The organism is Marinicella meishanensis (assembly GCF_019931145.1).
GTDB classification, from domain to species: Bacteria; Pseudomonadota; Gammaproteobacteria; order Xanthomonadales; family Marinicellaceae; genus Marinicella; species Marinicella meishanensis.
Genome location: NZ_JAIOUV010000002.1, coordinates 288,358 through 346,028 on the forward strand (window position 1 = coordinate 288,358; position 57,671 = coordinate 346,028).

The window sequence follows — 57,671 nt, forward strand, 5'->3', positions numbered from 1 at the left end:
GGTGCTCAAAAGCACGGGGCAAGCGACCCACCGTCTCAAACCCCAGTTTGTGCCACAATCGCACGGCGCCTTCGTTGCTGGTGGCAACGAAATTGAATTGCATGGCCAAATAGCCCAGCTCGATGGCCGTCTGTTTCGAATGTTCACACAACAGGGTGGCCAAACCCTGCCCCCGGGCTTGGGCTGACACCATATATCCACAATTACACACATGGCTGCCTGGACCCGCTTGGTTGGACTTGATGAAGTATGTGCCCAAGATGGTGTCCGCTAGGGTCACCACAAAGGTCGCTCGGGGTGTATCCATCCACAGCCGACGGCCTTGCTCAGAGGTCAGGTCACGGTCAAAACCATAGGTTTCACCCGCCGCCACAATGGCATGAAAAAAGGACCAGATGCCAGGCCAATCGGCATCGGTGGCTGGCCTGATTTGCACGGATTGGGTTTGGGCGGTCTTCGCCGATTGATCATTCATGGTGCGAAACCAAGGGCACAAAACCGCCATAGGCCATGCGCGATGGATCAAAGCCGCTGTTGGATGCGGCCATCAACTTGGCCACTTCAGGGTCCGCCGCGACCCGCTCATTGGCGGCATCGCGGTCGGCTTTGCAGGCGAATCGAACCCAACCAAACACCACCACTTCATCTTCCTCGACTGCCACAGCGTCAAGAAAAGACCGGGTGCCTGCCAGCTGCAAGTCATCACCAACAAACTCTCGATAATCCAGCGCGCCGTGTTTGACCCAAATGGCCGCAATGGCACTGGCCACACTTTGGTAGGCTTTGAGGTGTGCCTTGGGAATGGGCAAGGCAAAACCATCGATGTAATCGTTCATACCGTCTCCGATCGGTGTAATCAGTTAGATATTAAAGGAACCAAGGCCGGAGGTTCAAGCACCAACTGTAAAACCAGCTCACACCACTGGGGTGATTCATTGCCGGCCTTGTTCACCAGCGCTGGGCCGTGACTTGATAGCGCAATGAACCGCCGGTTTGCAGGCTGTTGAAGGGATAACAGGTGGTGAGGATCAATTCATCTTCGGTGTTGATGCCCACCTGCTGTTGGTTGGCGTCCACCACCCGCAGGTCATGCACCCGATAGCGGAAGGTGCCGGCGGTGGTTTCGATGTCAATCAGGTCATCCAGTTTGACCTGACCGAGGAAGTCAAAGTGGGAATCATTGTGGGCACTGATCACCGTACTGCGGGCCTGACCCGGCATGCCCGAGGTGAGGGTGCGGGCCGGGCCAAAGGCCATGTTGCGACCGTTGGCTCCTTCCAACACATAGGTGGTTTCGTTCAAAGCGGGGAATGTCAGCTTGGCCACCGGATGGGTGTCGGCCCAACTCCATGGTTGGTGGGGCTCACCGTCTTGCCGGGTGGCCTCCCAGGCCTCGGCGATCAGGTACTGAGCCAAATGGGCTTTGGCCAGCAGGTAGACGGAGGAACCCACCTGCCAGCTGCCCACGGTCAACAATGCAGCGATGACGACCTTGATCCAAAGGTGCTTCTTGGGTTTGCGATGGACCCTGATGGAAGCACTTGATTTGGATTGAAAGGTAAAACCACGAGGATCAGACAAGGCCATCATCGACTCCATCATTCAGCGTTCAAAAAACCGGCACGGCGGTTGAGGGTCATGCCGGCACCCAGCAGCAGCAAGCCCAGCAGCAAACCCCAGCGCCAGCCCAAAGACCCTTGCGGATAGGGCACTTGCTGGGCAGCTTTGGCCTGCGCCTGGCGACTGGCATCGGGGTTGCGGTCGACCGCCACCATGGCGGTGAACTCGGTGATCAAACGGTGGTTCAAGGCCAGTGCAATGATCTGCTCTTTGAGCACCTCATAATCACCACCCAACATCAAATCATCGGTCATTTCTTCGACTTGGTTGCGGGCCCACAAGCGGGCGATGCCGGTGGTGCGGTCATCGTCCCTCAGTTGCAGTTGTTCTGACCAGGTTTTGCTTTGTCCCCCGGTTTGACTGAAACCGCTGACCACGAAGGAAGGCGCGCCCATGGCTTTGTTCAGGGGGGTTTTGCTGGTGATGACCAGTGGTTGGTCCATGTACAAATCAGGAATCACACTGGGACTTTGCACCACATCCGGCGTGTTCCAGGTCACCGCCAAGTCGGTCAAAGCCGGTCGGGACAGCTGCTCAAACAAATGGCTCATGACGTCATTGACTTGGTTCAGACCGGCGATGTGGGTGTAGGTGCCGCGGCCGAACATGGCGGCCTTGCTCATGAAATAGTTATTGGGTGCCGGGCCAATGGCAATGGTGAACAACCGGGCCTGGCCGATGTCTTGCGCGATTTGGTCAAAAATCTGCGCTTCATTGCCCACCGAACCGTCGGTCATGAAAATGATTTGGTTCAAATAACCGGATTTGATGTTCTCTCGCTGCATGGCGATCTGCAGGGCCGGTGCCATGTTGGTGCCCCCATCGGAACTGAAACCATCGACAAAATTCAAGGCCAATTGGATGTTGTCCGGGGTGCCAGGGCGCGATGCCGGGAACAAGGCTTTGGCGGAGGAATCGAAATCAATCACATTGAAATATGTCTGGTCATCCAATTCAGACAGGGCGAATAACAACGCGTCCTTGGATTGTTCCAATGCCACCCCATGCATCGAACCGGAGGTGTCCATGATGTAAGTCAGGTTGCGGGGCTGGGCCGATTTTTCCGCCACATTCGGTGGCATCACCATCAACAATGAATACTCATAGCCGCCTTTTTGTTCAGAAAAATAAGCCGCTTTGGGCGACTGTCCCTGACGTGGGTACCAGCGCAAGACAAAATCATTGGCATCATACAGCTGTTCGTCGCGCAAGCGGATCCAATGCGCATCAAATTCTTGGCTGATGGCCACATTGTGATGCAAGGAGCGCAACTCATCCAACTCAAACCCGGCATCCAAGCGCACGTTGATGCGGCGTTGACCCGCATCCATCACGCCGGTCGTGGCCGGTAACTCAGGATCCATGCCCGGTGGAATGTAACGCGGCTTGATCGCCATGGGCAAACGCAACTCAAAGGCTTGTTGTTGATATGCCAAACTCAACTGGAAAGTGATTTCCACACTGATCAACTCTTGCGGTCCGATGTTGGCGATGTCGGAGGTGAAAATGTTGGGTCGGTATTGTTTGACCATGGTGGCAGTCAATCCCTCTGATTTGGCTTGTTGGTAAATCTGCTCGGCCTGCTTTTTCTCATGGATTTCACCTTCGATGACACGCTCTCCGACGGTCATTCGCATGCGATAAACGGCCGATTGATCGGCCATCGGGAAGGCATAAACCGCCTCGGTGATCCAATCATCGCGGTCGTTGTAAAATGATTGTTTCAGCTTGATGGTGGCCAACAAGCCAAACACATCGACATCGTAATCAGTCGCCACCAATCGCAGGTTGTGGTATTCACCGGTGGTTTTATTGAACGACATCATCATGCCACTGGCAATGTCATCGAAGTCCACCGCCGCCGGGGAGTGGCTTTGGGCATGGGCATTCAATTGATACAAGGAAGTGAAAAACATGAACATGGAAAAAATCACCACGTCTTTCCAATTCAGCCCCAGTTTTTGATGCATCTTCTCACGCTGTTGTTTGACCGCATTCGGTTTGGCGGGGTTTTGGGGCGACTTCTTTTGGGCCAGTTGTTCCAATTCCCAGCGAATGGATTTGTGCTTGTTGGCTTTCATGGCTTGACTCCATTGATTTGACTTGGATGCCATTAAAACCCAGCAAAAAGCCCTGGCGCTGTTGGATAAATGATCAGTTGTGGCAAGTTATGACCAAAACGGGCAAACCACAGCCCACAAAAAAAGCCGGCCCTGTCGGACCGGCTTGGCTGCGTCATCTGTGAGACATCAGAATGCCGGGCAAGTGGGTGGCACCGCTGTGCCCTCAAAGCCGGTGGCAAAGATCAGATCATTTTCAAACCCGGTCGCAAAAATACGAAATGGAACCGTGACACCGTCGGGTCCTCGAGGGACAGCGAACGGCAAACTGCTGCCATCACCAAAGGCATAAGGGTCAATGGCATCCGGTAAGGTGGTGATCACCCCATTGGAGACATTGATCCAACGACCGGTGTTTTCATTGGCAAAAATGGCCACCAGTTTGTTTTGTGCACTGAACATCAAACTGGTCAACACCCCGGTGTTGCTGCCTGGATCCGGAAAGTTGGTACAGCTGGCTTGCATGGTGTTTGAATCCACTTCAATCAACACATCGGTGGTGTCAAAACTCATGGTATCCAAGGCATAATAGTTACCATTCACGGGGCTGACCGCAAAATCATTGATGCCGTAATCCATCATGCCGGTGCTGGCCAAACAATCGGTCACTGCCTGATCGGCATTGCCGTTGGCAATGAAGTCGGCGACCACGCATTGGGAAAAGGTGTTGGTGCGGTCTCGGAACTGGTTCATCACCGCCGCACAAGTGGCGTCGGTGGTGGTGTCGGCTTCGGCCCAAACCGCCGGGATGTCACCTCCGGCAGCGGCGGTCAATGCAGCACTGGTGACCTGACCGATCATGATGCGGGGCACTTGATACAGCACCTCACCGGTACCGGCCATCACATCGGCGCTGGACTCGTAGTTGGTTTTATAACCCAACAGGTACAGGTTGCCAGTCGGGTCAAAAGACGCCGCAGAGTGGACGATGGGAATCACCTGTTCGTTGTCGGGAGGCAACACCACATCTTCGGCCGGGGGTTGGACAGAACCAATCCTTTGGTAGCCGCCGTCATTGCCGATGCGGTAGACATCCACTGGGTCGGCCACCATCATGTCACCGGGTTGACCCGGCGCCGGAAAAGGAAAAGTCAGCTCCAAATGGGTGCCGATGCCCATGGCATCGGTGGGCATCAAACCATACAGAAACCGATCAATGGGGTTCAGCCCCAATCCATCGATGGGATTGGCCAACACACTGCAGGTGTTCAAAGTGTTGACAAAAGTTTGGTTTGACATGTTGGTGCATTGTCGATACAGGACGTTGTTGCCCAAGGCGTTGTAACTGATGCTGAAGGCTTGGTTGTCGGTGTCCGTGAATGCCGTGCTGACATCGGGAACACACTGCACACCACCGGCTTGTGCGCCGGAAACGGCAAACAAACCCACACACAATATTTTCTTCATAATACCCCACTCTCTGATTAACATGTATTGGCAACAATTATCCACCAATGCGGTGGAAAATGTTGAACCGACGCACATTTTGCCAAAAAAATCTTCATTTTCAAAAGTTTTGTCATGGATTGACGACTGATTTTTTCAGAAGTGACAATCTTTGTTGATGTCACAGATTGTTAAAACCACCTGCCACCATTTGACGCTTGATTCATTGCTTGCTATTCTGTTTGTCTTCATCATCTTTAGAGAGGTAGTTACATGGGATTTTTTGATTTTCTGGCCGACGCCGGCAGCAAAGTGTTCGGCAAAGACGAAAAAGAGGCCGACGTCACCCTGCCCATCATCAAACACATCGAAAACAGTGGCGTGGACATCAGCCACATGAAATCCAAGTTTGCCGGTGGTGTGGTGACCTTGTCCGGTTATGTGCCGAACCAAGAACAAAAAGAAAAATCGGTGTTGACCGCTGGCAACATTGCTGGGGTCAGCCGGGTGCAAGACAACTTGATTCTGGGTGCCCCGCCAGCCGATGCCGCAGCCGCGGAACAGGCCGAGGCCGAAGTGGCTGCGGCCGAAGAAGGCAAAGCCGGTGAAGCCGCATGGGAATCCAAAACCTACACGGTTCAGCCCGGCGACACCTTGGGCAAAATCGCCAAAGAATTTTATGGCAATGCCATGGAATACCCCAAAATTTTTGAGGCCAATAAACCGATGCTGAAAGATCCGGACAAAATTTACCCCGGACAAGTTTTACGCATCCCCTAAACAACCGAACATATCAGGGTGTGGAACGGCCACTTGGCAGGCAACTGTCCAGTGGCCGTTTTATTATTGGGTTTTGCTCATGTCGAAATGGACCTCCAACGTGGGGCCAACGGCATGGCAACCCGTCTCGTCTAACTCAACCACCACATCCGTGAATGTGCTGACTTCATCGAATCGTTCGACTGTGACTTGATAAATTCCTGGATTTTTTGACAACAGCGAAATGGGTTGACTCAAGATTTTTTCATTGCTGATGTGAGCAAAAAGATTTTTGGGGCAATGTATGTATTGTCCGGGTTTGAATTCGCGTTTGAATGCCTCCCCTTCAATCAGGATGGCGATGTGCTCACAATCAAATGGAATTGGGTTCCAGTTGTCATCAACCTGTTGAATGGCCAAACTGGTTCGTGAATCCGCGGTACAGAGGTATGACCGCCACGGTTGTGCTTCCGCAGCCTGTAAGCCCAGCAACAGGAATATGGACGTGATTACTTTGTTTGCTGAATCCATTGCCAATTCTCCATGGTGGATAGGAGATTGGACCTTTGATCATTGGATCAGTTCCTTGAGCACCACATCGGCGGCGCGGATGCCGAATGAACTGATCACCATTGGGCTGGTGCCGTAGCCGGAATCGCAATCGAGTTTGAGGGAGGTGGGATCGTCGGTTTCGCAGAACGGCAGGACCATGTTTTGGTCGGAATAAACCGCTTGGATGTTGAATTTTTTGCGTTGTTTTAAACCGTGGTGTTTGCGCAATTCATAGCGCACTTTTTTCAACAAGCGATCGCCGCTGCTTTGCGCCAGATCCCCAGTCAGGATGCGGCTGGGGTCGGTTTTGCCGCCGGCACCGCCACAGGTGACCACCGGGATGCCGCGTTGTCGGCATCCGGTCAACAACAAGACCTTGTGTTTGACCGAGTCAATGGCATCGATCAGGTAATCAAACGTGAGCAACAGCTCATCGGCATTGCTGGCCATGAAAAAAGCTTCGTGGGCCGTCACCTGGCACGCAGGGTTGATGTCGGCAATCCGCCGGGCCATGGTCTGCACTTTGCTCTGTCCCACGGTGCTGTCCAAAGCATGGATTTGGCGGTTGATGTTGGTCACGCACAATTCATCGGCATCAATCAGGGTCAAGTGCCCCACCCCGCTGCGGGCCAGCATTTCGGCCGCCCAACAACCGACACCGCCCAAACCAACAATGGCCACATGGGCCTGCTGCAACTGCGCCAGCTGGGTGACTCCAAATAAGCGTTCAATGCCACCAAAACGGTCTTTCATAAGCCAAAAAGCCTCCGCGCATTGTCGCTGGTCTGCGTGGCCAACTGCATTGGATCGATGTCTTTGATGGCGGCGATGTCTTGGTTCACCCGCAGCAAATCAATCGGCAAATTGCGTTTGCCATGGCGGTCATAAAACGGTTGATCCGGGGCATCGGTTTCCAACAGCATGTGCTGGGGGTCCACCGCGCGCACCAAAGCTTGGAGTTTGCTGGCTTTGGGATTGCACACCGCCGGCCCAAATCCCAGCAACACCCCACAATCGGTGATCTGCTTGGCTTGTTCGATCGAGCCATTAAAACTGTGCATCACGGCCTGAAAATAATCGTGTTGACGCAACACGTCGAACACCTCGGCCACCGCGCCGCGCACGTGCAAAATCAATGGCAAATTGAAGTGTTTGGCCAACACCACCTGGGCTTCAAACACCAGGCGTTGTTTCTTTTTATCCAGGTTTTTGAGGAAATGATCCAGGCCACACTCGCCGATGCCCACGGCTTGGCTTACGGGGATGGCGGCGGCCAACTGTTCCAGGTCAGCACCACTGTGTTGATCAATGTAATAAGGGTGTAAGCCCAAAGTGTGCACAATGGCTGGGTGGCTGTTGGCCAATTGTTCAACGGCGGCAAATCGTTGGCGACTGACCGCAGGTACCACAAAGCGTTGCACGCCTGAAATGTGGGCCAGCTTGACCAGTTCCTCGCGGTCCAGATCAAATCGCGGATCATCCAAATGAATGTGTGAATCTATCAGTTCGATCAAATCACCGGTTCCACAAACAGTCGTGGCATCACATCACCCCAGTGCACGTAATGATCCACCAGCAAGAAGGCAAACAACAGCATCAAATACCAAATGGAGTATTTAAACGTTTGCCAGGCCAATAAGGGCGATTGGGTTTTTTTCAATTGCAGTGTCATCCACAGGAATTTACCACCCAGCAACAGCGCGCCGATCAAATAAATCAGACCACTCATGCCGGTGAGGAACGGAAACACCGTGACCAGGATCAAAATGATGGTGTATAAAATGATGTGCAGCTGGGTGAATTTGACCCCATGGGTGACCGGCAACATGGGGATGTCTGCTTTGGCGTAATCCTCCTTGCGGTAAATCGCCAAGGCCCAAAAATGCGGCGGTGTCCAGGCAAAGATGATGCCAAACAAGATCAACGAGTCAGCAGTCACATGCCCGGTCATGGTGGACCAACCCAACACCGGTGGGGTGGCACCGGCGGCCCCACCAATCACGATGTTTTGCGGCGTGGCCCGCTTCAGAAAAAAAGTATAAATGAAGGCATAACCAATCAATGACAAGAAGGTCAACACAGCGGTCAACACATTGACAAAGTACACCAGCACCGACATGCCCAACACGGTCAACAAACCCGCAAATATCAACACCTTGGCGGCACTGAGTTCGCCGCTGGGCAATGGCCGGTGTTGGGTACGGAGCATGATGGCATCGGCTTTTTGGTCGGCCCAATGGTTGATCGCTGCCGCCGCGCCTGAGGACAGGCCGATGCCCACCATGCCCCACCACACCAAGATCCATTCCGAGGTGGGAAAGTTGCGCATGGACAACAGCATACCGACCAAGGCGGTGAACAAAATCAACAACACCACTTTGGGTTTGGTCAATTCCAAGTATTGTTTCAGTTGACTCATGGGTGTCGCTCAGGCCGTCGAATTTCTGGTTTTATACAACAAAATGACCATGTTGGCCAGCAACAAGGCCGCCACGCCATTGTGCAAGGTGGCCACCACCAAAGGCAATGAATAGGTCACATTGATGATGCCCAAGGTGATTTGCAACGCGAGCAACACCAACAAACTGATGCCCATGGGCAACAGCTCACGATTCCGGGTCAGCTTGAAAATCAACCAGGCAAAGTAGCCCGTCACCACCACCGCACCGATGCGGTGCATCATCTGAATGGCCATGCGGGCCGGGCCATCTTTGACCCCAAACTCATAGTCTGGCCCAATTTGTTTATACAAATCCATGGCTTGGGCAAAATCCATCGGCGGCCACCACATGCCATTACATTGGGGAAAGCCAACACAAGCCAAAGCGGCATAATTGGCACTGGTCCAGCCACCCAGGGCAATTTGCAGCATCAACAACACGGTCCCAACCACCACCATCCATTGTTTCACATGGCCGGCATAGCGGTAGGGGGTCAATGAAGGGGTGCGGGAGGCCGCCAGCCACACCATCAAGGACATCACCGTTAAGCCACCCAGTAAGTGGGCCATCACCACCACCGGGTGCAGTTTCCAGGTCACGGTCCACATCCCCAGCATGCCCTGGAAAATGATCGCCAGCAACACCACCAAAGGCAAACTGTATGAGGCCATGTGGCGTTGTCTGAAGGCCCAGACAAACAACACGATGGCGATCACGCCCAAGATGGTGGCCAAGTATCGGTGGACCATTTCTTTCCAGGCTTTGGCAATCTCAACCACCCGCTCGTGGGTGGCATTGGCCTGGGCAATTTCATCGGCTTCATTGGGCCAGGTGATGTGACCATAACAACCCGGCCAATCGGGACAACCCAGCCCGGCATCGGACAAGCGCACATAGCCGCCCAACACAATCACACACAAGGTCAAACCGACCGCAAACCACGCCAAATGTCTGTATTTCATATCAATCGCCTTTTCTTTTCACCAACAAGGATAAATCTTTGATGATTTCACTGGAAGTGTTTTCTGGGGTAAAGGCCATCATCAAGTAGCCTTCGGGAGCCACCACATACAAGCCATGCCCATTTTGCAAGGACACTTGCGACAATTCATCCATCACTTGGACCAGGGCTTCTTCACCGGCCAAAGACACTTTTTGGATGTGGGGATAGGCATCTGGCAAGTCAGACAAAAAATCATCGGCCATCAGCATCAATTGCATTTTTTCCAGGCGATGACCCAGGCTCAATCGGTATTTGTGTAGATCTGTTTCCAAGGCCGGGCACTGGGCACCACAAGCCTCTGGGGTGCGGCGGATCAAGGTCCAATGGCCTGCCAATGCTTGGGCCCAAGGGGCATCGGTGTGATCGGCCAATTTCACCAGTGGTGAAACAAAATGACCATGGTTCTTGGTGCTGTCAGGTTGGTATTCAATCAAACCCGAACTGAGCATATAAGCCACCACCACAGGCGCCATAAACAGCACCGCTGTGAAGATGATGGTCAATCGATTTTTGGTTTTAGCTTGCATCTTGTTTTCTTGTCATTTGTTTGCGGATGAATAGGCCATACACCAGGCACAACACCACCGCCATGGTGAACCATTGGGCGGCATAGGCTTGGTGCTTGGCCACCGTCATGCGGGGTAATTGCCAGGCCCGCACAAAACCATGATCCATGGCAGGATCCAGTTTCAACACCTGCGGCAAGACCTCACACTTTGTGTCTGATTGATTGGCACAGTGTCGTTGTTTGATCAGGTTCACCGTTGGCGCCTGGGGCAAATAGGTGACGGTTTGTTGCGCCTGATGCTGGATGGTTTGTTCACCCAGTTGCACACCTGGCCGTGGCCAATCACCGATCAAACCACGCACCAATTGCGGCCCTGACTCAATGTCCAAATCAAGGGCGGCTTCAGGCTGCCAACCGCGGTTGACCAACAACCATTGTTGCGATTGGGTTTGCATCGCGGTGAACACAAAATACCCCACCTGGCCGTCAATGATCTGGTTGGCCAACAGCAGGTGCGTGGGGTGGTATTCACCCCAGGTTTCAATGCGATTGAACGGTTGCAGGCGTTGCCATTCTGCATCGGTTTGTGGCCTCAACCACTGTTTGTCGGCCAGGCGTTCATTGATCACGCGCTTTTCTTCGGCCCGGCCCAATTGCCAAAAACCAGCCCACACCATCAGGCAGAAGATCATCAACCACAATGCCGTGAACAGCCAGGGAAAACGCCGCCTCATGTCAGGTTCTCAGGGTCGGTTCAAGAAATTGGGTTGGTGGGGCTCGATCCAGCCCATGTAGGCCGCCAGGATGATGAACAAAAACAGCAGCACACTCAAAGCCACGCGGACGGTCAAAAAACGCACCGTGTTTTGACTTTGACCCTTGCCTTTGACCAAATAAAACATGGCCGAACCGAGGCTGAATAAGATGAACAACAAAATGACAATGATCAGGTACTTCATGGGCAGGGCTGTGACAATCAGAAGCCGTATTTTAATGGATTTGCTGTAAAAAACCCATCAAAGCGATGGGTTTTCTACACAATCTATGGGCGACTCTGGATCAAATGATGTACACAAAGATGAACAGACCCAGCCAGACCACGTCCACAAAGTGCCAATACCAAGCCACGGCCTCAAAACCAAAGTGACTTTCGGGGCGGAAGTGGCCACGCCACACGCGCACCGTGATCACCGAGATCATGATCGCTCCCAGGGTCACGTGCATGCCGTGGAAGCCGGTCAACATGAAGAAGGTCGAACCATAAATACCGGAACTCAACTTCAAGTTGTATTCCTGATAAGCAATCACATACTCTTCGGCTTGATAGAAGATGAAGATGGCACCCAACAGCACCGTGGCGATCAACCAAATCACGGTTTGCTTGCGGTTGTTGGCCCGCAAGGCATGGTGAGCGATGGTGATGGTCACCGAACTGGCCAACAACAACAAGGTGTTGACCAAAGGCAGGTGGTAAGGATCAATCAGGGTGAATTGGCCACCCAAGTCCAAAGGACCGTTGGTCGGCCACACCCCTTCATATCCGGGGTACAACACTTCATTGGTGGCCAAGCCGGTGCCTTCGCCACCCAACCAGGGCACCGAGAAGTTTCGCGCATAAAACAAAGCCCCAAAGAAACAGGCGAAAAACATCACCTCTGAAAAGATGAACCAGATCATGCCCATGCGGAATGAGGTGTCCACTTGGGTGTTGTACAAACGCTCTTCACTTTCTTTGACCACTTCACCAAACCAACCAAACATCATCCAAATGATGATGGCCAGGCCCAGGTACATGACCCATGGCGTGCCAGGGTTTTCACTGTTCAACAGGTTGATGGCACCCAACACGGTGACCGTCAAACCAATCGAACCCACAATCGGCCACTTGGCCAAATGTGGAACGTAATATTGATCTTTACTCGCTTCTGACATGTTAATAAGCCCCTAAATGTTAAATGTTGTCGTGATTTGTGTTGTTGGCCGCTTGTTCAGCGGTCATTTTATTTTTATTAAAGAAGGTGTATGACAAAGTCAGCACTTCAATGTCTTTGGGAATATCGGAACTGACGATGAAGGTCACTGGCATGTTCTTCTCTTCACCCGGTTGCAACAGTTGTTCGGTGAAACAAAAGCACTCGGTTTTGCTGAAATACAATGATGCTTGGCCCGGCGCCACACTGGGTACGGCTTGGCCAGTGACCGCCACATCAGCCACATTTTGCGCGATGTATTCTGTGGCATACAATTTACCTGGAATCACTTCCATGGAAAACTGTTTGGGTTTGAAGGCCCAAGGCAAGTCGCTGTTGACGGTGCCATCGAATTGCACCGTGATGGTGTGGTCAGCCGTTTGGTTGGTGACGTCTTCGGTGGCCACCACCCCGGTCTTGCCGTTCAGGCCGGTGATGTCACAGATGATGTCATACAGGGGAATCATCAATCCCACAAAACCCACCATGGCCACCACCACCACGAGGCTGGTTCGGACCACCTTTCTGGTACCCAGTTCACGCTGCATGGGTCGCCACCTTATACACCGCCCAAGCAAAGAAACCCACCGCCACCAGCGCCAACACCACGGCGGTTTTTCTGGCGGCTTTGCGTTGTTGCTGGAGGCGTTGTTCTTCTGAATTCATCGCTGTGCCTGGCTTCAGTGGGTTTTACCGTGAGCCATTTTGTCCAAATCAACCGGTCCGAAATCTTCGAACGTGTGATACGGCGCCGGTGAAGGCACGGTCCATTCCAGACCTTTGGCGCCTTCCCACACTTCAGCCGTCGCTTTTTCACCACCGCGCACGGTTTTCCACACGATGTAGATGAAGAAGACCTGGGCCAAACCGAAGGCAAAACCACCGATCGAAGACCACATGTTGAATTCAGCAAACTGCGTGGAATAATCCGGAATCCGTCTGGGCATACCGGCCAAGCCCAAGAAGTGTTGTGGGAAGAACAACACGTTGACAGAAATGGTCGACCACCAGAAGTGGATTTTACCCAAGCGTTCGTTGTACATGTGACCCGACCATTTGGGCAACCAGTAATAAGCCCCGGCGATGATCGCAAACACCGCACCGGTCACCAACACATAATGGAAATGCGCCACAATGAAGTAGGTGTCGTGGTACTGCAGATCCACTGGCGCCAAGGCCATCATCACCCCGGAGAAACCACCGATGGTGAACAAGATCACGAAGGCCAATGAGAACAGCATCGGTGTTTCAAAGGTCATCGACCCTTTCCACATCGTCGCCACCCAGTTAAACACCTTCACCCCAGTGGGCACCGCAATCATCATGGTGGCGTACATGAAATACAATTCAGCGCCCAAGGGCATCCCGACTGAAAACATGTGGTGCGCCCACACAATGAAGGACAAGAATGCAATGGCCGCGGTGGCGTAAACCATCGACACGTAACCAAACAACGGCTTGCGGGCAAAGGTGGGAATGATTTCAGAAATCACACCAAAGGCCGGCAAGATCATGATGTACACTTCGGGGTGACCGAAGAACCAGAAAATGTGCTGGAACAACACCGGATCACCACCGCCGGCGGCGTTGAAGAAACTGGTGTCAAAGTAGCGATCGGTCAACAACATGGTCACCGCACCGGCCAACACAGGCATCACGGCGATCAACAAGAAGGCGGTGATCAACCAAGTCCAAACGAACAAGGGCATGTTCAAGTAGCCGACGTTGGGCGCGCGCATGTTCATGATGGTGGCGATCACATTGATCGCACCCATGATCGAGGAAATCCCCATCAAATGCACGGCAAACACCAAATAAGCGACGTTGTGTCCACCTTGCAACACCAAGGGTGGGTACATGGTCCAACCACCGGCTGGCGCCCCGCCATCCATGAATAAGGTCGATGACAAAATGGCGAAAGCGAATGGCAAAATCCAGAATGACCAGTTGTTCATCCGTGGCAAGGCCATGTCAGGGGCCCCAATCATCATTGGGATCATCCAGTTGGCCAAGCCCACAAAGGCTGGCATCACCGCACCAAACACCATGATCAATGCATGCATGGTGGTCATTTGGTTGAAGAAATCTGGCTCCACGAATTGCAGGCCAGGTTGGAACAGTTCCAGTCGAATGACCATCGCCATGGCGCCACCAAAGATGAACATGGCAAAGGCAAAGATCAAATACAAGGTACCGATGTCTTTGTGATTGGTGGTCATCAACCAACGCTTCACAAACCCTTTGGGCTTGTGATCATGATCGTGGTGATCGTGAGCTATTTCATCGTGTGTGATATCGTGACTCATCTTCAATCCTCTCAATTATTGTTTCATGCTTTTGACAGTGGCTGGCTGAACGGCGTCAGCAGCGGTGTTGCCAAAAGAATTGCGGGTGTAAGTGATGGCAGCGGCGATGTCACTTTCTGACAACAAATTACCGAATGCCTGCATTGCGGTGCCGGGCTTGCCATTGAGCACCAAATCAATTTGGGCTGCTGGATCGCCATTGACCAATTCACTGCCAGCCAGGGCAGGGAAAGCCGGCTCCATGCCGGTGCCGTCGGCTTGGTGACAGGTGGCACATTGGGTGTTGTACACCTCTTCGCCCTGGGCCATCAGCTCAGCTTGGGTCCATTCTTTGTCAACCATTTCAGCTTCCACGGCTTGGGTGCCTTTTTGTTCGGCCAACCAAGCAGCGTAATCTTCCTGACTCAACACCTCGACCACAATGGGCATGAAGCCATGGTCTTTACCACACAACTCGGCACATTGACCGCGGTAAGTGCCTGGGGTTTTGACATTGGTCCAGGCTTCATTGATGAAACCGGGTATGGCGTCTCGCTTCCAACCAAAATCAGGCACCCACCAGGCGTGGATCACGTCATCGGCGGTGAGCAAGAAGCGGATGTTGGTGTTGGCTGGGATGACCAATGGGTTGTCGACATCCAACAGGTAATTCTCAACGGTGGCCGGATCAATTCCTGAGCCCTTTTGGCGGGCCAGGTTGCTGTCTTTGGCCAGGGTGCTCAAAAAACTGATGCCCTCTTCCATGTAATCGTATTTCCACTTCCATTGGTAACCGGTCACTTTGATCGTCAGGTCAAACTGCATGCGTTTGCCGGCATCATCGGTGGGGTTCTCCATGGTGATCAAAGCACGGGTCGCTGGTATCGCAATCACCACCAAAATCAAAATGGGGATGATGGTCCAAATCACTTCAGCCTTGGTGCTGTGGGTGAATTGTTCGGCTTGAGCGCCTTTGGATTTGCGGTGGGCGAAGATCGACACGATCATGGCGCCAAACACCACCACCCCAATCACAATACAAATCCACAAGGTGAACATGTGCATCCCATAGGCGGCCTCACTGAATTCGGTGACACCCTTTCTTAAATTCAATCCATATTCAGCTGCGGCCATGGACGTTGCCAACAAACCCGCAATCAGCATCATGAATTTAATCTGTGCTTTTTTCATAAATTATTACCCTAAAGAATTTTTGAAAACCAAGACCTGGCTCGTGTGGCAATGATGTTTGCCGGGGGAATGCCACACACATTGCACCCAACAAAGGCCGACTGAGGCGCTGCCCCAATCAATCATCAACCCTCAAAAACCAACCGGTCAAACCGGCCACTGTGGCTGCGACCAAATGTCGCACAGGTCAAACGCGGCAATTCTACCACGCGACATCAAAAATATCTGCAACTTGTGTTATTTTTTTGTTAGCTGACAGTGCTTCACTGGCCTGTTTTGGCGGGCCGTTTTGCGGTCGCTGTGACGCCCCACAAAAAAATTGAAAAAAAATGTGTTGATTGGCCCGACTCAATCATCTTCCTACTTAAACACCTGCCAATCAGGTGTCCGAATTGTTAATACGAAGAGGATGAAACCATGAAAAAACACACATTATTGATGCTGACTGGCCTGACCCTGGCAGGCCCAATTCAAGCCGCTGAACCTTTCATCACCTACCGCATTGGAATTTCTGACAGATGTGGCAGAGGGAATATTTCTGTGGCAGCCCAACAAGGTGGCTGTGGATTCCAACTTTGCCCGCATGGAGGGTTACAACTCTGACTGACCATTCATTATACAACGGTTCAGCAGCGACTGATTGTGTTGCGCTGGGTTCAGTGCATTCATTATAATTCACGCTCGCTTTCAAACACTTTGCCGGAACCCCTCATGACACAGCAAGCCCTGCCCTTTTCCGATCATTACTTGATGGATGAAGAAACCCTGGTCAACCAACTGTTGGATGCCGCCAATCCCGGTGCCACCAAACGCCAGGAAATCAAACAACTGGCCACTGAATTGGTCCAAAACGTGCGGGCCCAAATCGATGACATGGATGGGGTCGATGCGTTCATGAAGGAATACGACCTGTCATCCAAAGAAGGCATCTTATTGATGTGTCTGGCCGAAGCCTTGTTGCGCATCCCGGACAAAGTCACCGCCGACAAGTTGATCAAAGACAAAATTCTCGAGGCCGACTGGAAATCCCATTTGGGTAAAAGTGATTCCTTGTTCGTCAATGCCTCCACCTGGGGCTTGATGCTGACCGGTAAAATCATTGACATCGATGAAAGCAAAAGCGGCATGAAAAAAGCGCTGGACAAATTCATCAACAAAACCGGCGAACCGGTGATCCGCAAAGGCATCCACCGAGCCATGCAGGTGATGGGCAAACAATTTGTCATGGGCCGCAACATCAACGAAGCGATCAAACGATCCGGCAAAAAAGGGTTCAGAGACTACCGCTACTCCTATGACATGCTGGGCGAAGCCGCCTTGACCCAAGCCGATGCCGACCGCTATTTTCAGGCTTATTTGTCATCCATCGACCGCATTGCCGCGGCCAACCGCAAACGCCACATCAACGACGCCTCGAGCATTTCCATCAAATTGTCAGCCCTGCATCCACGTTACGAGGTGGCCAATGTGTCGCGGGTGATCACCGAGCTGGTGCCCCGGGTGTTGGAAATTGCCAACCAAGCCAAGGCCCTCAATGTGGCGCTCACCATCGATGCCGAAGAAGCCGATCGCTTGGAAATTTCCTTGCAGGTTTTTGCCGCCGTTTATGCCCAACTGGAAGATTACCAAGGCTTTGGACTGGTGGTCCAGGCCTACCAAAAACGGGCTTTGAAAGTGCTGGAGTGGCTGGCTGATTTGTACGATCAACACCACCGCCTGATCCCCATCCGTTTGGTCAAAGGCGCCTATTGGGACACCGAAGTGAAACGGGCCCAGGAACAGGGGTTGAGTCATTATCCGGTGTTCACCCGCAAGGTCAACACCGATGTGTCCTATTTGGCTTGTGCCCGCTTTTTGTTGCACAACCGCTCACGCTTTTACCCGCAATTTGCCACCCACAACGCCAACACCGTGGCCGCGGTCAAAGTCATGGCGGGTGATGCCGGCGGCTATGAATTTCAACGCCTGCATGGCATGGGCCAGGCCCTGCATGCCCAAACCATCAGCCCCGATGGCTTGGACCGACCCTGTCGCATTTACGCGCCGGTGGGTTCGCACGAGGACTTGCTGCCCTATTTGGTGCGGCGTTTGCTGGAAAATGGCGCCAACACCTCATTCGTTAACCGCCTCACCGATTTGAACCTGGACATCGATGACATCACCCAAGACCCGATTGAAAAAACCCGCAAGCACAAATCGCATTTGCACCCGATGTTGCCGTTGCCGCGCGACATTTTTGGCGCCGATCGGGTCAATTCAGCCGGGGTGAATTTGGGTGACATGCAAACCGTGGACACGCTGTTGGCAGCGATTCAAGCCGAAGCCAGCCACAAACACCACGCCACCTCCTTGGTGCCTGGCAGCGAGGCCGCAGGCGAGTTGGTGGAAGTGTATGCACCGGCCAATTTGGAGGTGCAGGTGGGTACCTACAACCGCGCGCAGAGCGACGACATTAAGCGCGCCATCAGCCAAGCCCGCAAGGCCTTCCCGGCCTGGCGCGACACCGCAGTGGCGACCAAAGCCAATGCTTTGTTGAAACTGGCTGACCTGTTGGAACAACACCAAACGGAATTGCTCTACCTGCTGCAAAACGAAGCCGGTAAAACCCTGGGCGATTGCATCGCGGAATTGCGCGAAGCGGTGGATTTTTGTCGCTACTATGCTGCTGAGGCCACCCGCTTGTGTGTCAGTGGCGAAAAGATGCCTGGCCCCACCGGCGAAAGCAACTATCTGTACCATCAGGGCAAAGGCGTGTTTGTTTGCATCAGCCCATGGAATTTTCCGCTGGCCATCTTCACCGGACAAATTGTGGCGGCCTTGGTCACCGGCAACTGTGTGATTGCCAAGCCGGCCGAACAAACCAGCTTGATTGGCCATTTCACTGCCCAACTGATTCACCAAGCCGGCATCCCCACCGACGTGTTTCAACTGTTGCTGGGACCCGGCAGCGCCATCGGCACCCCCTTGTGTCAAAGCAATGACATCGCTGGGGTGGTGTTCACCGGTTCCACCCAAACCGCGCAGATCATCAACCAAAACTTGGCCAGCCGCCAAGGCGCTGCGATTGCCACATTGATCGCCGAAACCGGCGGCCAAAACTGCATGATTGCCGACTCTTCTTGCCTGCCCGAACAATTGGTCAAGGACGTCATCAATTCCGCCTTTTTCAGTGCCGGTCAACGCTGTTCGGCCCTGCGGGTGTTGTTCATCCAGGACGATGTGGCTGATAAAGTCATCCACATGTTGCAAGGGGCGATGGACGAGTTGAGTGTGGGCAAACCACAGCTGTTCGCCACCGACTTGGGCCCGGTGATCGATGCCCGTGCCCTGCAGGTGCTGCAAAACCACCAGGCCCGCATGCAGCAACAGGCCAAACCCATCAAGTCTTTGCCCACACCCCCACTGAATGGTCACTTCTTTGCCCCCCAAGCGGTCGAGATCGACTCACTGGATTTGCTCGAACAAGAAATTTTCGGCCCCTTCTTGCACGTGATCCGCTACCGCGCCAGCGAATTGGACCAAGTGATTGATGCCATCAATGGCACCGGTTATGGCCTGACCGCCGGCGTCCATTCACGCATCGATGACACCATTGAATACGTGATGTCACGCATCCAGGCCGGCAACTGCTACATCAACCGCAACATGACCGGTGCGGTCGTTGGGGTGAATCCCTTCGGTGGCATGGGCTTGTCCGGCACCGGCCCCAAAGCCGGCGGGCCGGGCTATCTGCGTCAATTCCTCACCGAAAAAACCATCACCAACAACATATCTGCGGTGGGCGGCAACGCCGACTTGTTGGAGCTGTCGGACGACGAGTGATGCCCTGATCAAGTGGTGCCTGATGTGACAATGGTTCACATCAGCACATAAAACGTGAACCACATCATACATTTTCCAACGCTGCAATAAAATCACCACCCAACCCTTGTTTCTTCGCTTGTGGCGGTGAATCATGGGGGTGCTGTCGATGATTTTTGGCGACAGGCGCAACCCGCAGAGGAGGTGAATGATGCGACATTTCATGTTTTTTTGGCTGCTGGCATGTCAGCTGCCCCATGCCGCCCTGGCCCTTGACTGGAAACCCGGTTACATGAGCTGTGACCAAGCGGTGCGACAACCCATTGCCCGCGCTTGGCGTGCGGCCAACTACCTGGAAGAAACGCTGTCTGAGATCGAGAAAGACCTCAAAGACGGCGATGACTGTGGGGCCGACACCCTGGCCTTGTTGGAGCGTTTGGACGGTTTGATTGGCACGGTCTATGAACCACTGCAATCAGCCATTGAGCGCCTGCCCGAATGTGAGAAATTTTTCAGCGAAGGCCTGATGGGCTTGTTGAAAACACGCTCTGATGGCCTCTCTGACCGACTGTTTCTGGCCTCCAGAACGGCGGCCACTTTGATCGACCAGTGCGACAACTGATCACGCGGTCGCGCGCAAGCTTGATTACAATTTGACTCGAATTCGATTTGGCCAAGCAGGGTTGGGGCCGTGATAGACCGCTGCCGAGGACCTTGTTGATCACCACAGTCAATCGGTCCCAACAGTCGGCAATCATGTGGTGAAACAATTGCCTTTCGCCCGGTTCGGCGCTGAGGAAAGCACCACCACCGACAAATAACCCGGATCCAACCGAACTAGCGAGAATAAATTTGTTTGCTGGCCTGCTGACTTTGTATCCCCGGGCAAAGGGCATTACAATTGAACCTTTTTGTTGACCACTTGCCACAGCAGCCATGTATTTGGAATATTTCAACTTGCAACAAGCACCGTTCTCGATCACCCCAGATCCTGAATTTGTTTACTTGAGCGAAAAACACCAGGAATCATTGGCCCATTTGGTTTATGGCGTCACCCGCGGTGGCGGTGCTGGTTTTGTGCAACTGACGGGCGAAGTGGGTACCGGCAAAACCACCATCAGTCGCTTGTTCCTACAAAAACTACCGGCCGACACCCAAGCGGCCTTGATCCTCAACCCCAACATCACCCCGGTGGAATTGCTGGAAAACATCTTCAAAGAATTCAAGCTTTCTACCCGTGGCATCAAGGGTAAACTCAATGCCATGGTGGAAAAACTCAATCAACAGCTGTTGCAGTGGTGGTCTGAAGGCAAAAACACCGTGGTGATCATCGACGAAGCGCAAAACATCCCACGTGACACCTTGGAACAATTGCGTTTGTTGACCAATTTGGAAACCGATCAACAAAAGCTGCTGCAAATCATCCTCATTGGCCAACCAGAATTGAAACAACTGATGCAACGCAAAGATTTGCGCCAACTGGCCCAACGCATCACTTCCCGCTTTCATTTACAACCACTGTCGGCGGCCGAAACCCGCCGTTACATCCGCCACCGGGTGGCGGTTTCCAGTGGCGCCGATAACTTGTTTTCCAGCCGCGCCATCGAACGGATTTTTCAGCAAACCCAAGGCATTCCCAGACTGATCAATGTGCTGTGTGATCGGGCCTTGGTGGTGGCCTTCGCGGCCGAAGACGACCGGGTCGGCAGCAAGCATGTGAAACAAGCCATCCGGGAAATTTATCCCGACCAGGTCAATGACTGGCACAAACTGTGGCCCATGGCCCTGATTGCGGTGTTGGCCCTGGTTTGGTGGCTGTGGCCGAATGCGGTGGTTGATGACCCAACCATTGATGTGCCGATCGAGTCACCCTGGGTGGTGCCCACCGAAGCGCCACTGGAATGGCCCAGTGCGGCCATCAGCTGGCAGCAATTATTGGCCCTGTGGGATGCCGATAATGGGGTCATCTGGAACCAAACCCGTTGCCCGGACATCAGCCTGATTGGCATGGGTTGTTTGCGCCGTCAGGGCAACCTGAATCAAATCAGCCAACAAAATGTGCCCGTGCTGTTGTTGTTGGACAATGATCAGCTGGCCTTGCTCAAAGCCCAGCGCAATGGACAATGGTTGGTCGGCACCGCTGCCGGTGATCGTTGGGTGACAGCACAAGCCATCAATCAACGCTGGTTGGGCAGTTATTTCATCCTCTGGCCAATGGCAGTTGAACTGATTAATGATACAATCGGCGCTGCCACCCAGGATTGGGCATTGAATGTGGCACAAGTGATTGACAATGACCCCAGCATCCAAGCCGATGGGTTGACCGATTGGGTCACCGAATTCCAACAACGCAATGGTTTGGTGGCTGATGGCATCATTGGCAAAGAAACCCAAATGGCGCTGTCATTGCACGCCTATCACGGACCCAAATTAGTTGAGTAAGACATGTCTTCCATCATTGATGCATTGAAAAAATCTGCGCAAAACCGCTCATCTCAGCAAGAGTCAGCGGCCAACACCATCAACTTCAGTCAAGAGTCACCACCCCAAAGCCGCCGCGGCTTTTGGTTGTTGGTGCTGCTGTTGTTGCTGGTCGTCGGCGGCCTGTTGGCATGGCAACAAGGTTGGCACCATGCCGTGATGGCCCAAGCCCAAAGCTGGCTGGGCTCGACACCAGAGCAACCGGCGGCAGCGACCCAAACAAACGAGCCAACCGAACCACCCGCTGCCAGACCCGGGCCCACAGCCAAACCGGCAACCCCACCAACGACCCGTTTAACGCCACCCAAAGCGGCTGAAGTCAAAGCCCAAAGCGCGGCCGAGAAAAGCCGCAACGACACCCCAACAACAACCGCAGAGCAAGCCACGCAATCCAATCCGGAGCCGGCTGCAGAGCGACCACCAGCGGTACCCAGCGAACCGGTGGCAGAAGACACCATCACCGTGGTGGAAAACCGCAACAGCAGCGAAACCGAAACGGCCCCTGAGACACCCACCGAAGAACCGGCGGCCGATGACCGCATGATGTTACAACCCCAATTGCAACAAGATTATTTGTTAATCCATCAGATCGATTTTGCGATTCGCAAAAACATCCCGCCGATTAAACTCAACATCCACATTTTTGATCCCGATCCAGACAAACGCATGGTGATCTTGAATGGGGTGAAATTTTTGACCGGTGATGTCATTGAGGAGTTGGTGACGGTGGATGAAATCGTCAAAGAAGGGGTGGTGTTGAAATTTGAAAACATCCGCTTTCTTGTGCCCAAGTGATCAACTTTTCCAACCTCAAGCCCAGCCATTTTCCCTACGTTTCGTTGGTCTTGTTGTTGCTGTTTTTGCTGTTTTTGGTGTTGTCCGAAATGAGCCCTTACCGGGATCATCTGCTGAACCAGTATGCGATCAACACCGCAGCCTACTGGCAGGTCATCCAACAACAACCGATCGAAACGGTGCGCTTGATCACGGCGTTGTTTTTACACGGCAACATCCTGCATTGGGTGATCAACAATTCGGTGTTTTTGTTGTTGGCCTTTGCCATTGAGCGGGTCATTGGCTGGCAAAAATTCCTCGCGGTGTTTTTGTTGTCAGGGGTGGTGGGCAACTTATTTGCCTGCTACTTTTTGCAAGAACAAGACAACTTATTGCTTGGCGCCAGCGGCGCGGTGTCGGGCTTAATCGGCCTGTGGCTGGTGCTGTTTCCACAAAAAAAAATCAACTTCATCCTGCCCATCGGCTTGTATTTACAAAAAACGTCGATGCCAATTGCGGTGGTCATCATTCTGTGGCTGATCATCCAGATCATTCTGCAATTTCAGCCCAATCCGTCTTATGACATCGCCTGGATCAGTCACATCATGGGCTTTACAACTGGTTTTTTGTTGGCTTGGTTTGTAAAATAAGATCACCCAAGGCCCTCATCACCGGACATGAAAACCAAGAGTTTGTACCGCATCAACTACATCACCAATGCCGATGTTTACGAGTTGTATGCCCAATCCGTCAGCAGCCAGGACATGTTGGGCTTCATCACGCTGTCGGACTTGCTGTTCGAAGTGAACACCCAGGTGGTCATTGACCCGGTTGAGGAACGTTTAAAAACGGAATTTGAAGGTGTCAAAACCCTGCACATCCCGCTGCACAATGTTTTGAAGATTGAAGAAGTTGAACAGAAACAATCGTGTAAAATCAAAGCATTGAAAGCCCACAACAACATCACGACACTGTCACCACAACCAGGAACCAAGCCATGAGTCAATCACACATACTCATCGTTGATGATGAACCAGACATCCGCAATTTGATATCGGAGATCCTCACCGATGAAGGATATCAGGTGTCCACCGCTGAAGGCGGTCAAGACGCCAACAAACAATTGGAGGACTTGGCCCCCGATCTGGTGTTGTTGGACATTTGGATGCCTGACATTGACGGCATCAGCTTGCTGAAGTCTTGGAACCGCAATGCCAACATGCCCTTTTCGGTGGTGATGATGTCGGGCCATGGCACCATCGAAACCGCCATCGAAGCAACCAAAATGGGCGCCCGTGATTTTGTCGAAAAACCGATTTCCTTGGCCAAGCTGCTGCAAACCATTGAACAAACCCTGGCCCACGCCCCCAGCGAACAGGCCCAACCCGAACAAAAACACGAGTGGCAAATGCTCGAGCCGATTGGTAACTCGCCGGCAGCCCAAGAACTGCGCTCCTGCATTGAAAAGCTCAGCAAAACCAGCACCAACACGGTGTTCGTCGGAGACAGTGGCACCGGCAAGCTGACCCTGGCTTTGCTGCTCCACCACCACCGCCACCATGACCCCCAAGCCGCCATCATCATCGACAGCTTGACTTTGACCGACAGCAACATCAATGACCTGTTGGAGTCACACCATCAGCACCTGTCGCAGAAACACCCAGCGGGCTCCATCATCCTGACCAACATCGATTGTTTGACCCCGTCCTTGCAAAACAAGTTATTGGTGCACGTCAAACAATGGCAAATGCCGAATCAAAACAACGCGGTGCAGTTGTTATCAACCACCCAGCAAGACCTCAAAGTGATGGTGGCTAATGACGAATTCGATCGCGAGCTGTATGAATTCGTGGCCGAATTCGCGGTACCGGTGTGCTCGCTGAACGAACGCGCTGAGGACGTGCCTGAACTGCTCAACTTTTACATCAACTTCCTGCCAGACCAGGAACAAACCCCGTATCGCAAAATGTCCTTCGCGGCGCAAAACCACTTACGCAACTACGCCTGGCCCGGCAACCTCAGGGAGCTGAAAAACCTGGTGCGACAACTGCAACTGCAACCCGGCGAGGCCGAAATTCAGTTGGACGAAGTGTTCGAACTGCTGAAACAAACCCAACAAGCCCAAAGCAATTCATCGCCCAGCACCCGCTATGATTTGGAATTGCGCGAAGCCCGCGAGGAATTCGAGCGGGATTATCTGCTGTACCATTTGCGCAAAGTCGACGGCAAAGTCGGTGATCTGGCGAAAATATCTGGCATGGAACGCACCAACTTGTACCGCAAGTTGCGGGCCTTGAACATCAACCCGAAAAACGCGGACCAGTCATGAAAATCATCATCCTCGGGGCCGGTCAAGTGGGCGCATCCATCGCTGAGCACCTGTCGCATGAAAACAATGACGTAACGGTGGTCGATACCGACTCCGAGCGTTTGAGTGACATGCAAAACAAATTCGACATCCGCACCGTGCACGGCCATGCATCGCACCCATCGGTGTTGATCCGGGCCGGGGCCAATGACGCCGACATGGTGGTGGCACTGACCAATTCAGATGAGGTGAACATGGTGGCTTGTCAGGTGTGCTACAGCATATTCAACACCCCCACCAAAATTGCCCGCATCCGTGAAGCGGAGTATGCTTCGCACCCAGAGATGTTCGAGCACGAACACGTGCCGATTGATTTTCACATTTCACCCGAGCAGTTGGTGACCCGACACATCCAGGGTTTGATCGAATACCCCGGAGCGCTGCAGGTGATGGATTTTGCCCAAGGTCAGGCGCAACTGGTGACCATCAAAGTGAAACAAAAAGGACCGCTGACCGACCAGCAGCTGCGGGAGTTCGATCATTTGCTGCCCGAAGGGGTCGATGCCCGCATTGCCGCCATCTTCCGCAACAACAAATCGGTGTTTCCCAGCGGTGATGCGGTGCTCAAAGCCGGCGACCTGGTGTTTTTGTTGGCCGCTCGCAAGCACATCACCAAGATCATGGAAGCCTGGCACAAGAGTGACAAAACCAGCTACAAAATCATCCTCGCCGGCGGCGGTAACATCGGCTTTAATCTGGCCAAATCTTTGGAACGTCAGCATTCGGTCAAGATCATTGAATACAACAAAGCCCGGTCCCGCTTCATTGCCGAAGAGTTGACCAAAGCCTTGGTGATCCGCGGCGATTGCACCTCTGAGGAGTTGTTGAATGAGGAAAACATCAACCACACCGACATCTTCTGTGCCTTGACCAATGACGATCAAGCCAATTTGTTGTCGGCCTTGATGGCCAAGAAAATGGGGGCCAAAAAAGTCCTGACCTTGATCAACAAACAAAACTACGCGCAGTTGATTGAAAAAGACACCATCGACATCGCCATCTCACCCCAGCACATCACCATGGGTGGCATCCTGGCCCACGTCCGTGGTGATTACACCGCCCGGGTTCATTCCTTGCGTTCGGGTGACGCCGAAGCCATTGAAGTGGAAGTCACCGGCGACAGCACCTCATCCAAAGTGGTCGGCAAAATGATCAAAGAAATCAATTTGCCGCCAGGCTGCAACATCGGCGGCATCATCCGCCAGGATCAGGTGATGATGGCCCACCGCAATGTGGTGATCGAAAGCAAGGACCACCTGATCATGTTTGTTACCGACAAACGCAACATCAATGACTTGAAGCGTTTGTTCGAAGTCGACGCTTCTTTCTTGTGATGCCATGAACCCCAGACTGATCGCCAAAATCATCGGCCTGCTGCTCCTGGTTTCCAGTTTCATGATGCTGCCGCCTGCACTGGTTGGCTTCATCTATCAGGATGGTGACATCTGGCCTTTCCTGGAAGGTTTTGCCACTTTGGCCTTGTTGGGTGCGATTCCCTTTTTCATGTACCGCAAAATCGATGCCGAGCTAAAAATCCGCAGTGGCTTTTTGGTGGTCGGTGCTTCTTGGTGGATCGTCGGGCTGGCCGGGGCCTTGCCCTTGTTTTTGTCCGATCACATGAACCTGTCGGTGACCGATGCCATCTTTGAATCGATCTCTGGATTAACCACCACCGGTGCCACCATCCTCACTAACATCGATGACTTGCCGCATTCGGTGAAATACTACCGCCAGCAGCTGCAATGGTTTGGCGGCATGGGCATCATCGTACTGGCCGTGGCGGTGTTGCCGATGTTGCGCATTGGTGGCATGCAGATCTTTCGGGCCGAAACCCCTGGCCCCATGAAGGACCAAAAACTGACCCCCCGCATCACCGAAACCGCCAAAGCCTTGTGGTTTATTTATTTGGGCATCACGGTGATGTGCGCCTTGAGCTATTTCATGGCCGGCATGAATGTGTTTGATGCCATTTGCCATGCCTTCACCACCATTTCCATCGGCGGCTTTTCGACCTACGATGAATCACTGGGGCATTTCAACAATTCGCTGATTGAATTGATCGCGGTGATCTTCATGATCATCGCCGGGATCAATTTTGCCTCGCACTTTCTGGCCTGGAAAACCGCCTCCATCCGCACTTATTTGGTGGACACCGAAGTCAAAGTTTTTTTGGGATTTTTGGCCGCCGCTTCGGCCATCACTTCTTTCCAACTGTACGTTTCAGGCACCTCCGGCTCCTTGTATGAGTCGATCCGCCAAGGCACCTTTCAGGCGGTGTCGGTCGGCACCACCACCGGCTTCACCACCGAATCATTTCATTTGTGGCCCGGGGCCTTGCCCTTGCTGTTGATATTGTTCAGCACCATCGGCGCCTGCGCCGGTTCCACCGGTGGCGGTTTCAAAGTCATCCGCATGATCCTGTTGTTCAAGATGAGCATGCGTGAACTGCACCGACTGATCCACCCACACGGTAAATACCTGGTCAAAATCAACGGCAAAACCGTCAACTACCGGGTGCTGGATTCGGTCTCGGCCTTTTTCGTGCAATTCTTGTTTTTGTGGTGTGTGTTCACTCTGTTGCTGGCCGGTTTTGGCGAAAACATCACCACCGCCTTCTCCGCGTCTTTGGCCTGCTTGACCAATTTGGGTCCGGCTTTGGGCGACGCCGGCGCCAACTATGCCAACGTCTCTGATGGCGCCAAGTCGGTGTTGTCGGTGGCCATGATTTTTGGCCGCTTGGAGCTGTTCACCCTGTTTATTTTGTTGATCCCGGCCTATTGGGAATATTGATCAATGGGCGGCGCCCGAACGGGCAAACACCACCGCGATGACCTTGGCCACCCCGGCCTGTTTCAGGCATTGGGCGGCGGCCCGCATGGTTTGTCCGGTGGTCATCACATCATCCAGCAGCAACACGGTGGTCGCTGTGATGGGTTTAACCACGGTGAACGCGGCGCGCACATTGGCTGCCCTTTGACGCTCACTCAGTTCGGCTTGCATGGCGGTGTTTTTGACCCGCTGCAGGTGCCGATCCAGCAGCGGCCTGGCTTGGGCCTTGGCCAGCAAGCGGGCGATTTCTTGGGCTTGGTTGAAACCGCGTGACAGCAACCGGCGACGGTGCAGCGGCAGCGGCACCAAGGGCACGGTTGGATCCAACCCTTGTACCAACGGCATCAGGCATTCGGCCATCACCCGGGCGCGATCCAAACGCTCGCCAAACTTCAGTTGTTGCACCCAAGTGCTGACCGGTGCTTGGTAGAGTGTGGCACACAAGGTGCGGCTGAAGGCGGGGGGATCGCTGCGGCACTCACCGCACAAGCTGTCGGCTTGGGGCATGGGTTTGGCGCAACTGACACAGGGGTTGGCTGGGGCTTGGATCAGCGTCTGACAGCCGACACACAAGCTGTCGGGGGTGTGGACTTGACAGACCACACAGCGGCGCATGTCAATTCACCCACTGCCGATCATTCATTGGCCATTTGGGCCGCTTCGGCCAAATCCACACTGACCAGTCGGGACACGCCCGGCTCGCGCATGGTCACGCCCATCAACTGGTGCGCAATTTCCATGGTGACTTTGTTGTGCGAGACAAACAGGAACTGAACTTTCTCAGACATCTCCGCCACCATCTGCGAGAAACGCCCAACATTGGCATCATCCAAGGGTGCATCCACCTCGTCCAACATACAGAATGGGGCTGGGTTGAGGTTGAAGATGGCGAACACCAGTGACACCGCAGTCAACGCCTTTTCACCACCTGATAACAACTGGATGCTGGATACCCGTTTGCCCGGTGGTCGGGCCATGATCGACACCCCGGTGGTCAGCAAGTCATTGCCGGTCAATTCCAAGTAGGCATGACCACCACCAAACAGGCGGGGGAACAGTTGTTTGATGTTGGTGTTGACCGCTTCAAAAGTTTCTTTGAACAGGGTGCGGGTGTCTTTGTCGATGCGCGCAATGGCTTGTTCCAAAGTGGCCAGCGCTTGTTCCAAATCGTCATTTTGCTCGTCCAAATATTGTTTGCGTTTGGACTCTTCTTCAAATTCTTCGATGGCGGCCAAATTCACCGGCTCCAGACGCAGGATGCTGCGGTGTAAGCCCTCGGTTTGTGACTCCTTGCGCTCGATCAATTGGGGCAAGGAAGCCGGGGTGATTTCACCCACGGTGGTCAACAACTCTGCGGCGTCGTGCCCCAAGTCTTGCAATTGTTCGGCAAAGCCATTGGCCCTCAGTTCATTGGATTGGAACTCCAATTTGGCCGCTTCCAGTGCATTGCGCGCTTCGTCGATTTGCTGTTGGTGTTGATGACGCAGGCGCTCCAATTCATCCAGTTGGCTTTGTGCCGCCACCACCTGCTCGCGCATGGCATCGCGTTGTTTCTCCACCGCCACCCGCTGGGTGATCAATCCATCCAGGGCTTGCTTTTGCCCGGCCACCGGGTCCATATCGGCACTGAGCTGCTGCAGCAAGTGGTCTTTGCGGCTGACCAAGGATTGCAGGCTTTCCTGGGTGCGCTGGATGTTTTGTTGCAATGATTCGATTTTGTTGCTGGTGGCCGACAAGCCCATCTTGTGCTGGTAGTACTGGTTGGAGATGTCATTCAACTGGGCTTTGGTTTGGTGGTAGGTTTGCTGCAGGGTTTGTTGTTGATCCAACAACTCGATTTTGCTTTGCTCGTACTTGGCCAGTTCATTGATGGCCGCTTCCAAGGTGGCCCGAGATTGTTTGACTTGCGCCTCGTCTTCGGCCAATTGCTGTTGGATTTGTTCGGTTTCGGCGGCTTTTAGTTGGTCCTGCTGCAGCTCCCGTTCGATCAACTGTTGTTTGTTCATGATCAAGCCGTTCAATTCCGACAGCTTGCGGTGCGACATGTTGACATCCAACTGCAACTGATCGACCCCGGTTTCGGCCGTGACCCGATCGGCTTTGAGTTGTTGCAGTGTGTCTTGCAGCTCGGCCAATTGGGCTTCATCGGCGTCGATTTCCTGGTGCAAAGACTTCAGCTCTTTTTGCCGCAACAAGAAGCCTTCGGCTTGTTCGCCGCGATTGATGTGCAGCCAATGGCGGCCCAGCCACTCCCCTTGTTGGGTCACCACCGACTCGCCCGCCGCCAGTTGATCTACCATGGCTTGCGCCGCTGTCAAATCGTTACAAATGCGCACTTGGTTGAACCAGGCCAACACCGCATCCGGTGCCTTCACGCATTCGGCCAAGGTGCCGGCTAGGGCCGCCACTTGTCCGCGGGCATCGTGCACCAAATTCAAAGCGCCAAACGACCAATCTGTCATCACCGCAGGCAGGTCTGGGTTGCTGGTGACCCAGGCTTGTAAGCGGTCTTTGAGCACGGTTTCCACCGCCACTTCCCAACCGGCTTCCACTTCCAGTTGTTCGGCCAAGCGCTTGGCTTGGATGTCACCGTTCTGAGCCAACCACTGCTGCAGTTGTTCATTGTCTTCGGCTTGGGCGGCTTGTTGTAAGGCCAACAAAGACCCCCGACGGCCTTTGTGTTGGTGCAAACGTTGTTGCCGTTCATCGATTTGTTGGCGCACTTGCTGGGTTTGTTCAGCCACGGTGCCCACCTGTTCTTTTTGCTCAGCCAGCAACTGTTCGCTGGTGTCGTGTTTGGCTTGCTGGGTGTCCAATTGTTGTTGCAAAGCCTCGGCTTCTGACTGCAACTTGCTGACCAGCTCATTGTTGTCGCCAGGGGCCACCGCTTTGAGCCGCTCGGACTGACGCATCATGTGTGATTCCAGTGACGCAATGCGGGTTTTTTCCACATCAATGGTGCGCGCGTGTTCGGCGATGTACTGGTTGTTGGTTTCCCAGGCGGTGCGCCATTCGTCTTGCGCCGCTTCACTGCTTTCATTCAGGCTTTGCGCCTCTTCCAACTGCATGGCCAGGGCCTCTTCTTGTGGCTTACCGGTCTCGAACAAGGCCTTGTGTTCTTGCAGTTGTTGCTCATCCTGGGACAGGCGGTCTTGCGCTGTTTTCAGGTTGTCTTCGGTTTGCTGCAGGTCTTTCTGGTGCCGTTCGGACAAGGACTTGGAATGGGCGATGGCTTGTTCGATTTTGCCGATTTCGGCGTTGATTTGATACAACTGTTCTTGCAGCTGGTTGTTTTCATCGGACAAAGTTTGGTGCACCACCCGGTGCTCTTCGATGCGTTTTTCGCCATCGGTTTGCCCCGCTTTGGCCTGTTCCACTTGGGTATTCAGTTTGGCCACCTGCCCTTGGCCCAATTCCGCTTGGGTGTGCCACTGCTGCCAGCGCAAGGCCAGTACTTCGGCTTTGATCAACTTGAACTGGTCTTTCAGCTGGGTGTAACGTTCGGCATTTTTTGCCTGGCGTTGCAAATGTTGAATGTGTTTGCCCACTTCGGTGCGCAGGTCATCCAAGCGTTCCAGGTTTTCCTTGGTGCGCTTGATGCGACGCTCGGTTTCTCGCCGCCGTTCGCGGTATTTGGAAACCCCTGCGGCCTCTTCGATGTAACCCCTGAGGTCTTCGGGCTTGGATTCCACGATGTTGGAAATCATGCCCTGTTCAATGATGGAATAGCTGCGTGGCCCCAGGCCGGTGCCCAAAAACAAGTCCACGATGTCTTTTTTGCGGCATTTGCTGCCGTTGAGGAAATAACTGGATTGGCCATCCCGGCTGACCTGTCGTTTGACCGACACCTCATTGTATTGGGCATACTCGCCTTTGAGCTGTCCATCGGAGTTATCAAAGATCAATTCCACCGTGGCCATGCCCACCGGTTTGCGGGTCGATGAACCGGAAAAAATCACATCGGTCATCGACGCCCCACGCAGCATCTTGGCTGAGGTTTCTCCCATCACCCATCGCACCGCATCGATGATGTTGGATTTGCCACAGCCATTGGGACCCACCACACCGATCAAATTGCTGGGCAACAAAACTTCGGTCGGATCCACAAACGATTTGAAGCCGGCTATTTTTATCTTTGATAGTTTCATCTTATTGTGTAATTTGCTTGATAAATCTTCCTTTTTTGGGTATTGTTCCGCCCTTGAAAGAACCGAGCCTCAGCACACTTGAGGCCCACCAACCAGAGAATAACATGTCCACACATCCCACCAAAGACCTCGAAACATTTGTTAACCCCAATCAGGAACGGGATTATACCATCATTATCGACATTCCTGAATTCACCTGTCTGTGTCCCAAAACCGGCCAACCTGACTTTGCCACCATCAAGCTGGAATACCAGCCAGATGAGCTGTGTGTGGAGCTCAAAGCCTTGAAATTGTACATGTGGACCTTCCGTGAACGCGGCGCCTTCCACGAAGCCGTGACCAATGAAATCCTCGATGATTTGATCGCAGCGGTTGATCCCAAATGGATGAAAATCACCATGAAGTTTAACGTCCGTGGCGGCATCTACACCGACGTGGTGATCGAACACCGAAAATAAAAACACCAAGCCGGCCATGGATGATCACGCCAAGACCCAATTGAACGAATTGCTGCGGCACTACTTTTGGCCTGATGGCCCAGGTTGTGCCGCAGTGGTCCACCAACGCGGCCAACTGTTGTTTGAATCAGCCGTGGGCATGAGCCATGGCCCCCAACCCAGCCCATTGCGGTTGACTGATCGCATTGATCTGGCCAGCTGCAGCAAAATGTTCACCGCCACCGCCATCATGCAATTGGTGGAACAAGGGCGGTTGCGCTTGGCAGACCCCATCAGTCAGTGGTTTGATATTCCCAGCAACCCCGAGCACCGACCCATTCAGGTGATCGATTGCATGCGCCACACCAGCGGCATCGAGGACTACCTCCAAGCCGGGATGTACACCGAACCGGCAGCCTTGACCCAAACCGGCATCCAGCAAACCCTGATGAACGCCTTGATTGAAGCGGTTCCTGGTGTTGCACACCATTACAGCAACAGCAACTATGTGTTGTTGGCGCAAATCATTGAACAGGTCACCCAAGACAGCTACACCGACCACTTGCAACATCATCAATTTCAACCGCTTGGCATTGATGCTGAGTTTTTACCGCAACATGATGGCTGGGTGTTGGCCGGCAGTGGGTTTGCCGAGTTGGTGCCCTCTGATCACATCTGGGTTGAGGTTTTGGGCGATGGTGGGATTGGGTTGTCAGCACCCGCCGCTGCTGCTTGGTTTCAAGCCTTGATCGGTGGCCGGCTGGTACAGCAACAAACCTTCAAACAGATGACCCAACAGCAATGCCTGGATGATGGCACCCCCTTCGATTATGGATTGGGGCTGTTGCTTGAGTCTGATCAACGGGGCCAATGGTTCGGTCACAACGGCAGTTGGACCGGCAGCACCTGTGTGATGGGTCACTACCCAACAGACGATTTGTCGGTGGTGATTCTGGCCAACGAATTCATGGCCCCGGTGGAGCGATTGGGCATGCAAATGCATCGCTTATTGACCGACAATTGATCGCTGTCTGCCTGATGGGGTCAGTCATCATGATGTCGGTCGTTTTAAGGCAATGTCGCTGTTCTTGAAGCGCTTGATGGAACTGCCGATCAGCATGCCCAAAATGGCCATCAGCAAGCCAGCCAATTGCGGCGGCACCAACAAGGCATCACCCTGTTCTGCCAGCTTGATGTTGACGATTTCCAGCGCCGCCCAACTGATGACGCCCATGGCGATCGACAACAGCGCGCCGGTGTTGTTGGCCCGTTGCCAATACACCCCAAAGGCCAGGGGCACAAAGGCCCCCACCAGGGTGATCAAATAGGCATTTTCCACCATCTCAAAAATGCTCAAGCCCACCGCGGTGCTCAAATAGGCATAACAGAACACCAACAAGCCAAAACCCAACACCGTCAGGCGCAAGGCCACCAACAGTTGCTGGTCATTCAAATTCAACCAATGCCTCAGGATGTTTTTGGCAAAGATGGCCGAAGGGGCCAACAAGGTGCCTGAAGCGGTGGACATGATGGCCGATAATAAGGCGCCGAAGAACATCACCTGCACCCAAATTGGCACCGATTGTAAGATGAACTCAGGCAGGATCCGTTGTGGGTCACCGCCCTCAGCCAGGTGGGTGGTGGCCAACGAAGGCTCCAACAGGGTGGCCCCATAGACGATGAAAATTGGCACGAAACTGAACAACAGGTAAAACAGCCCACCGAGTATGGTGCCGCGTACCGCCACCTGTTCATTCTTGGCCGCCATCACCCGTTGAAACACATCTTGTTGTGGAATTGAGCCCAGGGCCAGGGTCACAAAGGCGCCGATGAAACCCAGGATGGCGCCGGCGTTCCAGTCGGGCCAAAATTCAAACTTACCCGCGGCGTTGGCATGCTCAACCACCGTCATCACCCCGCCATCCAAACGACCGGAGACCAACCAGGCCACCACCAACATGCCAGCCAACACCGCCATCATTTGGATGAAGTCCATGATCGCCACCGACCACATGCCACCAAACACGGTGTAAATCAACACCACCGACAGACCAATGAACATACCCAATTCGAAACCCACCGCACCATAGGTCACCAGGTGGATGGTCAAACCCAAAGCGACGATTTGGGCCGCCACCCAACCCAGGTAAGAGATGCACACCGCCACCGACACCAAAACTTCCACCAAGCGGCTGTAACGCTGGCGGTAAAAATCACCGATGGTCATCAACTTCATGCGGTACAAACGGGCGGCAAAAAACACACCCACGAAAACCAAACAGAAACTGGCGCCAAACGGATCAGCGACGATACCAGCCATGCCTTCTTCGATGAAAGTGGCGGGAATGCCCAGCACCGCTTCGGAGCCAAACCAAGTGGCAAACACGGTGGCGATGGTGATGTAAATCGGTAAAGAACGACCGGCCAATATGAAATCAGAGGAATTGTTGACTTTGCGGGCTGCCGCCAAGCCAATCAAAATGGAAACCACCACATAAATGACGATGAACAAACCCAAAATACCCATAACCCACCCCTGCCGAGCACGGCGAACAGTGAACAATAACAAGTCAGGACTGACCAATCCCCAAGCGAATTTTTGGCTGGCTTTGATCGACCAGTAAAGTCGCTATTAAATCCGCAAATGCAGACAAATGCAAAACAATAATGAAATTATTTAAGGGCTGTCAAAAGCCTTGAAAATAAGGCGTTTGGGATGGATCAGGCGGGTATGGATTCGCGCTGAGGAATGATTTGCAGAAAATCAGGCAAGGTCGGGCTGCGGTTGGCATCCAGCACATCCAAAGCCACATCCAAACAAGATCCGCAGCCGGAAGTGGCGCCGGTTTTTGCGCGCAAGGCGTCGATGCTGTCGGCCCCTTGTTTGACCGCTTGTTGGATGTCTTTTTCAGTCACACCGTGACAAATGCAAACGTACATAATGAATGGAATGAATCAATACAGCGAAAGAATAACGCTAATGAGAATGATTGTCAATAACTTTTTAATGTATCAGCTTATTTAATCTGTCATTCATCAAAAATAAGAATCTACTGAAATCAAGGGCAACGCATGGCGTTTGTATGTTGATTTATATGCCAATGATCCATGAATTGTATTTTGAAACCGCAATCATATTGGTTTTTGTTTTGACCCATTCGTCTATTGGTGCTCTGTCTTCCCATTCATTGATCACCCAATAATCTGGTGCTCGCTCAGTTCCAAGGGTTTCATATAAGTTGGGCTTGCCCAATACAAGCACTTGACTCACTGGACTGTTAGTTTCATATGACTCCTCAGCAAAATTGAGGAAGTCTTGCTTAAAGTCTTGGTTTATCCAAAACGCTTCAACTTGATATAATTTTTCAGAATTTAGCTCAAGCATTATGTCTTCAGAAGCTTCATAATCTGCAATGCGCAACTCATTCCATATAGTCGGCCTCATTCTGCGCAGATGCAGCCAATCATCAATCCTGTCCACATTGATAGATTGTTTGACTCCCGTATTTGGAATTTTGAGTACATCAAAACCAATGGTGTCATGTTCTGATGTTAAGTTTTCAACCACTCTTAGTGTGCCCATTTGCTGAATGTCATGCTTCACCAATATGGGAAATATACCCATGAAATACGCTTGCTTCATTTGAAAGCTGTTTTCTTTCTCAACAGCACTGATCAGGGAAATCATTTCTCCTTCATTAAACTCCATTCGCAAGGTCTTTGTACAAGAACTCAGTGGAATTAACAACAACAGAACCACACCTGTTTTTTTTAAGAACACGACTCATCTCCTCAATCAATAATTGTTTATTGCACAACAAGTGATCAATCTGGTTTCTGATAGTGAACAAAATCAATGCTTACACCATTTGGGTCCTGGACTGCAAAATGCCTGTCGCCCCAAGGTTCGTCTCTCAGTTCAACCGCAATGGCAACCCCCTTATTACTGATTTTTGAATAAAGTTCATCCACATCATCAACTTCAAAAGTCAGGTAAATGCCATGACCATTGAATGGACTTTGAAATATTTCATTTTGAGTTGGGTGGTTTGGTAATAAGAAACTAATCAAGTCAGTTGAGTCTTTGAGTTTCATTAAGAGATAGAATTCATTTTCATAAGCAACTTCAAAATTCAATACCTCTGAATAGAAATGCTTGGTTTGCTTCATTTTGCTGGTGACGATCCCGACATTAAACTTCATGGGTTTCTCCAAAAAATTGTATTTTTATTGATTGAATTCATGTCTGGCTTTAAGTTTTGATTAACTATTTATTAAATTTTGCTGTCTGATAATTTCAGGATCCTTCCTTCCTTTATTACCACATGTATTGATTTCGTTTGGCTGATATCCTTAAGTGGATTCTCATCAAACACAACCATGTCGGCTTTGTAACCCACGCTGATTTTTCCCAAAGAATTTTCTAAGCCAAGGCTGATTGCCCCATTCAATGTTGCACCGCGTAAAACCGTTGTTGCATTGAGACCACATGTATTCACCAATACACTCATCTCTTTGTGAATATTTGATGTTCTTTGATCGTGATTAATCATGTTGTCTGTTCCTATCACTAAAGGCACTTTTTTTTCTTCAGCCAATCTCAATGATTCACAAACCCATTGGGTAATTCTGGTTGGTTGGCTGTTATTTTCACTGTGAAATAAACTGATGGTAGGCTCGAGAAAAATACCCTTTTGAGCCATGTCAGCAAATAACTCCTCAAACTGAGGTGCCCTGGGATCTACATGCTCGTTTGGAAACCGGGGCCTTGAGTGGTATTGTTCTTTGACTTTGCGTGAACCTTCCCAAGGTAACAAAGCCGCATGTACCAAAGTCTCAACTCCGGCATTCACTAAATCAGAGGGTTTGCTTGGAAAAACAGTTGCATGAGAATAGATAGGAATTTGGTGATTTCTGGCAACTTCTGTGATTTTTTTGATGTGAAGAGGAGCAATATTGGCGTACAGTTTTATGCCATGGGTATGACTGTTCTTTAATTTTAGTTCAAAATCTTTGTGGTTAAAATCACTGCCAACCTGGTATTGCCAAGGGGCTTCACCTGGCTGGTATGGCATTGAAGCGAACTTGACTCTTGGGTCAGTAAAAAAAGACTTTCCAGCCACTAAAAAGCTTTGATAAATATCAGGACCCTCGGCTTGGATGTCACTAATTAATTGATTGTTTCCAGCCATATCTCTGACAGATGTCACTCCATCAAGTAACACATCATTCAAAGCCTCTGGCACGCGCTTTGTGTCTGATTCCGACATCAACAAATGTACATGAGTGTCGATTAATCCTGGAGTTAAAAATTTTCCACTCAGGTCTAACAATTCACTACCATGTAGCCTTTTTTCCCCCATGCTGTGAATAATTCCACTGTCTAAATTTAAAAATTTTACATGCCTGAACTTCATGGAAGTTGTGTCTAAATACTGGACATTTGCCAGGGTAATTTGTCCATTCTCATTGTTCGCATACGCGACAAAGAAAACTTGGGCAAACATGATGAGAGTGACCATTGAGTTTTTGAAACTTTTCATGTCAAATTTTCCTAAAAAAGAACAATTTTAGAAAAACATTCAGACGGCTTCTTGACCACAGGATGTGAATTCATACCCCGAAAAGACAAAACAGGCCAAAGTTATACTCATCAAGGTCTGTTGAATTAACACAAATACTGAAGAAACCGCTCAGGTGTTTAGTGACCAGGAACCAGAGGATTTGACAATAAAAAGCAAAACGACACAATTGGCCTGATTTGACTTTTGAAATGGAAAAAGGTAAGAACCACTATCTTAAATAATTTACCAGTTTGTTTTTATATTCCTTGAAGAAGTTTCTTGAGATTGGAATGTTCAAACCACCTTCCAGAATCGCGCATTTGGTTGAACCTGAAGGGATGATCTTTTTTATTTTATTGATATTGACAATACAAGTTCTGTGGCACCTGACAAACTCTGTTTGATTTAATTTCTTTGCCAAGTTGATTAAACTGTTCTTCAATATGTATTCCCTGGCTGTGGTCATGATGGTTACGTGGTTATTATCTGACCGAACACACAATATTTCTGAAAATTCAACTTTATAAACATTTCCACCATTCTTAATGTTTAAATAAGTGAATTCAGGCTTAATTGATTTCAGGTTAATGTATTTAAGCCATTCAGCCGCCTTGCAGATTGCTTGATTCAACCTAAGCTGAGAAATTGGCTTTACCAAGTAATCAATGGCATTGACATCGAATGCATCTACTGCATATCTGGAGTACGCAGTGGTGAACACAACAGCCTGATTTTTACGGATAACTTCAGCAAATTCGATGCCATTAATGCCAGGAAGATTGATATCTAAGATCAATAAGTCAGCTTGTTGAAGTGCTGATTCATTGATAATTTGCTCAGCATATTCAAACTCGCCGAGTATACAGATACGATGATTATTTTTTAACAACCGAACAATCCGCCTTCTCGACAACACCTCATCCTCAACAACAATGGCTTTTATTTTATTTTCAATCATATCAATATTGCGAGATGAGATTGATAGCCAGGCTTACCCAATAAAGTTTTTCGAGTAAACCCATGTGAAAATTTCATTTGATTAAAAACGGAATGTAATCTCGATTTTAATAAATGAATGCCATGACCTGATTCGGCATCATCTGTATTCTCTGAACCACTGTCACAGACAATGATATTGAGCACATTATTCACACAATTGACATTCACTTTGATTTCAATTTTTTCAGAAATTTCAAAGCGATTGAAGGCATGATGAAAAGAATTTTCCACCAGCAATTGAATCGTCAATACAGGTATCTGTACCGACAGAAATTTTTCATCTACTTCCGCTGAATATTGAAACCTTGACCCATGCCTGAGTTTTTGTAAATCGACATAATTATGAGTCAGTTCCAGTTCTGACTCTAAACTGTGCGACTGTTTTTTGGTGTCGATTAAGTATCTCAGTATGTCACTTAATTTATTCAATGCCTCATCTGCCTTACGTGGACTGATGTGGATTAACTCGCTGATTGAACTGATACAATTGAAGAAAAAATGCGGTTGCATGTAGTTCATCATGGCCTTCATTTTCATTTTGTTTGCAAGTTCAGTAGCCAGCTTCTCTTTTTTTAAGGCTGCTTTGTGTTCTGAAAAATAAAACATCGCATAAGATAATCCAGTGTAAGTAGCAAAAAGGAACAAACCACTGTGCAATCGACCCGTGTTATTTATAAACTCAGAAACTACGCTCCAAACCCAACCTACTTTCAAGCCTTCATCAAACCAATAATTCAGCAAAATCGCCTCTGTCAGCAGAAGCCACAAAATAACAAAAACCAAAATAACGAACAGTTCTTTCAAAATAAGAGCCACTATATTTTGATTGTTCTGTTTGACAGAGCACACCCTCAGGAATATCAACAACCCCAAGAGTGTTGAAATACCAACCACAATCGACGAGTACTGCAAAGACTCGACAAAAGTCAGTTTTAATCCAGTCCAATTTTTATAACTGGCATACATCAATAATGCATATGCCAATGACAATGGAAAAAATGTAAGTGCAAAAACCAAGGCTTTTGCTGCAATCACTTTTCTCATGTAATGATATTAAAGAAAATTAGAATCCATTCTACTTGATTTAATACAATCGCTTGAACCGTTCACCACCCTATTTCAACCATTAACATCATGTTGATGTGTTAGTTTTCACAAGGTTCACCTCACAGCATCGGATTAAATTATGCAAAAAAACAAAGCGTAGATCACAAGCTTTGACCGTTTACAAATCTATTTCGACCATTCACAGCATTTAATTCAAAACCCCAGCACAAGTTTCTATATGATTTTCATCGTGCATTTATCAAATTGTTAAATATCTATTAAATACATAATTTTTTTGACATTCAGATGCCCGAAAATTTTGTTTGTCAAACAATGAACATTCATTTACTGAGTGTACCTTGATTGATGCACTGTTACTTATTAATGAGATTAAATTTGGAGAACAATTCAATGAATATGAAACGCAATCCCATTGCTGATGCTGTGCGAAAGGCATTATTTACGGGTTTTATCGCTTCTTCTGCGTTCGGAACCGCCGCTCTTGCGCAAGACAGTGATGACGAGTCAGTAGAAGACCAAGGTAAAATCACTGTAACAGGATCACGCATTAAACGCTCTGACGTCGAGGGTGCACTGCCAATTACAGTCATCACACGTGAACAAATCGAGTTGAGTGGTGAATCAAACGCCGCCGACTTCATCCGTAACCTGACTTTCAACAGTGCCGGTTCTTTCAGGCCTAGATCGGGTAGTTCTGCACAAGGTGACTCAACTGTGTCACTGCGTGCTTTGGGTGCTGGCCGTACTTTGGTACTGATCGACAACCGACGTCTGCCTGTTTCACCTTCAACCGGTTCATCACAAAACTTGAGCACCTTGCCTATGGGTGCGATTGAGCGTATCGAGGTTTTGACTGATGGTGCATCAGCGATCTACGGTTCTGACGCGATTGGTGGTGTGATCAACGTGATCACCCGTGATGACTACCAAGGCGCTGAAATCATGTTGGGTGCTGCAGAAGTTTCGATTCCTGCCAACGGCGGTGAGCGTGAAGAAGGTTCGATCGTCTTCGGTGCTTCATCTGACCGTTCCAGCTTGCTGGCTGGTGTTTCATGGAACGACCGTGAGATCATTTTTCAAAGGGATTTACCCTGGAGAATACCAGGTGCTTCGATTTACGGTAACAGCTTCACCACCATCACCGAAGGTTTTGATAACTTTGACTGGGCTTCATTCATCACTGGTTGTGATTTCCCTGGCACAGGGTATTTCACAATCTCAAACTCAAACTCACCCAATGGCACACGATGTGCCTATGACTTCACTTTGGTATCAGCCGATGAGGCTTCAGCAGAAAACAAGTCTTTCTATGCCAAGGCTTCGCATGAAATCAATGACAATTGGGAATTGTGGGCCAACACCACTTTCTCTCAAGCAGAATCTTTCGGTCGTTATGCGCCGGTTCCTGATTCTTCATTCTTCTCTACGCCATTGACTGCCAACAGTCCTAACAACCCAACCAACCCCAACAGCCCGTTGTACGATCCTTCTTTGGGATTGGATCCACAGGCGGTTAACTGGTGGCACCGTTTTGATGCCTTGGGCAACAGAGACAGCATTTCAACGAATCAAGTTCTGGACTTTCTGGTTGGAACCACCGGACAAATTGGCAACGCTGAAGTTGAGTTTGGCTTGCGTCACACCGACAACAGAACTTCTACGGTTGGAAAAAATTACTTATTGCGTTCTGCGGCAGCCGCTTTGATTGAATCAGGTGCTTATGACTTGGCCAATCCTTATGCCAACCCGTCAAACGTGTTGAACCAAATGAGAATCACCATTTTCCGTGATTCCAAGTACGATCAAGACGAGCTGTTTGGTTCGGTTGCCTTCGACATGTTTGACATGGACGGTGGCCCAGCTTCGATTTATATCGGTGCTGAGCACAGACAAGAGAAATACGCTGACTTGTACGATCCTCAATCTGAGGCTGGACAAGTGGGTGGTTCTGCCGGTAACTCGGCTGCTGGTGACCGTGACGTGACTGCTGTTTTCTTCGAGGCTTTGTTCCCATTCATGGACAACTTGGAAGTGAACTTGGCCGGTCGTTACGATGACTATTCAGACTTTGGTGACAACTTTGCTCCTAAACTGTCTGTGCGTTATCAGCCACTGGACAACCTGACCCTGCGTGCTTCGTATGGCCAAGGTTTCCGTGCACCGACTCTGGACATTTTGACTCAACAAACCACCTTTTCATCAACCAATGTTCGTGATCCACAATCTTGTATTGGGCAAGGACAAGATCCTGGATGCACACTTCAGATCAACGACTTCCAACAAGCCAACTCCTTGTTGCAACCAGAAGATTCAGACCAGTGGTCTGTCGGCTTGGCTTACGAGCCAGTTGATTGGTTCAACTTCACGTTGGATTACTACAACATTGAAATCACCAATCGCATTCGACAGTTTTCTGCACAAACAGTCATTAATAATGAAGTCAACGGTTTACCCAACCCCCCAGGTTTATTTTGCCAACGGTCACCTAACGGATCAATTGTCCAGTGTTTCACTGGATTCGGAAACGACGGTGAAGTGGAAACTTCTGGTTTGGACTTGAATGCTCGCTTCAACTACGAGTTGTTGGGTGGCAACATGACCACTCAATTCCAGTTGTCTCACATTCTGGATTATTCTGTTGACGGTGGACCTGAACTGGTAAAAACCCCGGGGTTACCTGAGCAACGTGCGGTTCTTTCTAATCAGTACTCTTACGGTGATTGGTCACTGGCCTACAACATCAACTACATTGGCGATCAAGATCCAGACGCAGTGGACTCATCTGCACCCTCTTGGACAACCCACGATGTGCAGTTGAATTACCACGCTCCTTGGGATGGTCGTTTCACTGTAGGGGTTCGTAACGCTGGCGAGAAATTGCCGCCAGTAGGAAGAGGAGCTGTAGGTTCACGTGATTACGACTTCAACCTGTATGATGGATATGGTCGTATCACCTATTTCCGATACACCCAGACATTCTGATGATAATGGGTTAATGAAACTGGACACTGTTTATTAAGCGTGTGCTCTGAACGGTGCCCAAGAACCAGGTTTGTATCATCACTTAACACATTTAATGATATGTTTTATTAATTGTTATATGTTCGCTCTCCAAAAAATGCATCTATATAGTGAATATTAAAGTGATGATACAACTTATTAAGTCTTCAACAGCACAATTACTAAACTGGCAACCATTCTAATCGGTGGTAAGATAAATCATTAATTCATCACTGAGTAAAAAGTTTGCTTATCCATGCAATTATTTCAGTGAGATTAAAAATTGCTGTGAGGATCGATCATGTCCAATGATGGTAAAACCATATCTGTGATTTTTTTGAATGCATTGATTCAATATCTCTACAAACACCAAGTTGATGTCGATGATTTTCTCATCAAACACAGCACATCTTTACAAGTCATTGAAGATGTGAACACCAGAATTCCAATCAATACTTATCGAGATTTGTACCACGACGCGGCTGAAATACTCAATGAAGATTTATTGGGGTTTAACATAGGAAAATCTATAAAGCCCAGATTCCTTGGTGTTTTGGGTTTTGCAATGATTACTGCAAAGAATCTCTATGAAGCTATGAATCTGCACCTCAGGTTCAACAATGTCATTGGAACTTATGCTGATTCTGAAATCATTACTGGGAAAAACCACGTTGAAATCATATACCGGGATTCCAACTCCTCATACAGCCAAATAATCAATGAAAAAAGCATAACTTCTTGGATTGCTTTTGGAAGACAAATAATAGGCAATGAATATTCACCCATCGTGATCAACTTTCGATTTCCCAACAATGGTTTTAAGGAGACTTACCAAAATTATTTTCAATGTAAAGTCAATTTTAATGCCAGTGAATCATCAATTGTTATTGATAAGAACTTATTGGAGTTGCCCAACATCGAATATGAACCACTGTCTCACAATGTTTTAAAAAATAAAGTGAGTGAAGACTCTAACAAAATACATGCAAAAGATGCTTTCTTTAAGCAATTGGATTTAATCGTTATCAACCAATTAAAGTATGGAGAGCCAAATCTGGAAGACCTTTCGAAACGCCTCAAAGTCAATCAAGATCAAATCCAAAAAAAACTCAAGAATTATGATCTTACCTATTCAGCTTATCTTGAATCCCTGAGAAAAAATTTATCATTGAGGTATATTAAGAACAAAAATATGTCAATGTGTGAAATTGCTTTCTCACTTGGATTTGCTGAACAAAGCAGTTTTACCAGAGCCTTCAGAAGGTGGTTTGGTATGTCGCCAACTTCTTACATTAAGAACCAATGCCAGATGTGAATTTCCAGAAAATTGTCAATTAAATAACGATGCTCAACTCGATGATTAAAATCTGAATCTGATTTTTGCAGAGAATGCATTAGACGTCTTTGAATTGAACGCATCAGACAGCATGTCGTAAGGGTTCGTTCTGTCGTTTTCTAGGGCATCATCAACAAAACCAGCCCTACCAAAAACCAAAAACAAATCTGACAATGGGGCAAACTCATACTTATATCTGATCTGAAAATTTACCCTTGAAATTGAAAAATCATTATCAAGCGTTTCTTGAGTTTTGACCAGTGTTCTGTTTTGGATTCGGTATGAGGCCGAATCCATTGCAATGATGCCTAACCATTGCAGACCAAACCTGACTTCGTGTTTTGGTGCAATCAACCAATTAGACCTTAACGTAATACTTGATTCTTCCATGTCGTATCCATCCATGCGATTGGCGTCCACATGAATGATCGCATTCGTCCTGTGCGCATAAGTCATCTCAATTTCATTGGTTAATGAGTCGTTTGGTGACCATTTGAATTCACCGCCCCACTCCCACTCTCTGCCACCAACGAATTCTGGGTTGTATTCCAAGAAATGTTCTTGAACGAATGATTTGGAGTTATCTGAACCCCAACCAAATCTAATGATTGGCGTGTTATTTTTTTTGAATGAGCCATTTCCTCTTGACCTCCTGTCTTCGAAGTTATCCCGATCCACTCCGATAGTCCAGCTGAACCTGTTTAATGAATTCATGACAACTGAACCAACAATGAATGGGTTGTTATTGAGCTCTTCTCCCTGAGTGTTTCTTTGATAAAACCACCTGAAGTCATTTTCAAGCTGCTGCCAAAACCTCGAATTGGTTGAAAAAAATGTGAACCGGTAATAGTGCTCAATCAAGTCATTCCTTCCTAAAAACCCCATGTCATTTATATTAAAATCATCGGAGTAGTACCTAAACCTGAGTCGATGAAGGAACCTTTCATTTTGTCTGTATGTCAACCTTGCTTGTGATCCGAAACCATGCACAGCACCGACTTCACTGGTAATCAAACTGCTGTCAAACAGAAGTTTTCCATTGCCTGAGACATACCTGTTATCTAGTGCCAAAACGCTTGCTTCGGTCTCTTGATTAACATATGTCATCAAACCTCCTATGGCCCATTGAGTTCCATCTGGAGTTACTTTTTCGTAATTACTTCTCAACGCATAGAATTTTCCACCATCAACTTTCGCTGATTGCCCATCTGAATACTTGAATGAAACATCATCTTCAAGTGCAGCAAACACTCCATACCTCATGTCATTCCATTGGCCAACCAGTTTAATGGCAGACAAAATATCAGTTTGAATTAAATTGCGGTCCGCTTCTGCGCCGCTGACCAATGGAGCTGTGGTGCTGTCACCGATTCTTCTTGTGTACAATAAGTTGGGGCCCTGGATTCTGAAAATGTCTTGGTTCTCCAAAAAAAATGGACGTTTCTCAGGAAAGAAGATCGCGTTATCAGTGAAGTTGACAATGATTTCATCATTTTCTATTTGTCCAAAGTCAGGATTAATTGTTGCTGAGAATTGGTTGCTGTCATTGAATTGCCAATAAACATCCGTACCCACATTTTCAGCATTGACATTACGAACAGTGTCTTTGCTATAAGACACATAGGGATAAAAATACACATTGTCTTCTGGGTGATTGATCACCACCCCAACTTTCTCAAACGCGGATAAAAACAATTGGCTGTTTTCTCCAATATGGGGAAAACCAACTTTTTCTCCAGCATGCGCAATTTGTCTTTCTAAACTGATTCCGATTTGATTGTTAACTTTTGAAGAAGGGATTTGCATGACTGCCCATGGAATGAAAGTTTCCGCAGTCCATACACCGTTGCCTAATGCAGTTTGAAAATCAATCGGCGCATCCCACTGTGGCAACCTTTCCTTTTCAGGCAACAAAGTACCATCATTAATAGAGCCGCCAGAAAAAATAGTGAAGTAGTAACCATATTTACCTTCTCCTGAAGTGTCTAGGTTTATGGTGATGTGATCTCCCAACTCACCCTGATCTCTGGCACTGAATCTGGCAACAATTGAATCATTTGGCTGATGGTTTTCAGCAGCAACGTACAATCCTCGTTGATTTGAAATCAAATAAAATTTTGACATGTACTTTGCAGGTTCATTGTTATCGGGTGCGACGGTGGTAAAATTTTCTATGATCAGCGCCTGATCCCATGATGTTTCGTCAATAAAGCCATCAATCGAAATATTGGGCTCAGAATCAAATGGAATATCAATGGAATTTGTTGTGAACGGTGTGAGCAAAAGAATCAAAAAAAGTAAAGGCATGGCTAATCAGATTGTTAAAAGTGACTGTTATTTATCCATCCTCACAATCCAATAACTTTATGAAAACCATAACAAGTTATAAATTTTTATTACCTTGCTCTGTTTTCTACCAAGTTTTGAATGAAAAGTTAGATAGAATGAACCAAAACCAATCAGGTAATCGATTTCATGTAAAAACTTAAGAATTGATTTCTTTTTCTTAAAGAATTTATTCTTGCCCTGGATTAAATTTGACTTGGTTCAGAAAGGAAAGCAAATTTGACCATAAAATTATTCATCAACCACAAGACCCTTCATTTTGATGGCGATGAAAACACACCATTACTCTGGTACTTAAGAGATGAGATGAGTTTGACAGCCACCAGATTTGGCTGTGGCAAAGGACTGTGTGGTACTTGTTCAGTAATCCTTGATGGAAAAGTTGTCAGAAGCTGTATTACCCCATTGAAAATACTTCACAACAGAAAAATCATCACATTAGAGGGCATCATGCATACCAAGCAATTTTTACTGATTGCTGATGCGTGGGTTTCTGAAAATGTGCCACAATGCGGTTATTGCCAGTCTGGGCAACTCATATCTGCATATCATCTTTTGAATGATGTCTCAAATCCCTCTCTGAGCGAAGTTAAGAACCGGTTGAATAACATTTGTCGCTGTGGCACTTATCCATTTATTCATGATGCCATCATCAAAGTGTCAAAGGTCATTGCAGGTCTCAGCGATGAATAGAAGAGAATTTTTTTTGGCTGGAGCAGCAATAACCGGTGGTATGGTTTTTTACGCTCAATTCCCAGCTGGTGTGGCCGCCAAAGAAAACAATAACATCAAACAGATTTCAGATTTTGTTCAAATAATGTGTGATGGAAGGGTCTTGGTTGGTTGCAACCAACCTGAAATGGGACAAGACATCACAACGTGTATGATCATGTGCATAGCAGAGGAACTTGAAGTCGATTGGCAATCCATCGAATATACCAGAATGCCATTGGGGCTGAAAAAAGCTTATGAGCAAATTTTGTGGAAGTATGGTCCTCAGTTGTCCAGTGGAAGCGCCACTACTCGAAGAAATTGGGAATACATGAGGGAAGTCGGCGCACAAGCCAGAAACTTTCTTGTTAGCAGCGCCGCAAAAATTCTCAACGCTGATGTGAAGGATTGTTCAGTTCAATCTGGGGTAGTTAAACATTTGCCTTCAAACAATCAATTATCTTATTACGACATTGTAAAACTGAACAGCTCAGTTGAGCCATCAGATTTCAAAAGTCCACAATTGAGTCCAAGCAAAAAATTCACCATTCTAGGAAAGGATTTACCCAGTCTCAATACCCCAAACATTGTCTATGGCAAAAAAATCTATTGCGCAGATATACGCCACCCCAATATGAAGTTTGCGGCCATCTTGAGGTGTCCATACTTTGATGGAAAGCTGAAGAATTTTGACGGTGAAAAAGCCATGGCCATAAACGGTGTATCACATGTGTTTGAACTGATATCACGCAAAAGCCCAGAACCATTCACTATAATCAATGATGGCGTTGCAGTGGTTGCCAATTCCACTTGGGCAGCCATCAAAGGCAAAGATGCCCTGAAGACAGAGTGGGAACATCACTCAAACAAAATTGAATCCTCTCTTTCGATCAAGCAAAGTATGGAGCAGCAACTTGCCGGTCAAGGACTTCTTGTCAGAAATGATGGCAACTTCAACCAATCATTCGCTCAATCAGAGAAAAAGATTAAATTAAGGTATGAAGTCCCATTAATAGCTCACATACCAATGGAACCACCCTCATGTTATGCCTTTGTTCAAGATCACAGTGTTCATGTCACAGCACCGGTTCAAAGACCAAGACAAGTGGCCCATGACATTTCGACTTTTTTAGGCATAGATATCATTGACGTATCCATCAATTTGCCTGTTCTCGGAGGTAGTTTCGGAAGAAAGTTAACCAGCGACTTCGTATTAGAGGCCGTCATGATTTCAAAAAAAATCAGGCGTCCTGTCTTACTACAGTGGTCAAGAGAAGATGACATCAAACATGACTTTTACCGCCCATCAAGTTTGCATGAAATCCAAGCTGGAATACAAAACAATCAAATTATTGCTTGGAAGCATTCCATGGCCTCAACCAGTAAATTTTACAGGCGGAAAAATATAAAAATTGAAGACTACTGGAAATCTGAATTTTATCCTGATGACTTCCCGGCAAACATCATTCCTAACTACCAATTGGAATACCATTCGGTGGATTCCAAAGTGCCAAGAGGGTCTCTGAGGGCACCTGGACATAACAGCAACGCTTTTGTTGTTCAAAGCTTTATAGCAGAGCTAGCAGGTTTATTGGGAAAGGACCATTTTTCATTTTTACATGACCTTTTGAACACAAATAAATCCTTCCCTTACAGCAGTTTTGGTTCTGAATTATTTGAGCCAAAAAGATTGGCGAAATGTCTTCAAGCCTTGAATAATTCCCCAAGTAAAAGCAATCATACGGGAGTGGGTTACGCCACTCATTTCACGTTTGGCAGTTACTGTGCCCACAAAATTGAAGTGGAGTACATCAACAATTCGATTAAGATTAAAAAGATAAGCATTGCTGTAGACTGTGGTCTACCAATTCATCCAAGAGGCATTGAATCTCAAATTATTGGTGGAACCATTGATGCGTTAAGTGCAGCGATGTTTCAGGAAATTACAATCGATAATGATGCGATCCTACAGAGTAACTTTCATGATTACAAGGTCATCAACCATCACCTCATTCCTGATGACATCAAAGTAATCATCATTCCAAACGGAAACCAACCAGAAGGCGTGGGAGAAATTGCTTATTCCTCAGCTGCTCCAGCACTTGCAAACGCCATTGACAAAGCGTGTGGTATCAGGCTCAGATCAATGCCATTCAGTAAAGACATTTCATTTGTGTGATAAAGACATTTTTGAACCGGGCTCTGATCTAGTCACTGGCAATGGATAAACTGTTCCGATTATTCAACAATTGTATGTTTTTCAACCAAATCAAGTTGTTGTTTTCATATTCAGCAGCCAATTGTAAGTTGCGATTTGATTCTTCATAGTTACCAAAATACGCATAAAGTAGTGCCTTATGAATAGGCCAGTATCCATTATTCATGTCAACTGTTGATGAGGAAATAATCTCCAGGGCCAATTCAAGACCATGCTGAAAATCGGTCACAGTTTTAAACTTCTCGTATGGCTGGCTTTCTGAAAGCTTGAGTACTTCCTCCAGCTCAATGAAAATATCCTTATACAGTCGATAAGCCCCCTCAGAATCATGATTTGATAAAAGGATCGTGGCATATTTAAAAGAGTCTGTTCTTGGGTGAAACCGTTTTGCTTCTTTGGCAATCTGATGTGCTTTTGAAGAGTATCCAGAAACAAAGTATATCCAAGCCCTATCCCACATTAATTTTGGAGAGAGGGGGCTGAGCTTGAGAGCAAAATCGATGTTTTTAATGGCTCTTTCTGGGTACCCCAGAGCAGTCTCAATCATGGCAGTGATGTGTAGAATTTCTGAAGAGTTCGGTATTCTATTCAGTAAACTTTTGGCCATTTCATACGCTTTTTCCAGGTCCTTTAACTGGTAAAAGTTTAGTATGACCAAGGATATCCTGGCTTGTATATTATCAGGATCTATTTGTAATGCCTTTCCCAGAGCTTCCTGGGCATATGTTCTTGATTCTGCAGGCGTCAATTCAACGTAATACCCTTTCTTATAAGAATAAACATCTGCAATGCCAGCATAAGCTTCAGAAAATTCTGGGTATTCTTCAATGGCGTCATGATAGTAACTGAATGCCATTATGCTGTTTTCTTTTCCGCCCAAGCTTTGATAATAACGACCTTTTAAGTACAGTTGATACGCCATTTCAGGAACCACGTTCTTAAGTTTTGCTTCAACTGCATATTCGGGATTTGTTATTTTGAAAATATCAGAAATAACTTTGTTTTGTCCAGTTTGAAACTGATCTTCAAAAAAAGTATATGTTCCTGCCCATAGCGTGGAACCGTTCTGAGTGATTCTTACGGTCCTCTCAAAACCCTGACCATATTTCAGAAGTGACCCTTCGACGATTAGTGTATTGGATTTGATTTTGTTCTTTTCATCGAGTTTTTGGCTTAACAAATGAACATTGCTGTTCGACTTGGATAACTTTGTTATCAGTCGATCTGAAATTGAATAGGCCAAAAACGCATTGTTCTCATTACCCGTCAAATTCTTAGGTTCTTGAACATAAATACTGTGAGTGAATTCAGTTTCTGCTTTTATCATACTTCCGAAAAATATGATTAATGAAGTCACTGACATCAAAACCACCAAAGCTGAAATCATTGGTTTGGTTAAATACCTGAAAGTTTTTCCAACAACAGATTTGGTTGACCCGACGGGTAATTCTGAAACTTCAGCAACCAATTGATAACCCTTTTTGGGATAAGTTTTTATGTAACTGCATTTTTTGGCATCATCACCCAAAAGTTTCCTCAAAGTGCTTACCAACATCGTGACAGAGTTATCGGTTGAAAACTTATTATCCCATACCGCTGTTACAATCAAATCCTTCGATATGACCTGGTTTGAATTTTCAGCAAACAAAACCAGAAGTCTCATAACCCTGGGTTCTAATTGCACGACAACATCTTCCTTTGATATCTGATTTTTATTGGGATCAACAACCCAATCTTTGACTAAGAACTTCTTCATGATCTGTTGATATGGCATAAATCTAATCAATCAAATATTAATTAAAATCAACCGCATATTAATCTGACAATGGTAATGTGAATTTGTATTTTAATTGTATTCTGTGAGTTGAAGTTCAACTATATCTGACCAAAACCGGAATTTCATTATTTGCACAAGTTCTTAATGAATTCTTATTATTTTCGAAAGCTGAATCTAATTTCACTCAGTTAATGTATTGATTCATTGTCAATCATTTGTTTATATGAAAATAATTAACAGAAGAAAATTTTTTACTCGATCGGTTTTGATTGGTGGCTCTCTTGCTGTTTGTAACTTAACTCTGGCAGAAAAACTGTATAAAACAGCTCAGCAAACTCAAGGTCCATTTTATCCAGATATTTTACCGTTGGATAAAGACAATGATCTCATTGTTGTGAATGAAAACATTACCCCCGCGATAGGCGATGTCATCAATTTACATGGGACAGTTTACGATCAAAAGTTAAGGCCAGTAAAAAACGCTGTTATAGAGATATGGCAAGTTGACAGCAATGGAGCTTATTTGCATACTCAATCTGCAAATAGAATGAATCGTGATCGAAACTTTCAGGGATATGGAAAATTCACAACTGCATCAGATGGCAGATATAGATTCAGAACCATTAAACCCGTTCCTTACCCAATGCGTGCCCCACACATTCATGTTGCCGTTAATCTCAAAGGAAGACTTGTCTTGACCACTCAATGCTACGTAAAGGGGGAACCGCTTAACCAGTATGATAGAATTTTGAAAAGCATTGTTAACATTTCTCAACGCAATAATGTGATCGTTGATTTCGTTAAACAGGACAATTCGATGATCGAAGAACTGAACGGCGAGTTCAACATATATCTGTAGCTAACTTAAGATTTGCTTTTATTCTCACATGATTTTTGTGGTCTAAGAACTGGATGAAAAATTGAACTCAAGGTGACCGTCATTCAATCCATAAGAATTGTATTCAATCATATGTCACAACCCAAATCGAGGACTTGGTTGAGAAATCAACTCAGATGTGGACTTAATCCCTGTTGCGAACTAATTAGTAAACTTAATCACTCGCGAATTACGCCGGCTGCCGGATCATTATAGGTGTTTTGATCCATCTTACCCTGTGATTTGGCCACAATGCAGGTGACGGTGGCATCACCGGTGATGTTGACGGCGGTGCGGGTCATGTCCAGCAAGCGGTCGATGCCCAAAATCAAGCCGATGCCTTCAATCGGCAAGCCGGCTTGTAACAACACCCCTTGCAGCATCACCAGACCGGCGCTGGGCACCCCGGCCGAACCAATTGAGGCCAAGGTGGCCATCAACACCACCATCATGATTTGGGTGGTGGACAGGTCCACGCCATAGGCATTGGCAATGAACACAGTGGCCACCCCTTGCATGATGGCGGTGCCATCCATGTTGATGGTGGCGCCAAATGGAATGGTGAACGAGGCGACCGAACGGTCCACACCGAGCCGTTCGGTGGCGGTGCGCAAGGTCACTGGAATGGTGGCGTTGGAACTGGAAGTACCAAAGGCAAACGACACGGCGCCTTCCATTTTTTTCAAGAAAGTCAAAGGGCTCAAACCCGACAACAACTTCAACAACAAGGGATACACCACCAGGGCATGGAAGATCAACAAGCCCAACACAGTGAAGAAATAGCCGGATAAAGTTTTGATCGCATCCACGCCCAACTCGGCAAACACTTTGGCCAAGATGGCAAACACCGCATACGGGGCGAAGTGCATGATCAGCATCACCAGTTTCATGATCACTTCATTGAAGGCTTTGAAGAAATCAATGACCTGCTCGCCGGCTTTACCGGCCAAGGTGGCACTCAATCCCAACAAAATGGCAAACACAATGACCGCCAACAAGTTGCCCTCAGCCATGGCATTGATGGGGTTGTCAATCAGGCTCAGCAGCACCTCAATGAAGGTCTTGCCCTCTTTGGCCACATAGCCTGGGTTGGTGGAAATGTCGGCACCTGAGCCCACCCCGATCAACAAGGCAAAAGTCAGGGCAATGCCCAAGGCAATGGCGGTGGTCAGTAAGTAAAAAGCCAGGGTGCGACCACCGATGGAACCCAACATGGCCGGTTCCCGCAGCGCCGTGGTGCCGCAGAATAAGGACACAAAAACCAACGGCACCACCAGCATCTTCAACGCTTGGATGAACAGTTGGCCGATGACATGAAACAGGCCATTGACCACATACACATCAACGGCTTGTTGTGCATTCAGATCGGTGAGGTTGAGGATGAGGCCCAACAATGCCCCAGCCACCATGGCAATGATGATCTTTTTGGTGAGTGTCATGTGCTTGTGCAGAATGAAGAATGGATCATGATAGCTGATCCTTCAGAGAATTGCACCTCACCAATGTGTGGCATCCGCGGCTTGCCAGTCGGCTGCCCAGGCGGTCGGGCGCGTCTCATCATTCAGCAACACCCCTGGTGCCAGGGTGGGAAACATTTGTTCATAAGACTTCACCACCGTGCCCTGATAGCGGTGCATGATGTGCGCCGGGGTCAGCTGCGACAAGGATTTCAGCCCGGCGGCACCCAACAATTCGGCCAGATTTTTCATCATTTGTTGGTGGTAGCGGGCCACCCGATTGGCTTTGTTCTCCACATCCAAAGCCACCACCCGCGCTGGATCCTGGGTGGCGATGCCGGTGGGACAGTGGTCGGTGTTACAAGCCCGTGACTGGATGCAACCCAAAGCAAACATCATGCCCCGGGCTGAATTGACCGCATCGGCGCCCAACGCCAGGGCCTTGATCAAATGGAAGGCCGAAATGATTTTGCCGGCGGCGATGATTTTGATGTCATCGCGCAAACCGGTGCCAATCAAGGCATTGTTGACGATGATCAAAGCGTCTTTCAATGGGGTGCCGACCGAATTGGTGAATTCGATGGGCGCGGCGCCGGTGCCGCCTTCACTGCCGTCGATGGTGATGAAGTCCGGCTGGATGCCGGTGGTCAACATGGCCTTACAAATGGCCAAGAATTCACTGCGGCGACCGATACAGAGTTTAAAACCGATTGGTTTACCGCCAGACAACTCCCGCAGCTGTTGCACGAATTGCAACAAGCCGGTGGGCGAATCAAAGGCGGTGTGGTGCGCCGGCGAGAGCACGTCCTGGCCCATCGGTACGTGTCGAATCTCGGCAATTTCAGCGGTCAGTTTCACCGCCGGCAAAATCCCCCCATGACCGGGTTTGGCACCTTGGGACAGTTTGATTTCAATCATCTTGACCTGGTCCAAAGCGGCTTTTTGTTGGAACAACTGGGGATCAAAGCCCCCTTGGGCATTGCGGCAGCCGAAATAACCCGTGCCAAATTGAAAAATCAAATCACCGCCGTGTTTGATGTGATAGGGACTGATGCCCCCTTCCCCGGTGTTGTGTGCAAATCCATCCCGCTTGGCCCCCAGGTTCAAGGCCTCGATGGCGTTCTTGCTCAAGGAACCATAACTCATGGCGGAAATGTTCAATGGCGAACCCACATGGGGTTGTTCACAGGCCGGACCGCCGAAAGTCACCTGCAAATCTGACCGTTCGACATGCACCGGTGCCACCGTGTGGTTGATCCATTCATAACCGTCTTGGTTGACGTCCATGATGGTGCCAAACGGGCGGGTGTCCTTTTCCCCTTTGGCCCGTTGGTAAACCAGCGACCTGAATTCTCGTGGCACCGGGGTGCCGTTCAAATCAGACTCAATGAAATATTGTTGGATTTCCACCCGAAATGACTCCAAAGTGTAGCGAAAATGACCCAACACCGGATACAAGCGCAAAATCGAGCGTTTGCGTTGCAGCATGTCATACAAGCCCAAGGCGGCCAAGGGTCCGATCACCACAAAGGCCCACCAAGCCGGTGGCCAATGCCAGGCCCACCAGCCCACCAGGGCTGGAACCACCACCACGGCCACCATGAATTGCTGTCTGACCGTCATGGTATCAAAACTCCTTCAACACCCAGCGCACCGGCTTGACCCCGGAATTGAGCAGGTCCTTGCCAGAAGCGTTTTCTTTGTCACGCTCCAATGGATCGATGTAATACGGCACCCCGTCATTGGGGATCACTTTGACCAGCACCAACTCACCGCGCTGGCGGTATTCCTCAATGGTCTGCTTTTTTTGCACAATCACTTTGACACTGGTGGCATCCGGCGCTGGTTGGGTCAATTGGGCCAAGGTTTCTGGTGCCGATGGCTGTTCAGGCACCTTGATGGTGGGTAATTCAGCGGGTTCTTCGGTGGCGGCTGCCAGGCTTGGGTTCGCCGTTTGGATTTTGCTGTCAGCCTCACTCTGCGGCTCCATTTGGGCCCAGCCAGTGGCACTGGTGCAAGCCAAAGCCAAGTCCAACAAGATTCGTTGTTTCATGATACGCTCCTCTATTTGGTTGTGCCATTCCAGATGTTCAGGCACCGCGCTGGCGGCACCCAACATGCAGTTGGCAAGTAATCGACCCCGACAAAGCGCTTGTGCTGACAAATTTCTGCCCAACCACCTTGAACCCTCAAGAACAATGATACAATGACTGGTGACTTTTGAGAATCTGTTTTTTGAGCACCCCACCCATGTCATTGATCCGATCCATCACTTTGTTCACCCCCCTGTTGCTGCTGTTGGCCGCTTGTTCCGGTGAGCCACCCATGGACAAAAAAACCCAATTGATGACCACCCTACAAAACCTGGAGGCGGCGATTGAAAAAAAAGGCGTGGATGAATTTTTCAGCCAGGTCAGTGATGATTTCAAAGTGTCCGAACGCGGCTGGAACAAAAAAGACGCCGAACGCTTTTTGCGCATTCGCTTAATGAAAAACAAAACCGTGCACGTGCATCAAATGGTCAAACGCATCGACTGGCAGAATGACGGTGATCAACAAGCCGAAGTGGAAGTGGTGGCGGCCATGGCCGGCACCGACATCAGTTTGGATGAACTGCCGTCCTTTCGTGGCGACATGGCCAAATTCGTGGTCACTTTCAACAAAATTGACGACCAATACATCATCACCCACGCCAGCTGGCAACGCGCCACACCCGCCGATTTCGTGTTCTGAACCCTAAACCCAACATTCCAATCAAAATTCCTTCGTCATCCTCGGGCTTAACCCTGAAATCCAATTTAAAAAACGCTGATGATTGCTGTGATTGGAATTGAGATTAATTCCTAAACCAGACCAACTGGCATAAGCTCAATGAAATCGTCTTAACCTTTTTTTATAGAAGAAATTTGATCTGTTTCTGACCCATCCCAATAACACTTTTTGCATCTTCCTTTGGCGAAATTGTGATCACAATTTTCATGACCATACAGCCAATGCGCACATTCAGGGCATAACAGAGTCATCTTGGATGATTGTTCATAAAATTCACTTTGGCATTCATCACAAACAGCAATGCGATTTAGAGACTCTTTGGCAGCCAACACCGCCTGACACATGTGGGCATCACGCGGACTGGCAGCCTGCTTGATGACACTGAATCCCATCTGTTCGGCCGCCTGAGCGATGCGTTTGGAACCCACCACCAACGGCCAAGTCAACACCATCGCCCACAAGGATTCGGACAGACTCGCCTGCAACTGCTGCAAAATACCCACACTGGTGGCGGTCAGCACCGGGGCATTTGAGGGGTCATCAAAGGCAGGCCTGAGCGCTGCCTCCACCGGCAATGGAGCCAATAAATAGGTGTTGACTTGGTGGTAGCTGATGGCATCGGCCATGCAATGTTGGCGAATGGCTTCCCGGCCACCCAAAGTGGTGAGGATTTTCACCGACTGCGGTTGAGCCGCTTGCAACAATTCGATCACCCCTTCAGAGTTCATCGCTGGGTGGCAGTCAATGGGGTGAGAGAACCGTTGTTGCCAAGCCTGGACCACCGCCGGCCCCACTGCGATGACCCGTGTGGCTGCAGGTGGTTGCCAGTCGGGTGCCAGTTGCAGGGCATGGGTCATGGCATGCACACTGAGG

52 protein-coding genes (2 of these 52 only partly in view) are annotated in these 57,671 nt (G+C 49.2%); 19 read left to right on the plus strand and 33 right to left on the minus strand.

Going from position 1 to position 57,671, the window contains the following annotated elements; all coding sequences use genetic code 11:
* The 5 genes from K7G70_RS03790 to K7G70_RS03810 all read right to left on the minus strand — a co-directional run.
* Positions 1-475 carry the 5' portion of a GNAT family N-acetyltransferase gene (locus K7G70_RS03790; RefSeq protein ID WP_223787268.1) on the minus strand. The gene continues 62 nt to the left of window position 1, outside the view, so only the first 475 of its 537 coding nucleotides appear in the window; its start codon is at positions 473-475; the stop codon falls past the left edge of the window.
* Positions 468-836 carry a DUF1428 domain-containing protein gene (locus K7G70_RS03795; RefSeq protein ID WP_223787269.1) on the minus strand — a complete coding sequence of 123 codons (369 nt, stop codon included), beginning with the start codon at positions 834-836 and terminating at the stop codon, positions 468-470. Before K7G70_RS03795 ends, K7G70_RS03790 begins: the two co-directional genes overlap by 8 nt.
* Positions 837-948: 112 nt before the next feature.
* Positions 949-1,602 carry a class GN sortase gene (locus tag K7G70_RS03800; protein WP_223787270.1) on the minus strand — a complete coding sequence of 218 codons (654 nt, stop codon included), beginning with the start codon at positions 1,600-1,602 and terminating at the stop codon, positions 949-951.
* Complete coding sequence (locus tag K7G70_RS03805) at positions 1,599-3,701, minus strand: VIT domain-containing protein (RefSeq protein ID WP_223787271.1); 2,103 nt, start codon at positions 3,699-3,701, stop codon at positions 1,599-1,601. Before K7G70_RS03805 ends, K7G70_RS03800 begins: the two co-directional genes overlap by 4 nt.
* A 168-nt stretch (positions 3,702-3,869) precedes the next feature.
* Complete coding sequence (locus tag K7G70_RS03810) at positions 3,870-5,147, minus strand: hypothetical protein (protein WP_223787272.1); 1,278 nt, start codon at positions 5,145-5,147, stop codon at positions 3,870-3,872.
* A 252-nt stretch (positions 5,148-5,399) separates the two neighbouring features.
* On the opposite strand from K7G70_RS03810, the gene lysM reads away from it, so the two are divergent.
* Entirely contained in the window at positions 5,400-5,906 is a 507-nt protein-coding gene (gene lysM / locus K7G70_RS03815; RefSeq protein WP_223787273.1) for a peptidoglycan-binding protein LysM, read from the plus strand.
* Between the two features lie 63 nt (positions 5,907-5,969).
* Here lysM and K7G70_RS03820 read toward each other — a convergent pair whose 3' ends face one another.
* The 13 genes from K7G70_RS03820 to coxB all read right to left on the minus strand — a co-directional run bounded on the left by K7G70_RS03820 (position 5,970) and on the right by coxB (position 15,835).
* On the minus strand, positions 5,970-6,416 hold the full coding sequence (locus K7G70_RS03820; RefSeq protein ID WP_223787274.1) for a hypothetical protein: 447 nt from the start codon (positions 6,414-6,416) through the stop codon (positions 5,970-5,972).
* A 39-nt stretch (positions 6,417-6,455) separates the two neighbouring features.
* The gene (locus K7G70_RS03825; RefSeq protein ID WP_223787275.1) at positions 6,456-7,190 is read right to left on the minus strand and encodes a tRNA threonylcarbamoyladenosine dehydratase; all 735 of its coding nucleotides are present in this window, start codon (positions 7,188-7,190) and stop codon (positions 6,456-6,458) included.
* The gene (locus tag K7G70_RS03830) at positions 7,187-7,951 is read right to left on the minus strand and encodes a TatD family hydrolase (protein WP_223787276.1); all 765 of its coding nucleotides are present in this window, start codon (positions 7,949-7,951) and stop codon (positions 7,187-7,189) included. The genes K7G70_RS03825 and K7G70_RS03830 overlap by 4 nt, the downstream gene beginning before the upstream one ends.
* Entirely contained in the window at positions 7,948-8,856 is a 909-nt protein-coding gene (gene cyoE, locus K7G70_RS03835) for a heme o synthase (RefSeq protein ID WP_223787277.1), read from the minus strand. The genes K7G70_RS03830 and cyoE overlap by 4 nt, the downstream gene beginning before the upstream one ends.
* A 9-nt stretch (positions 8,857-8,865) precedes the next feature.
* Positions 8,866-9,840 (minus strand): COX15/CtaA family protein, encoded by a 975-nt coding sequence (locus tag K7G70_RS03840; protein ID WP_223787278.1) that lies wholly within the window; start codon positions 9,838-9,840, stop codon positions 8,866-8,868.
* A 1-nt stretch (position 9,841) separates the two neighbouring features.
* Positions 9,842-10,408, minus strand: a complete 567-nt coding sequence (locus K7G70_RS03845) for a hypothetical protein (RefSeq protein WP_223787279.1) — start codon at positions 10,406-10,408, stop codon at positions 9,842-9,844.
* The gene (locus K7G70_RS03850; protein ID WP_223787280.1) at positions 10,398-11,123 is read right to left on the minus strand and encodes an SURF1 family protein; all 726 of its coding nucleotides are present in this window, start codon (positions 11,121-11,123) and stop codon (positions 10,398-10,400) included. Before K7G70_RS03850 ends, K7G70_RS03845 begins: the two co-directional genes overlap by 11 nt.
* Before the next feature lie 9 nt (positions 11,124-11,132).
* Entirely contained in the window at positions 11,133-11,348 is a 216-nt protein-coding gene (locus K7G70_RS03855) for a twin transmembrane helix small protein (RefSeq protein WP_223787281.1), read from the minus strand.
* 100 nt (positions 11,349-11,448) lie between these two features.
* The gene (locus tag K7G70_RS03860) at positions 11,449-12,321 is read right to left on the minus strand and encodes a cytochrome c oxidase subunit 3 (protein WP_223787282.1); all 873 of its coding nucleotides are present in this window, start codon (positions 12,319-12,321) and stop codon (positions 11,449-11,451) included.
* Positions 12,322-12,340: 19 nt separating this feature from the next.
* Positions 12,341-12,907, minus strand: coding sequence for a cytochrome c oxidase assembly protein (locus tag K7G70_RS03865; RefSeq protein ID WP_223787283.1), 567 nt, complete (start codon positions 12,905-12,907; stop codon positions 12,341-12,343).
* Positions 12,897-13,025, minus strand: a complete 129-nt coding sequence (locus K7G70_RS17855; protein WP_255589849.1) for a hypothetical protein — start codon at positions 13,023-13,025, stop codon at positions 12,897-12,899. The genes K7G70_RS03865 and K7G70_RS17855 overlap by 11 nt, the downstream gene beginning before the upstream one ends.
* 14 nt (positions 13,026-13,039) lie before the next feature.
* A complete protein-coding gene (ctaD, locus tag K7G70_RS03870) occupies positions 13,040-14,638 on the minus strand; it encodes a cytochrome c oxidase subunit I (RefSeq protein ID WP_488801371.1) in 1,599 nt (532 codons plus the stop codon).
* A 42-nt stretch (positions 14,639-14,680) separates the two neighbouring features.
* Entirely contained in the window at positions 14,681-15,835 is a 1,155-nt protein-coding gene (coxB, locus tag K7G70_RS03875) for a cytochrome c oxidase subunit II (RefSeq protein WP_223787284.1), read from the minus strand.
* Positions 15,836-16,252: 417 nt separating this feature from the next.
* Between coxB and K7G70_RS03880 the strand changes: the two genes are divergently transcribed.
* The 10 genes from K7G70_RS03880 (at position 16,253) to K7G70_RS03925 (ending at position 28,049) form a co-directional block, all read left to right on the plus strand.
* A complete protein-coding gene (locus K7G70_RS03880; protein WP_223787285.1) occupies positions 16,253-16,438 on the plus strand; it encodes a hypothetical protein in 186 nt (61 codons plus the stop codon).
* Positions 16,439-16,546: 108 nt separating this feature from the next.
* Positions 16,547-19,657 (plus strand): bifunctional proline dehydrogenase/L-glutamate gamma-semialdehyde dehydrogenase PutA, encoded by a 3,111-nt coding sequence (gene putA, locus K7G70_RS03885; RefSeq protein ID WP_223787286.1) that lies wholly within the window; start codon positions 16,547-16,549, stop codon positions 19,655-19,657.
* A gap of 187 nt (positions 19,658-19,844) precedes the next feature.
* The gene (locus K7G70_RS03890; RefSeq protein WP_223787287.1) at positions 19,845-20,258 is read left to right on the plus strand and encodes a hypothetical protein; all 414 of its coding nucleotides are present in this window, start codon (positions 19,845-19,847) and stop codon (positions 20,256-20,258) included.
* A 314-nt stretch (positions 20,259-20,572) separates the two neighbouring features.
* The gene (locus K7G70_RS03895) at positions 20,573-22,078 is read left to right on the plus strand and encodes an AAA family ATPase (protein ID WP_223787288.1); all 1,506 of its coding nucleotides are present in this window, start codon (positions 20,573-20,575) and stop codon (positions 22,076-22,078) included.
* A 3-nt stretch (positions 22,079-22,081) separates the two neighbouring features.
* A complete protein-coding gene (locus tag K7G70_RS03900) occupies positions 22,082-22,912 on the plus strand; it encodes a general secretion pathway protein GspB (protein WP_223787289.1) in 831 nt (276 codons plus the stop codon).
* Entirely contained in the window at positions 22,909-23,541 is a 633-nt protein-coding gene (locus K7G70_RS03905; RefSeq protein ID WP_223787290.1) for a rhomboid family intramembrane serine protease, read from the plus strand. The genes K7G70_RS03900 and K7G70_RS03905 overlap by 4 nt, the downstream gene beginning before the upstream one ends.
* Positions 23,542-23,568: 27 nt before the next feature.
* The gene (locus tag K7G70_RS03910) at positions 23,569-23,892 is read left to right on the plus strand and encodes a DUF1820 family protein (protein WP_223787291.1); all 324 of its coding nucleotides are present in this window, start codon (positions 23,569-23,571) and stop codon (positions 23,890-23,892) included.
* On the plus strand, positions 23,889-25,220 hold the full coding sequence (locus K7G70_RS03915) for a sigma-54-dependent transcriptional regulator (protein ID WP_223787292.1): 1,332 nt from the start codon (positions 23,889-23,891) through the stop codon (positions 25,218-25,220). The genes K7G70_RS03910 and K7G70_RS03915 overlap by 4 nt, the downstream gene beginning before the upstream one ends.
* A complete protein-coding gene (gene trkA, locus K7G70_RS03920) occupies positions 25,217-26,593 on the plus strand; it encodes a Trk system potassium transporter TrkA (RefSeq protein ID WP_223787293.1) in 1,377 nt (458 codons plus the stop codon). The genes K7G70_RS03915 and trkA overlap by 4 nt, the downstream gene beginning before the upstream one ends.
* Positions 26,594-26,597: 4 nt before the next feature.
* Entirely contained in the window at positions 26,598-28,049 is a 1,452-nt protein-coding gene (locus K7G70_RS03925; protein ID WP_223787294.1) for a TrkH family potassium uptake protein, read from the plus strand.
* On the opposite strand, the gene K7G70_RS03930 is transcribed toward K7G70_RS03925, so the two are convergent.
* Together K7G70_RS03930 and smc are read right to left on the minus strand one after the other, a co-directional pair.
* On the minus strand, positions 28,050-28,703 hold the full coding sequence (locus tag K7G70_RS03930) for a ComF family protein (RefSeq protein WP_223787295.1): 654 nt from the start codon (positions 28,701-28,703) through the stop codon (positions 28,050-28,052).
* 20 nt (positions 28,704-28,723) lie between these two features.
* Positions 28,724-32,236 carry a chromosome segregation protein SMC gene (gene smc / locus K7G70_RS03935; protein ID WP_223787296.1) on the minus strand — a complete coding sequence of 1,171 codons (3,513 nt, stop codon included), beginning with the start codon at positions 32,234-32,236 and terminating at the stop codon, positions 28,724-28,726.
* A 104-nt stretch (positions 32,237-32,340) separates the two neighbouring features.
* Here smc and queF point away from each other — a divergent pair, with 104 nt between their 5' ends.
* Entirely contained in the window at positions 32,341-32,694 is a 354-nt protein-coding gene (gene queF / locus K7G70_RS03940) for a preQ(1) synthase (protein WP_223787297.1), read from the plus strand.
* Positions 32,695-32,710: 16 nt separating this feature from the next.
* Positions 32,711-33,697: a serine hydrolase domain-containing protein gene (locus K7G70_RS03945; RefSeq protein ID WP_223787298.1), complete on the plus strand. Its 987-nt coding sequence runs from the start codon at positions 32,711-32,713 to the stop codon at positions 33,695-33,697.
* A gap of 27 nt (positions 33,698-33,724) precedes the next feature.
* On the opposite strand, the gene K7G70_RS03950 is transcribed toward K7G70_RS03945, so the two are convergent.
* From K7G70_RS03950 to K7G70_RS03980, 7 genes are all read right to left on the minus strand, one after another.
* Entirely contained in the window at positions 33,725-35,200 is a 1,476-nt protein-coding gene (locus K7G70_RS03950; protein WP_223787299.1) for a high affinity choline transporter 1, read from the minus strand.
* Positions 35,201-35,394: 194 nt separating this feature from the next.
* The gene (locus K7G70_RS03955) at positions 35,395-35,613 is read right to left on the minus strand and encodes a (2Fe-2S)-binding protein (RefSeq protein ID WP_223787300.1); all 219 of its coding nucleotides are present in this window, start codon (positions 35,611-35,613) and stop codon (positions 35,395-35,397) included.
* A 151-nt stretch (positions 35,614-35,764) separates the two neighbouring features.
* Complete coding sequence (locus K7G70_RS03960; RefSeq protein ID WP_223787301.1) at positions 35,765-36,454, minus strand: hypothetical protein; 690 nt, start codon at positions 36,452-36,454, stop codon at positions 35,765-35,767.
* Positions 36,455-36,498: 44 nt separating this feature from the next.
* On the minus strand, positions 36,499-36,876 hold the full coding sequence (locus K7G70_RS03965) for a VOC family protein (RefSeq protein WP_223787302.1): 378 nt from the start codon (positions 36,874-36,876) through the stop codon (positions 36,499-36,501).
* A gap of 71 nt (positions 36,877-36,947) precedes the next feature.
* Complete coding sequence (locus tag K7G70_RS03970; protein WP_223787303.1) at positions 36,948-38,216, minus strand: amidohydrolase family protein; 1,269 nt, start codon at positions 38,214-38,216, stop codon at positions 36,948-36,950.
* Positions 38,217-38,466: 250 nt separating this feature from the next.
* The gene (locus K7G70_RS03975; RefSeq protein ID WP_223787304.1) at positions 38,467-39,195 is read right to left on the minus strand and encodes a LytR/AlgR family response regulator transcription factor; all 729 of its coding nucleotides are present in this window, start codon (positions 39,193-39,195) and stop codon (positions 38,467-38,469) included.
* A complete protein-coding gene (locus K7G70_RS03980) occupies positions 39,192-40,280 on the minus strand; it encodes a sensor histidine kinase (protein WP_223787305.1) in 1,089 nt (362 codons plus the stop codon). Before K7G70_RS03980 ends, K7G70_RS03975 begins: the two co-directional genes overlap by 4 nt.
* A gap of 420 nt (positions 40,281-40,700) precedes the next feature.
* On the opposite strand from K7G70_RS03980, the gene K7G70_RS03985 reads away from it, so the two are divergent.
* Both K7G70_RS03985 and K7G70_RS03990 read left to right on the plus strand, forming a co-directional pair.
* Complete coding sequence (locus K7G70_RS03985; protein WP_223787306.1) at positions 40,701-43,286, plus strand: TonB-dependent receptor plug domain-containing protein; 2,586 nt, start codon at positions 40,701-40,703, stop codon at positions 43,284-43,286.
* Between the two features lie 319 nt (positions 43,287-43,605).
* Positions 43,606-44,619 (plus strand): AraC family transcriptional regulator, encoded by a 1,014-nt coding sequence (locus K7G70_RS03990; protein ID WP_223787307.1) that lies wholly within the window; start codon positions 43,606-43,608, stop codon positions 44,617-44,619.
* Between the two features lie 45 nt (positions 44,620-44,664).
* Here K7G70_RS03990 and K7G70_RS03995 read toward each other — a convergent pair whose 3' ends face one another.
* Positions 44,665-46,947: a DUF5916 domain-containing protein gene (locus tag K7G70_RS03995; protein WP_223787308.1), complete on the minus strand. Its 2,283-nt coding sequence runs from the start codon at positions 46,945-46,947 to the stop codon at positions 44,665-44,667.
* Between the two features lie 258 nt (positions 46,948-47,205).
* Here K7G70_RS03995 and K7G70_RS04000 point away from each other — a divergent pair, with 258 nt between their 5' ends.
* On the plus strand, positions 47,206-47,679 hold the full coding sequence (locus K7G70_RS04000) for a (2Fe-2S)-binding protein (protein ID WP_223787309.1): 474 nt from the start codon (positions 47,206-47,208) through the stop codon (positions 47,677-47,679).
* Complete coding sequence (locus tag K7G70_RS04005; RefSeq protein WP_223787310.1) at positions 47,672-49,876, plus strand: xanthine dehydrogenase family protein molybdopterin-binding subunit; 2,205 nt, start codon at positions 47,672-47,674, stop codon at positions 49,874-49,876. The genes K7G70_RS04000 and K7G70_RS04005 overlap by 8 nt, the downstream gene beginning before the upstream one ends.
* A gap of 28 nt (positions 49,877-49,904) precedes the next feature.
* Here the strand turns inward: K7G70_RS04005 and K7G70_RS04010 are convergent, their stop codons facing one another.
* Complete coding sequence (locus K7G70_RS04010; protein ID WP_223787311.1) at positions 49,905-51,671, minus strand: winged helix-turn-helix domain-containing protein; 1,767 nt, start codon at positions 51,669-51,671, stop codon at positions 49,905-49,907.
* Between the two features lie 244 nt (positions 51,672-51,915).
* Between K7G70_RS04010 and K7G70_RS04015 the strand changes: the two genes are divergently transcribed.
* Positions 51,916-52,551 (plus strand): dioxygenase family protein, encoded by a 636-nt coding sequence (locus K7G70_RS04015; protein ID WP_223787312.1) that lies wholly within the window; start codon positions 51,916-51,918, stop codon positions 52,549-52,551.
* Between the two features lie 197 nt (positions 52,552-52,748).
* Here the strand turns inward: K7G70_RS04015 and K7G70_RS04020 are convergent, their stop codons facing one another.
* Genes K7G70_RS04020 through K7G70_RS04030 form a run of 3 tightly spaced genes read right to left on the minus strand, consistent with a single transcriptional unit; the run spans position 52,749 to position 56,079 of the window.
* The gene (locus K7G70_RS04020; protein WP_223787313.1) at positions 52,749-54,008 is read right to left on the minus strand and encodes a dicarboxylate/amino acid:cation symporter; all 1,260 of its coding nucleotides are present in this window, start codon (positions 54,006-54,008) and stop codon (positions 52,749-52,751) included.
* Positions 54,009-54,065: 57 nt separating this feature from the next.
* Positions 54,066-55,649: an FMN-binding glutamate synthase family protein gene (locus K7G70_RS04025; RefSeq protein ID WP_223787314.1), complete on the minus strand. Its 1,584-nt coding sequence runs from the start codon at positions 55,647-55,649 to the stop codon at positions 54,066-54,068.
* Positions 55,650-55,653: 4 nt separating this feature from the next.
* Positions 55,654-56,079 (minus strand): DUF2782 domain-containing protein, encoded by a 426-nt coding sequence (locus tag K7G70_RS04030; protein ID WP_223787315.1) that lies wholly within the window; start codon positions 56,077-56,079, stop codon positions 55,654-55,656.
* A gap of 182 nt (positions 56,080-56,261) precedes the next feature.
* Here K7G70_RS04030 and K7G70_RS04035 point away from each other — a divergent pair, with 182 nt between their 5' ends.
* Entirely contained in the window at positions 56,262-56,759 is a 498-nt protein-coding gene (locus tag K7G70_RS04035) for a hypothetical protein (RefSeq protein WP_223787316.1), read from the plus strand.
* Between the two features lie 149 nt (positions 56,760-56,908).
* On the opposite strand, the gene K7G70_RS04040 is transcribed toward K7G70_RS04035, so the two are convergent.
* Positions 56,909-57,671 carry the 3' portion of a uroporphyrinogen-III synthase gene (locus K7G70_RS04040; RefSeq protein WP_223787317.1) on the minus strand. The gene runs 164 nt beyond the window's last position, so 763 of the gene's 927 nt are visible here — the last part of the coding sequence; its start codon lies off the right edge, out of view; its stop codon occupies positions 56,909-56,911.

What these genes read in the sequence shown, in the direction of transcription:
- K7G70_RS03900 (WP_223787289.1), top strand. Translation starts at nt 22,082, where the DNA reads ATGTCTTCCATCATTGATGCATTGAAAAAATCTGCGCAAAACCGCTCA.
- lysM (WP_223787273.1), top strand. Translation starts at nt 5,400, where the DNA reads ATGGGATTTTTTGATTTTCTGGCCGACGCCGGCAGCAAAGTGTTCGGC.
- K7G70_RS03975 (WP_223787304.1), bottom strand. Translation starts at nt 39,195, where the DNA reads ATGATTGAAAATAAAATAAAAGCCATTGTTGTTGAGGATGAGGTGTTG.
- K7G70_RS03895 (WP_223787288.1), top strand. Translation starts at nt 20,573, where the DNA reads ATGTATTTGGAATATTTCAACTTGCAACAAGCACCGTTCTCGATCACC.
- cyoE (WP_223787277.1), bottom strand. Translation starts at nt 8,856, where the DNA reads ATGAGTCAACTGAAACAATACTTGGAATTGACCAAACCCAAAGTGGTG.
- K7G70_RS04030 (WP_223787315.1), bottom strand. Translation starts at nt 56,079, where the DNA reads ATGAAACAACGAATCTTGTTGGACTTGGCTTTGGCTTGCACCAGTGCC.
- K7G70_RS03800 (WP_223787270.1), bottom strand. Translation starts at nt 1,602, where the DNA reads ATGATGGAGTCGATGATGGCCTTGTCTGATCCTCGTGGTTTTACCTTT.
- K7G70_RS03985 (WP_223787306.1), top strand. Translation starts at nt 40,701, where the DNA reads ATGAAACGCAATCCCATTGCTGATGCTGTGCGAAAGGCATTATTTACG.
- smc (WP_223787296.1), bottom strand. Translation starts at nt 32,236, where the DNA reads ATGAAACTATCAAAGATAAAAATAGCCGGCTTCAAATCGTTTGTGGAT.
- K7G70_RS03995 (WP_223787308.1), bottom strand. Translation starts at nt 46,947, where the DNA reads ATGCCTTTACTTTTTTTGATTCTTTTGCTCACACCGTTCACAACAAAT.
- K7G70_RS03965 (WP_223787302.1), bottom strand. Translation starts at nt 36,876, where the DNA reads ATGAAGTTTAATGTCGGGATCGTCACCAGCAAAATGAAGCAAACCAAG.
- K7G70_RS03880 (WP_223787285.1), top strand. Translation starts at nt 16,253, where the DNA reads ATGAAAAAACACACATTATTGATGCTGACTGGCCTGACCCTGGCAGGC.
- K7G70_RS03820 (WP_223787274.1), bottom strand. Translation starts at nt 6,416, where the DNA reads ATGGATTCAGCAAACAAAGTAATCACGTCCATATTCCTGTTGCTGGGC.
- queF (WP_223787297.1), top strand. Translation starts at nt 32,341, where the DNA reads ATGTCCACACATCCCACCAAAGACCTCGAAACATTTGTTAACCCCAAT.
- K7G70_RS03840 (WP_223787278.1), bottom strand. Translation starts at nt 9,840, where the DNA reads ATGAAATACAGACATTTGGCGTGGTTTGCGGTCGGTTTGACCTTGTGT.
- K7G70_RS03955 (WP_223787300.1), bottom strand. Translation starts at nt 35,613, where the DNA reads ATGTACGTTTGCATTTGTCACGGTGTGACTGAAAAAGACATCCAACAA.
- K7G70_RS03915 (WP_223787292.1), top strand. Translation starts at nt 23,889, where the DNA reads ATGAGTCAATCACACATACTCATCGTTGATGATGAACCAGACATCCGC.
- K7G70_RS03930 (WP_223787295.1), bottom strand. Translation starts at nt 28,703, where the DNA reads ATGCGCCGCTGTGTGGTCTGTCAAGTCCACACCCCCGACAGCTTGTGT.
- K7G70_RS03845 (WP_223787279.1), bottom strand. Translation starts at nt 10,408, where the DNA reads ATGCAAGCTAAAACCAAAAATCGATTGACCATCATCTTCACAGCGGTG.
- K7G70_RS04005 (WP_223787310.1), top strand. Translation starts at nt 47,672, where the DNA reads ATGAATAGAAGAGAATTTTTTTTGGCTGGAGCAGCAATAACCGGTGGT.
- K7G70_RS03860 (WP_223787282.1), bottom strand. Translation starts at nt 12,321, where the DNA reads ATGTCAGAAGCGAGTAAAGATCAATATTACGTTCCACATTTGGCCAAG.
- K7G70_RS04020 (WP_223787313.1), bottom strand. Translation starts at nt 54,008, where the DNA reads ATGACACTCACCAAAAAGATCATCATTGCCATGGTGGCTGGGGCATTG.
- K7G70_RS04015 (WP_223787312.1), top strand. Translation starts at nt 51,916, where the DNA reads ATGAAAATAATTAACAGAAGAAAATTTTTTACTCGATCGGTTTTGATT.
- K7G70_RS03890 (WP_223787287.1), top strand. Translation starts at nt 19,845, where the DNA reads ATGATGCGACATTTCATGTTTTTTTGGCTGCTGGCATGTCAGCTGCCC.
- putA (WP_223787286.1), top strand. Translation starts at nt 16,547, where the DNA reads ATGACACAGCAAGCCCTGCCCTTTTCCGATCATTACTTGATGGATGAA.
- K7G70_RS03945 (WP_223787298.1), top strand. Translation starts at nt 32,711, where the DNA reads ATGGATGATCACGCCAAGACCCAATTGAACGAATTGCTGCGGCACTAC.
- K7G70_RS03810 (WP_223787272.1), bottom strand. Translation starts at nt 5,147, where the DNA reads ATGAAGAAAATATTGTGTGTGGGTTTGTTTGCCGTTTCCGGCGCACAA.
- K7G70_RS17855 (WP_255589849.1), bottom strand. Translation starts at nt 13,025, where the DNA reads ATGAATTCAGAAGAACAACGCCTCCAGCAACAACGCAAAGCCGCCAGA.
- K7G70_RS03865 (WP_223787283.1), bottom strand. Translation starts at nt 12,907, where the DNA reads ATGCAGCGTGAACTGGGTACCAGAAAGGTGGTCCGAACCAGCCTCGTG.
- K7G70_RS04025 (WP_223787314.1), bottom strand. Translation starts at nt 55,649, where the DNA reads ATGACGGTCAGACAGCAATTCATGGTGGCCGTGGTGGTGGTTCCAGCC.
- K7G70_RS03855 (WP_223787281.1), bottom strand. Translation starts at nt 11,348, where the DNA reads ATGAAGTACCTGATCATTGTCATTTTGTTGTTCATCTTATTCAGCCTC.
- K7G70_RS03990 (WP_223787307.1), top strand. Translation starts at nt 43,606, where the DNA reads ATGTCCAATGATGGTAAAACCATATCTGTGATTTTTTTGAATGCATTG.
- K7G70_RS04010 (WP_223787311.1), bottom strand. Translation starts at nt 51,671, where the DNA reads ATGAAGAAGTTCTTAGTCAAAGATTGGGTTGTTGATCCCAATAAAAAT.
- K7G70_RS03980 (WP_223787305.1), bottom strand. Translation starts at nt 40,280, where the DNA reads ATGAGAAAAGTGATTGCAGCAAAAGCCTTGGTTTTTGCACTTACATTT.
- K7G70_RS03805 (WP_223787271.1), bottom strand. Translation starts at nt 3,701, where the DNA reads ATGAAAGCCAACAAGCACAAATCCATTCGCTGGGAATTGGAACAACTG.
- K7G70_RS03795 (WP_223787269.1), bottom strand. Translation starts at nt 836, where the DNA reads ATGAACGATTACATCGATGGTTTTGCCTTGCCCATTCCCAAGGCACAC.
- K7G70_RS03850 (WP_223787280.1), bottom strand. Translation starts at nt 11,123, where the DNA reads ATGAGGCGGCGTTTTCCCTGGCTGTTCACGGCATTGTGGTTGATGATC.
- K7G70_RS03825 (WP_223787275.1), bottom strand. Translation starts at nt 7,190, where the DNA reads ATGAAAGACCGTTTTGGTGGCATTGAACGCTTATTTGGAGTCACCCAG.
- K7G70_RS03950 (WP_223787299.1), bottom strand. Translation starts at nt 35,200, where the DNA reads ATGGGTATTTTGGGTTTGTTCATCGTCATTTATGTGGTGGTTTCCATT.
- K7G70_RS03925 (WP_223787294.1), top strand. Translation starts at nt 26,598, where the DNA reads ATGAACCCCAGACTGATCGCCAAAATCATCGGCCTGCTGCTCCTGGTT.
- trkA (WP_223787293.1), top strand. Translation starts at nt 25,217, where the DNA reads ATGAAAATCATCATCCTCGGGGCCGGTCAAGTGGGCGCATCCATCGCT.
- K7G70_RS03910 (WP_223787291.1), top strand. Translation starts at nt 23,569, where the DNA reads ATGAAAACCAAGAGTTTGTACCGCATCAACTACATCACCAATGCCGAT.
- coxB (WP_223787284.1), bottom strand. Translation starts at nt 15,835, where the DNA reads ATGAAAAAAGCACAGATTAAATTCATGATGCTGATTGCGGGTTTGTTG.
- K7G70_RS03970 (WP_223787303.1), bottom strand. Translation starts at nt 38,216, where the DNA reads ATGAAAAGTTTCAAAAACTCAATGGTCACTCTCATCATGTTTGCCCAA.